51 protein-coding genes and 2 pseudogenes are annotated in these 57,144 nt (G+C 61.5%); 27 read left to right on the forward strand and 26 right to left on the reverse strand.

What is annotated here, in order from left to right; all coding sequences use genetic code 11:
• The 3 genes and pseudogenes from H096_RS22910 to ggt all read right to left on the reverse strand — a co-directional run.
• A pseudogene (locus H096_RS22910) lies at positions 1 to 651 on the reverse strand (hypothetical protein); the annotation flags it as partial.
• The gene (locus H096_RS22915; protein ID WP_033901616.1) at positions 648 to 1,784 is read right to left on the reverse strand and encodes a site-specific integrase; all 1,137 of its coding nucleotides are present in this window, start codon (positions 1,782 to 1,784) and stop codon (positions 648 to 650) included. The pseudogene H096_RS22910 and the gene H096_RS22915, both read right to left, overlap by 4 nt.
• A 149-nt stretch (positions 1,785 to 1,933) precedes the next feature.
• Positions 1,934 to 3,108: pseudogene (ggt, locus tag H096_RS22920) on the reverse strand (gamma-glutamyltransferase); the annotation flags it as partial.
• Positions 3,109 to 3,268: 160 nt separating this feature from the next.
• Here ggt and H096_RS22925 point away from each other — a divergent pair.
• Positions 3,269 to 3,907, forward strand: a complete 639-nt coding sequence (locus H096_RS22925; RefSeq protein ID WP_033901617.1) for a TetR/AcrR family transcriptional regulator — start codon at positions 3,269 to 3,271, stop codon at positions 3,905 to 3,907.
• Here H096_RS22925 and H096_RS22930 read toward each other — a convergent pair.
• The 4 genes from H096_RS22930 to H096_RS22945 form a co-directional block, all read right to left on the reverse strand.
• A complete protein-coding gene (locus H096_RS22930; protein WP_033901683.1) occupies positions 3,904 to 7,431 on the reverse strand; it encodes a molybdopterin cofactor-binding domain-containing protein in 3,528 nt (1,175 codons plus the stop codon). The two genes, H096_RS22925 and H096_RS22930, sit on opposite strands and share 4 nt — an antisense overlap.
• A 5-nt stretch (positions 7,432 to 7,436) precedes the next feature.
• On the reverse strand, positions 7,437 to 7,919 hold the full coding sequence (locus H096_RS22935) for a (2Fe-2S)-binding protein (protein WP_033901618.1): 483 nt from the start codon (positions 7,917 to 7,919) through the stop codon (positions 7,437 to 7,439).
• Positions 7,920 to 8,061: 142 nt separating this feature from the next.
• Positions 8,062 to 8,496 carry a MarR family winged helix-turn-helix transcriptional regulator gene (locus H096_RS22940; protein ID WP_033901619.1) on the reverse strand — a complete coding sequence of 145 codons (435 nt, stop codon included), beginning with the start codon at positions 8,494 to 8,496 and terminating at the stop codon, positions 8,062 to 8,064.
• Between the two features lie 60 nt (positions 8,497 to 8,556).
• Positions 8,557 to 9,609 (reverse strand): 2,5-dihydroxypyridine 5,6-dioxygenase, encoded by a 1,053-nt coding sequence (locus H096_RS22945; protein ID WP_033901620.1) that lies wholly within the window; start codon positions 9,607 to 9,609, stop codon positions 8,557 to 8,559.
• Positions 9,610 to 9,917: 308 nt separating this feature from the next.
• Between H096_RS22945 and H096_RS22950 the strand changes: the two genes are divergently transcribed.
• The 6 genes from H096_RS22950 (at position 9,918) to H096_RS22975 (ending at position 15,835) form a co-directional block, all read left to right on the forward strand.
• Positions 9,918 to 11,051, forward strand: coding sequence for an FAD-dependent monooxygenase (locus tag H096_RS22950; RefSeq protein WP_016977979.1), 1,134 nt, complete (start codon positions 9,918 to 9,920; stop codon positions 11,049 to 11,051).
• Positions 11,048 to 11,845: an alpha/beta hydrolase gene (locus H096_RS22955; RefSeq protein WP_033901621.1), complete on the forward strand. Its 798-nt coding sequence runs from the start codon at positions 11,048 to 11,050 to the stop codon at positions 11,843 to 11,845. The genes H096_RS22950 and H096_RS22955 overlap by 4 nt, the downstream gene beginning before the upstream one ends.
• A 14-nt stretch (positions 11,846 to 11,859) precedes the next feature.
• Entirely contained in the window at positions 11,860 to 12,612 is a 753-nt protein-coding gene (locus H096_RS22960) for an Asp/Glu racemase (protein ID WP_033901622.1), read from the forward strand.
• A gap of 12 nt (positions 12,613 to 12,624) precedes the next feature.
• On the forward strand, positions 12,625 to 13,257 hold the full coding sequence (locus H096_RS22965; RefSeq protein ID WP_033901623.1) for an N-carbamoylsarcosine amidohydrolase: 633 nt from the start codon (positions 12,625 to 12,627) through the stop codon (positions 13,255 to 13,257).
• Positions 13,258 to 13,419: 162 nt separating this feature from the next.
• Complete coding sequence (locus tag H096_RS22970; protein ID WP_033901624.1) at positions 13,420 to 14,730, forward strand: MFS transporter; 1,311 nt, start codon at positions 13,420 to 13,422, stop codon at positions 14,728 to 14,730.
• 28 nt (positions 14,731 to 14,758) lie between these two features.
• Positions 14,759 to 15,835, forward strand: a complete 1,077-nt coding sequence (locus H096_RS22975) for a nucleoside hydrolase (protein ID WP_033901625.1) — start codon at positions 14,759 to 14,761, stop codon at positions 15,833 to 15,835.
• A gap of 41 nt (positions 15,836 to 15,876) precedes the next feature.
• Here H096_RS22975 and metC read toward each other — a convergent pair whose 3' ends face one another.
• From metC to H096_RS23025, 10 genes are read right to left on the reverse strand one after another with little or no spacing between them, the layout of a single operon-like run.
• Entirely contained in the window at positions 15,877 to 18,570 is a 2,694-nt protein-coding gene (metC, locus tag H096_RS22980) for a cystathionine beta-lyase (protein WP_033901626.1), read from the reverse strand.
• Positions 18,571 to 18,597: 27 nt separating this feature from the next.
• Entirely contained in the window at positions 18,598 to 19,245 is a 648-nt protein-coding gene (locus tag H096_RS22985) for a glutathione S-transferase N-terminal domain-containing protein (protein ID WP_033901627.1), read from the reverse strand.
• The gene (locus H096_RS22990) at positions 19,242 to 19,838 is read right to left on the reverse strand and encodes a cysteine dioxygenase (protein WP_033901628.1); all 597 of its coding nucleotides are present in this window, start codon (positions 19,836 to 19,838) and stop codon (positions 19,242 to 19,244) included. The genes H096_RS22985 and H096_RS22990 overlap by 4 nt, the downstream gene beginning before the upstream one ends.
• Before the next feature lie 16 nt (positions 19,839 to 19,854).
• Positions 19,855 to 20,679 (reverse strand): amino acid ABC transporter ATP-binding protein, encoded by an 825-nt coding sequence (locus tag H096_RS22995; RefSeq protein WP_033901629.1) that lies wholly within the window; start codon positions 20,677 to 20,679, stop codon positions 19,855 to 19,857.
• On the reverse strand, positions 20,666 to 21,349 hold the full coding sequence (locus H096_RS23000; RefSeq protein WP_033901630.1) for an amino acid ABC transporter permease: 684 nt from the start codon (positions 21,347 to 21,349) through the stop codon (positions 20,666 to 20,668). Before H096_RS23000 ends, H096_RS22995 begins: the two co-directional genes overlap by 14 nt.
• A complete protein-coding gene (locus H096_RS23005; RefSeq protein ID WP_016977968.1) occupies positions 21,339 to 22,064 on the reverse strand; it encodes an amino acid ABC transporter permease in 726 nt (241 codons plus the stop codon). The genes H096_RS23000 and H096_RS23005 overlap by 11 nt, the downstream gene beginning before the upstream one ends.
• Positions 22,061 to 23,263 (reverse strand): aminotransferase class I/II-fold pyridoxal phosphate-dependent enzyme, encoded by a 1,203-nt coding sequence (locus tag H096_RS23010; protein ID WP_033901631.1) that lies wholly within the window; start codon positions 23,261 to 23,263, stop codon positions 22,061 to 22,063. Before H096_RS23010 ends, H096_RS23005 begins: the two co-directional genes overlap by 4 nt.
• Complete coding sequence (locus H096_RS23015) at positions 23,260 to 24,681, reverse strand: FAD-binding oxidoreductase (RefSeq protein ID WP_033901632.1); 1,422 nt, start codon at positions 24,679 to 24,681, stop codon at positions 23,260 to 23,262. The genes H096_RS23010 and H096_RS23015 overlap by 4 nt, the downstream gene beginning before the upstream one ends.
• Positions 24,674 to 25,480 (reverse strand): transporter substrate-binding domain-containing protein, encoded by an 807-nt coding sequence (locus tag H096_RS23020; RefSeq protein ID WP_033901633.1) that lies wholly within the window; start codon positions 25,478 to 25,480, stop codon positions 24,674 to 24,676. The genes H096_RS23015 and H096_RS23020 overlap by 8 nt, the downstream gene beginning before the upstream one ends.
• 1 nt (position 25,481) lies before the next feature.
• Positions 25,482 to 26,303, reverse strand: a complete 822-nt coding sequence (locus H096_RS23025) for a transporter substrate-binding domain-containing protein (RefSeq protein ID WP_033901634.1) — start codon at positions 26,301 to 26,303, stop codon at positions 25,482 to 25,484.
• Between the two features lie 244 nt (positions 26,304 to 26,547).
• Here H096_RS23025 and H096_RS23030 point away from each other — a divergent pair, with 244 nt between their 5' ends.
• The 5 genes from H096_RS23030 to H096_RS23050 all read left to right on the forward strand — a co-directional run bounded on the left by H096_RS23030 (position 26,548) and on the right by H096_RS23050 (position 33,879).
• Complete coding sequence (locus H096_RS23030) at positions 26,548 to 27,399, forward strand: LysR substrate-binding domain-containing protein (RefSeq protein ID WP_033901635.1); 852 nt, start codon at positions 26,548 to 26,550, stop codon at positions 27,397 to 27,399.
• An 800-nt stretch (positions 27,400 to 28,199) separates the two neighbouring features.
• Positions 28,200 to 28,640, forward strand: a complete 441-nt coding sequence (locus H096_RS23035) for a GNAT family N-acetyltransferase (protein WP_033901636.1) — start codon at positions 28,200 to 28,202, stop codon at positions 28,638 to 28,640.
• Complete coding sequence (locus H096_RS23040; RefSeq protein ID WP_033901638.1) at positions 28,637 to 29,230, forward strand: NAD(P)H-dependent oxidoreductase; 594 nt, start codon at positions 28,637 to 28,639, stop codon at positions 29,228 to 29,230. Before H096_RS23035 ends, H096_RS23040 begins: the two co-directional genes overlap by 4 nt.
• A gap of 59 nt (positions 29,231 to 29,289) precedes the next feature.
• The gene (locus tag H096_RS23045; RefSeq protein ID WP_033901639.1) at positions 29,290 to 30,441 is read left to right on the forward strand and encodes a MalY/PatB family protein; all 1,152 of its coding nucleotides are present in this window, start codon (positions 29,290 to 29,292) and stop codon (positions 30,439 to 30,441) included.
• Between the two features lie 87 nt (positions 30,442 to 30,528).
• Positions 30,529 to 33,879 (forward strand): hypothetical protein, encoded by a 3,351-nt coding sequence (locus H096_RS23050; protein ID WP_033901640.1) that lies wholly within the window; start codon positions 30,529 to 30,531, stop codon positions 33,877 to 33,879.
• Between the two features lie 37 nt (positions 33,880 to 33,916).
• Here the strand turns inward: H096_RS23050 and H096_RS23055 are convergent, their stop codons facing one another.
• The gene (locus tag H096_RS23055; protein WP_003173733.1) at positions 33,917 to 34,132 is read right to left on the reverse strand and encodes a TOBE domain-containing protein; all 216 of its coding nucleotides are present in this window, start codon (positions 34,130 to 34,132) and stop codon (positions 33,917 to 33,919) included.
• 318 nt (positions 34,133 to 34,450) lie between these two features.
• Between H096_RS23055 and H096_RS23060 the strand changes: the two genes are divergently transcribed.
• From H096_RS23060 to H096_RS23070, 3 genes are read left to right on the forward strand one after another with little or no spacing between them, the layout of a single operon-like run.
• Positions 34,451 to 35,407 (forward strand): aliphatic sulfonate ABC transporter substrate-binding protein, encoded by a 957-nt coding sequence (locus H096_RS23060; protein WP_033901641.1) that lies wholly within the window; start codon positions 34,451 to 34,453, stop codon positions 35,405 to 35,407.
• A gap of 10 nt (positions 35,408 to 35,417) precedes the next feature.
• Entirely contained in the window at positions 35,418 to 36,239 is an 822-nt protein-coding gene (locus H096_RS23065; RefSeq protein WP_033901642.1) for an ABC transporter permease, read from the forward strand.
• Positions 36,236 to 36,952: an ABC transporter ATP-binding protein gene (locus H096_RS23070; protein ID WP_033901643.1), complete on the forward strand. Its 717-nt coding sequence runs from the start codon at positions 36,236 to 36,238 to the stop codon at positions 36,950 to 36,952. Before H096_RS23065 ends, H096_RS23070 begins: the two co-directional genes overlap by 4 nt.
• On the opposite strand, the gene H096_RS23075 is transcribed toward H096_RS23070, so the two are convergent.
• The 3 genes from H096_RS23075 to H096_RS23085 all read right to left on the reverse strand — a co-directional run bounded on the left by H096_RS23075 (position 36,949) and on the right by H096_RS23085 (position 39,414).
• A complete protein-coding gene (locus H096_RS23075; RefSeq protein ID WP_033901644.1) occupies positions 36,949 to 37,866 on the reverse strand; it encodes a FecR domain-containing protein in 918 nt (305 codons plus the stop codon). The genes H096_RS23070 and H096_RS23075 overlap by 4 nt on opposite strands.
• Positions 37,863 to 38,381 carry a sigma-70 family RNA polymerase sigma factor gene (locus tag H096_RS23080; protein ID WP_033901645.1) on the reverse strand — a complete coding sequence of 173 codons (519 nt, stop codon included), beginning with the start codon at positions 38,379 to 38,381 and terminating at the stop codon, positions 37,863 to 37,865. Before H096_RS23080 ends, H096_RS23075 begins: the two co-directional genes overlap by 4 nt.
• 91 nt (positions 38,382 to 38,472) lie before the next feature.
• On the reverse strand, positions 38,473 to 39,414 hold the full coding sequence (locus tag H096_RS23085; protein ID WP_033901646.1) for a LysR family transcriptional regulator: 942 nt from the start codon (positions 39,412 to 39,414) through the stop codon (positions 38,473 to 38,475).
• Between the two features lie 116 nt (positions 39,415 to 39,530).
• Here H096_RS23085 and H096_RS23090 point away from each other — a divergent pair, with 116 nt between their 5' ends.
• From H096_RS23090 to H096_RS23130, 9 genes are all read left to right on the forward strand, one after another.
• Positions 39,531 to 40,826: an MFS transporter gene (locus tag H096_RS23090; protein ID WP_033901647.1), complete on the forward strand. Its 1,296-nt coding sequence runs from the start codon at positions 39,531 to 39,533 to the stop codon at positions 40,824 to 40,826.
• Between the two features lie 16 nt (positions 40,827 to 40,842).
• A complete protein-coding gene (gene rhmD / locus H096_RS23095) occupies positions 40,843 to 42,027 on the forward strand; it encodes an L-rhamnonate dehydratase (protein ID WP_033901648.1) in 1,185 nt (394 codons plus the stop codon).
• Between the two features lie 10 nt (positions 42,028 to 42,037).
• Complete coding sequence (locus H096_RS23100) at positions 42,038 to 42,838, forward strand: HpcH/HpaI aldolase/citrate lyase family protein (RefSeq protein ID WP_033901649.1); 801 nt, start codon at positions 42,038 to 42,040, stop codon at positions 42,836 to 42,838.
• Positions 42,839 to 42,849: 11 nt separating this feature from the next.
• Positions 42,850 to 44,283 carry an aldehyde dehydrogenase gene (gene aldA, locus H096_RS23105; RefSeq protein WP_033901650.1) on the forward strand — a complete coding sequence of 478 codons (1,434 nt, stop codon included), beginning with the start codon at positions 42,850 to 42,852 and terminating at the stop codon, positions 44,281 to 44,283.
• A gap of 70 nt (positions 44,284 to 44,353) precedes the next feature.
• On the forward strand, positions 44,354 to 45,229 hold the full coding sequence (locus tag H096_RS23110; RefSeq protein ID WP_033901652.1) for an amidohydrolase family protein: 876 nt from the start codon (positions 44,354 to 44,356) through the stop codon (positions 45,227 to 45,229).
• Positions 45,229 to 45,549 carry an L-rhamnose mutarotase gene (gene rhaM / locus H096_RS23115; protein ID WP_191983021.1) on the forward strand — a complete coding sequence of 107 codons (321 nt, stop codon included), beginning with the start codon at positions 45,229 to 45,231 and terminating at the stop codon, positions 45,547 to 45,549. Before H096_RS23110 ends, rhaM begins: the two co-directional genes overlap by 1 nt.
• 40 nt (positions 45,550 to 45,589) lie before the next feature.
• Positions 45,590 to 46,648: an L-rhamnose/proton symporter RhaT gene (rhaT, locus tag H096_RS23120; protein WP_033901653.1), complete on the forward strand. Its 1,059-nt coding sequence runs from the start codon at positions 45,590 to 45,592 to the stop codon at positions 46,646 to 46,648.
• A gap of 27 nt (positions 46,649 to 46,675) precedes the next feature.
• Positions 46,676 to 47,446 (forward strand): SDR family NAD(P)-dependent oxidoreductase, encoded by a 771-nt coding sequence (locus H096_RS23125; RefSeq protein WP_033901654.1) that lies wholly within the window; start codon positions 46,676 to 46,678, stop codon positions 47,444 to 47,446.
• A gap of 186 nt (positions 47,447 to 47,632) precedes the next feature.
• Positions 47,633 to 48,955 carry a carbohydrate porin gene (locus H096_RS23130; protein ID WP_033901656.1) on the forward strand — a complete coding sequence of 441 codons (1,323 nt, stop codon included), beginning with the start codon at positions 47,633 to 47,635 and terminating at the stop codon, positions 48,953 to 48,955.
• Here the strand turns inward: H096_RS23130 and H096_RS23135 are convergent.
• Positions 48,952 to 49,566, reverse strand: coding sequence for an LpxA family transferase (locus H096_RS23135; protein WP_033901658.1), 615 nt, complete (start codon positions 49,564 to 49,566; stop codon positions 48,952 to 48,954). The genes H096_RS23130 and H096_RS23135 overlap by 4 nt on opposite strands.
• A 115-nt stretch (positions 49,567 to 49,681) precedes the next feature.
• Between H096_RS23135 and H096_RS23140 the strand changes: the two genes are divergently transcribed.
• Together H096_RS23140 and H096_RS23145 are read left to right on the forward strand one after the other, a co-directional pair.
• On the forward strand, positions 49,682 to 50,647 hold the full coding sequence (locus H096_RS23140) for a threo-3-hydroxy-L-aspartate ammonia-lyase (protein ID WP_033901659.1): 966 nt from the start codon (positions 49,682 to 49,684) through the stop codon (positions 50,645 to 50,647).
• Positions 50,644 to 51,024 carry a RidA family protein gene (locus tag H096_RS23145; RefSeq protein WP_033901660.1) on the forward strand — a complete coding sequence of 127 codons (381 nt, stop codon included), beginning with the start codon at positions 50,644 to 50,646 and terminating at the stop codon, positions 51,022 to 51,024. The genes H096_RS23140 and H096_RS23145 overlap by 4 nt, the downstream gene beginning before the upstream one ends.
• Here the strand turns inward: H096_RS23145 and H096_RS23150 are convergent.
• Positions 51,012 to 51,638, reverse strand: a complete 627-nt coding sequence (locus H096_RS23150) for a PAS domain-containing protein (RefSeq protein ID WP_033901663.1) — start codon at positions 51,636 to 51,638, stop codon at positions 51,012 to 51,014. The two genes, H096_RS23145 and H096_RS23150, sit on opposite strands and share 13 nt — an antisense overlap.
• Positions 51,639 to 51,708: 70 nt before the next feature.
• On the opposite strand from H096_RS23150, the gene H096_RS23155 reads away from it, so the two are divergent.
• The gene (locus H096_RS23155; RefSeq protein WP_033901665.1) at positions 51,709 to 52,812 is read left to right on the forward strand and encodes a DSD1 family PLP-dependent enzyme; all 1,104 of its coding nucleotides are present in this window, start codon (positions 51,709 to 51,711) and stop codon (positions 52,810 to 52,812) included.
• Positions 52,813 to 52,938: 126 nt separating this feature from the next.
• Here the strand turns inward: H096_RS23155 and H096_RS23160 are convergent, their stop codons facing one another.
• Genes H096_RS23160 through H096_RS23170 form a run of 3 tightly spaced genes read right to left on the reverse strand, consistent with a single transcriptional unit; the run spans position 52,939 to position 57,106 of the window.
• Positions 52,939 to 54,552 (reverse strand): GMC family oxidoreductase N-terminal domain-containing protein, encoded by a 1,614-nt coding sequence (locus H096_RS23160; RefSeq protein ID WP_033901667.1) that lies wholly within the window; start codon positions 54,550 to 54,552, stop codon positions 52,939 to 52,941.
• A 27-nt stretch (positions 54,553 to 54,579) separates the two neighbouring features.
• Positions 54,580 to 55,797 carry a mandelate racemase/muconate lactonizing enzyme family protein gene (locus H096_RS23165; RefSeq protein WP_033901670.1) on the reverse strand — a complete coding sequence of 406 codons (1,218 nt, stop codon included), beginning with the start codon at positions 55,795 to 55,797 and terminating at the stop codon, positions 54,580 to 54,582.
• Between the two features lies 1 nt (position 55,798).
• Positions 55,799 to 57,106, reverse strand: a complete 1,308-nt coding sequence (locus H096_RS23170; protein WP_033901687.1) for an MFS transporter — start codon at positions 57,104 to 57,106, stop codon at positions 55,799 to 55,801.
• Positions 57,107 to 57,144: the final 38 nt, after the last annotated feature.

Genomic DNA, 57,144 nt, shown 5'->3' on the forward strand with positions numbered 1-57,144 from the left:
CAGCTTCAATTCAATGACCGTGTTGCACTCAGCTCCTGCAACCGCCCTGTGTATCTCTGTGGATAGTGCTTGCACAAGCCTTTTCCGCTCTCCCTTGGAATAGGCTTTCTCGGACTTTGTTCTTTGTTTAATATTCGGATAAGGATTCCCAGGCAATATTGTCTTGAAGTCTACCTGCCTAATACCCATGAGAACTGACTTTAATCTAAAATAAACCGTGCGTTGACCACCATACGCCAATTTAGACTCAAGATGCTTCTTAAAAGATGCAATAAAGTTTCTGTCAATGTCCGACAACATTAACTTTCCGCCACCCATAGCAGACAACCAAATCTCACAGAAGGCAAAGAATTTATTAAGTCCTCCGTTACAATAACCAGCCACAGTACCAATCGAAATCTCGGTTTGATTACTTGAAATTGCCAGGGCCAAATATCTCTCTATAGTCGACTGGCAGTTAGTAACGACCTCATCGAACCCTTTGTTATAAAATGGAGCGAAATTAAACACCCTTTGATTGGACGTACTCGCCGGAAACTCGACATGCTGTATCACAGGCGGAACTTTTGGATGCAGCCTCACAGCCGCACCGCCTTCAACAGCAAGCTTAATAGATGGGCTTTGGATTTTGAAATCCTTCGCCTTGCTCACTGAGCAATTCCCCTGCACATGTTATCAAGCTCGCTTTGAAACTCATCCATTACATTACTTTCTAGAATATCCAAATAGTGGAGATATTTTTCAGTTGTTGAAAGACTAGCGTGGCCCATTCGGTCGCGAATATACATAAGCGGATCAAAGCTCGTCTTAAGCTTCCTGAGCAGATACAGAGAATGAGTAGCATAAGTATGCCGCAAGATATGAGGCCGAACGTCGAACGGAAGGCCAAGATCTTTGTACACTTTATTTAGCCCCCTTCCATTGCTACTCCAAGGGAGGCCAGAAGAATTAAGGAATAGTACTGATTGATGCAAGCCGCTTATAGAGGATCTTTTCCCCCGCTCCAATTGAACATATCGCCAGAGTTCTGTCATCAAGGCAGTTGGAACATCGATTCCTCTGGGCTTGCCGCCTTTAAGAGTCATATCGCCTGGATCGAGATCTACTCTCACATGGTACTTAGATCCGGTGAACTCCGCGGGGTTTCTGACGTACTTAACAGGAAATGTCAGCAACTCTTGCTTGCGGAGGCCCGTCGCTAGCGCGAGACGCGTAATAAGCAGGTGTTCCGTGTTGCTTACGGACGAGAGGAGCTGACTAACTTGCCCGTGGGTAAGAACACCAATCCTAGTTTTTTGAGACTTGGCCAAAACGTCTGGCGTCATTTTATAACCACCCGTGGTATCGGTATGTGCTAGAAACCCTTTTGGCTGGCGAACTCTAATCTCTTCGATTCTGTAAGGGAGTGAGCAAATCCATTTTTTTCGCAACGCAAACTTGTAGAGTTTGATTACTATCCTCAGGCGTGCATTCACTGTTTGTGGTGCAAGACCGCATTCGGTTAGGCTCCAATCTCTATAGATTGCAAGAATAGGATTATCTCTGTCAGTGCTGTCCATCCAGTCAAGTTCGTTCGCCTCACAGAAAGCGAGAAAGTCATAGATTGCCCCTCCATACACTTGCCAACTTCCTTCGCTTTGCACGTGACCACGCTTGACACACTCATCGATCAGAAACTCGAAAGACTCTGAAACAACGTGCATATTTGAGCCAAGGATTAGCGGGAATTTTGGGTAAGGCCTACCCATCATCTCAAAGCTCTCGGTAGAAAAGATGAGCTTCATAGAAGGACTTTAGTAAATGCAGACACTTGTGCTATCAGTCTTGGTAAAGGGACTCGATGACTAATTACTTTGATTTGTTTATTCACGTCAGCGGCCGTGGAGATTGGGCCGGGGACTATAAAAGCGGTACGCGGGGTGGTCAACCGACGTGTAACACTTCGGGGTCGACCAACCACTTGTCGACGATGGAGTAGTGGGTGGTGTTATTGCCTTCATGGGGAGATACGCCAGGCTTGATCGCCTGGGAGTCACCGGCTTTTTGCGGCTCGATGGCGTCGCGCAGTTTCGCCGCGTAGTTTTTGTCCAGCAGGTGCTCGATCGGGTTTTTCACGAAGTCCGGGTCGCCGAGGTAGCTGTTGCGGTCCACGTAGGCGTGGCGCATGGCTTCGATCTGGTAGTGCAGGCCCTGGGCCGAGTGATAGCCGAGGTCGGCCATCGGGTAACCTTCGAGGATGTTCATGATCTGGCAGATCACCACGCCGCCCGAGCTTGGAGGCGGTGCCGAGACCACGTGGTAGCCACGGTAGTCGCACTCGATGGGCGCCAGTTCCCGGGTCTTGTACTTGTCGAGGTCAGCCTGGGTGATGATGCCTTTGCCGGCCTGGCTGGAATCCACCAGGGCCTTGGCGACCCAGCCTTTATAGAAACCGTCGCTGCCCTTGGCCGAGATTTCCTTGAGGGTCTTGGCCAGGTCTTTCTGCACCAGCTTCTGGCCGACCTGCATCGGCTGACCGTTGTGCAGGAAGATCCCGCGCAGGTCCTTGTCTTTTTCGAACTCGCCGGTGGCGGTGTGCAACAGGTCGATATCGCCCTGCTCCAGCTCGAAGCCGTTCTCCGCTAGCTTGATCGCCGGGGCGATGACTTGGGCGCGCTTGAGGGTGCCGTATTTGCTCAGGGCCAGTTCCATGCCCGAGACGGTGCCGGGCACGCCAACGGCCAGGTGACCCTTGGCGCTGAGGCCTTCAATGACATTGCCGTCTTTGTCCAGGTACATGTTGGCGGTGGCCGCCAGCGGGGCTTTTTCGCGGAAGTCGAGGAAGGTCTTGCGCCCGTCCGCCAGTTGCACGGTCATGAAACCGCCGCCACCCAGGTTACCCGCCGCCGGGTACACCACCGCCAGTGCGTAGCCCACGGCCACGGCCGCGTCGACCGCATTGCCGCCGGCCTTGAGCACATCCACGCCCACGTGAGTTGCCAAATGCTGGGCCGTCACCACCATGCCATTTTCACCGGCCACCGGGGCCTGAGACGCGGCGTGCACACCACTGACTGTCAAGACCAGGGCGGTGGCTATCAAGGTACGGCTGAAGGGTTGGTATTTCATCCATGGCTACTCTAGTTATTGAGACGCACCAAAATAGCCCGCCGCGAATTTAATCCCCAGCGCAATGGCGTTTTTATTACATAACTTGTCGGTCATAGAACGGACACGAAAAACCCCATGCTATATTTCGCGCCCAGACTGTCTGACCAGGCACTTTCACATGGCGATCAAGAAGACCGGCATCCGCGCCCAACAGGCCGACCAGACCCGTGCGCGCATCCTGCAGGCGGCGGTCAAGGTGTTCACCCGCGACGGTTACTCCGGCGGGCGTGTCGACAGTATCTCCAAGGAGGCGGACTCCAACGACCGCATGCTCTATTACTACTTCGGCAGCAAGGAACACCTGTTCGTCTGTGTGCTGGAACACACCTACGAGCAGTTCAACAAAGCCGAAAGCAAGCTCAAGCTGAACCTCGATGCACCCGAGCAGGCGCTGCGCGACCTGGTGGCGTTCATCTGGCATTACTACGTCAAGCACCCGGAGTTCGTGGCGATCCTGAGCATAGAGAACCTGCACCAGGGCAAGCACGCGCAACAGTCCGGCGAGATGCGCAGGTTGTCCGGGGAAGCGGTCGGCGTGCTGCGCCCGATCATCGAGGCGGGCCAGGCCCAAGGCGTGTTTCGCCTGGATGTGGACCTCAAGCACGTGTACTTGATGATCGCCTCGCTGTGCTACTTCTATAACTCCAACCGCCACACCCTCAGCTCGTTCCTCGGTGAAGACCTGGCAAACAAAGGCCAGCAGCAGGATTGGCTGGGGTTCATCAGTGACCTGGTGCTGCGCGGCGTGACGCCTTAGTGGGTGCCTGGATTGGCGCGCAAATGCGCCACCTTCTGTTCCAGGCCATTCCACTGCGGCGCGTTCGGTGCGAATTTGCCGCGTAGGTACGCCGCCAGATCCGCCACCTGGCTATTGGACAAACTGTCCTTGAACCCCGGCATGTACCCCAGATCCTTGGTCGCCGGGTTGCTGATGCCCTGCAAAATCACCTTGATCAAATTATCCGGCTGATCGCTGTGTACATTGGTATTGGTCGCCAACGACGGGCTCACCCCAAACAGTTTCGGCCCCAGGCCATCCGCATGGCAGGCCTTGCAGGAGCCTTCGAACACCCGTCGACCGTTCGGATTCGGCACGCTGGCCGCCGCAGCCACCTGGGTCTCGGCAGCCGCATCACCGTTGAGCGAGGCCAGGTACACCGCCATCGCGCGGATATCCGCCTTGGGCAGTTTCGACAATTCACTGACCACCGGCCCCATCGGGCCAGCCGCCACGCCATGGGCGTCGGAATAGCCGGTGCTCAGGTAGCTAAACAGTTGGTCTTGGGTCCACGGCGTCGGGGCCTTGGACAAACCATTGAGGGCCGGCGCCTCCCAACCATCGACCCTGCCACCGGCCAGAAAGGACTTGCCGCCCTTCTCCGCGCCCATCAGGTTGCGCGGCGAATGGCAGGCGGCGCAGTGGCCCAGGCCGTTGACCAGGTAATTGCCGCGATTCCATTGCTCGCTGCGCTCAGGCTGCACCGAGATCTCACCGCGCCGCAGGTTCAGGGCATTCCAGCCCGCCATCAACGGCCGCAGATTGAACGGAAAGCTCATCGCATTCGGCGTCGGCGCCTGGCTCACCGGGGCCTGAGACATCAAATAGGCGTACAACGCCTGCATGTCCGCATCGTTGATATTGCGAAACGCCGTATAAGGAAACGCCGGATACAGATTGCGCCCGTCACGACCAATACCGTCACGCATCGCCCGCTCGAAGGCCGGGTAGGACCAGGCGCCAATGCCGGTCTGCACATCCGGGGTGATATTGCTGCTGTACAGCGTGCCGAACGGTGTTTCCATGGCCAATCCACCGGCATTGGTCGCGCCACCGGGCGCCGTGTGGCACACCGCGCAATCGCCCACCGCCGCCAGCAACCGCCCGCGCTCCAAAGTGGCCTTGGACCAAGTGCCGGCGCTGGGCGGTGCAATCGGCGCGATTTCACTGTGGAACGGCCAGGCCGTCGCCAGCACCGCGCCCAAGGTGGCGAACAGCGCACCAAACCACCATTTGCGGCGTTTCTCCGGCGACTTGGCCGGCTCGCCCAAGGTGCCCGCATTCAACGCTGCCAACACCCGCTCCGGGGTGATCGGCAACTCACGAAAACGAATGCCGGTGGCGTCATAGATCGCATTGGCAATCGCCGCGGCGCTGGGCACCGACGCCGACTCTCCGGCGCCCATGGGTGGCTGGTCCTGGCGCGGCATCATCATCACGTCGATCTGTGGCACTTCGGGGAAGGTCAGGATCGGATAACCACCCCACTCCTTGCTCGCCACCGTCGACTCTTCAAACGTCACCCGCTCCTTCAACACGCGGCTGGTGGACTGGATCACGTTGCCGTGGATCTGATGCTGCACGCCGGCCGGGTTGATCATCATCCCCGAGTCATGCCCGATCACCACGCGGGTCACCGACACATCGCCCGTCTGTTTATCGATGGCCACATCCGCCACCCACGCCGCCCAGGCCGCGCCGAATCCGGGGAATTTGCTGTGGATGTAGCGCGCGTAGGCAAAGCCACGACCACGCAGCAGATGGTCCTCGTTGGTAGTTTGCATCGGCGCGGTGCGCGGCGCCCAGTTGGCGCGTTCGGCGGTGGATTTCACCAGGTCGATGGCGCGCTCGTCCTTGAGGTAACGCAGGCGGTATTCCACCGGGTCGACGCCGGCGGCGAACGCCAGTTCGTCGATGTAGGACTCGTGGGCAAAGGTGTTAGGCAAGGCCGACACGCCGCGCATCCACGACGCGCGCACGATGGGCGCCATGTCGTTGATTGTCACGCGCATATTCTCGATGTCGTAAGGCGGGATCGAGGTGCGGTCGCCCATCTCGAACATCGCCGCCACCGGCTCGACGCGGCCGGTCAGCAACAGCGCCAGGGTCGGCGCGCCATTGGAGGGGTAGCTGGTTTCAAAATCGTAGGCGGCAATGCTGCCATCGGCGTTGAGGCCGCCATCGACATCCATCAGTTGCGCGGTGCCCTTGGGCTCCCACAGGTGTTCCTGCTCGCGGGTCAGTTGTACGCGCACCGGCTTGCCCACCGTACGGGACAACAGCAAGGCATCGGCGCACACATCATCCGCGCAATTGCGCCCGTAGCAGCCGGCGGCTTCCATGCGGATCACATCGATCAGCGCTTCATCGCACTCCAGCAGCCATGCCAGGTCGGCCCTCAGCAGGTGCGGGTTCTGGCTGCCCGACCACACCCGGCTGCCGGCTGGCGAATAATCCGCCACGCCGCAGGACGGGCCGATCGAACCGTGCATCTGATACGGCCAGAGATAACTGCGCGGCATACGTTGGCTGGCGCCGGCCAGGGCTTCGTCGACATGGCCCTGGTCAAGCACGGTACGGCGTACGCGGGGGTTGTCGCGGATCGCCTGTTCAACATCACTCATGTCCGGTAACGCGTGGTTCCAGGGTTTCCAGTGCACCTGCAATTCGCTGGCGGCCTTGACCGCCTGCTCTTCACGCAGCGCCACCACACCGACAAAATCGCGGATCACCACCACCGCGACGATACCGGGGATATGCGCGATGGACGACTCATCCACGCTCAACAGGCTGTTGCCGACAAAATCGCCGCAATCGAGCCCGGCATACGGTGGGCGAATCACTCGGCCATGGAGCATGCCCGGCACGCGCATGTCGTGTACGTAGGTCAGCTCGCCCGTGGCTTTGCCGGGGATATCCACTCGCGCAGCGCCCTTGCCCACCAGGCGGTAGTCCTCGATGGGTTTGAGCGGCGCGTCACCGCTGATGCGCAGTTGGTCGTGCTGGCCGCTGACCAGTTCGGCATACGTGGCGGTGCGCCCGTCAGCTGCGTGGATGACGCCAGCATCGACCTTCAGGCTGGCCGTGCTCACACCCAGGCGCCCCGCCGCCCGCGCCAACAGGAAACGCCGTGCTTCGGCTGCGGCATTGCGCAGGGGCACCGCGGATATCTGCAAAGTTGCACTGGCGATGGTTGCCCCTTGGTTGGGCACACGCTCGGTGTCGCCGAGCACCATCTTCACCTGCTCCATCGTCAGGTCGAGCTCTTCGGCGACGATCTGCGCCAACGATGTGCGAATGCCGGTGCCCAGGTCCACATGGCCATTGAACGCGTACACCAGGCCGTCATCGTTTACCGCAATGAACAGCCCCAGTTCCTTGGGTTTCACGGTGGGCGTGCCGCCCTTTGCCACCGGCCCTGAAGGCGGCAGCACGTCATCGACGATCAACAAAACGCCGGCCTTGGCCAGCCACTGGTCACGGGAAAGCGGGGTGTCGGTCATGGTCATCAATCCACGGTCATCAGGCGGGCCGCACGCAGCACGGCGCGCAGGATTTCGATATGGGTGCCGCAACGGCAGAGGTTGCCCGACAGCTCGTTGCGCACCTCGGCTTCGCTGGGGTTGGGGTTACGGTCGAGCAAGGCCTTGGTGGTCATGATCATGCCGTTGAGGCAGTAGCCACATTGCGCGGCCTGCTCGTCGATAAAGGCTTGTTGCACCGGGTGCGGATCCTGGCGTGAGCCCAGACCTTCCAGGGTGACAATCTCGCGGCCCACAGCCCCCGACAACGGAAACACACAGGAACGGGCCGCCACTCCATCAATGATCACGGTGCAGGCACCGCACTCCCCCAGGCCGCAGCCGTATTTGGGACCATTGAGTTCCAGGTCATTGCGCAGCACCAGCAACAGCGGCGTGTCCGCCATGGCGCTGACGTCGCTTTTCTGCCCGTTGACCTCAAGCGTTACCGTGATGTGCTGGCTGATCATTCGCTTCGCCCGTAACAGTTGGTGAAGTATTCACTACATCAAACAGTCAAAAAAAAGCGTCGTGGGCCTGGGGCCTCACGACACACTTGACGGATGAAGTGGCTACTACATGAACTCAGAGCAAGATCGATGCCAGCTGCGATTATTCCTGCGGGTCGTCGATCATCTTGCGCAACAGGAACAACACCGCGACCCGTTCGGCCGGGTTGAGATTGCTCAGGGTCAATTCGCTGATCTGCGCAGCGCGCGGCGCGGTCTGGGCGACCAGTTCGGCGCCTGCCGGGGACAGGTCCACCACCACTTTGCGCTTGTCCTGCGGGTCCGGTTCCAGGCTGATCAGCTCCTTGGTCTTGAGCCGCTCGACGATGCCGCGAATAGTCGCCTGGTCCACGGCGGTGGCCTTGACCAGTTCGGTCAGGGAGCTTGCACCGTGATCGCGCAGGGCACACAGGGTGACGAACTGCACGGCGGTGAGCTGGGAATCGCCAACATTCTGCTGAAAGATCGCCAGATGGCGCTGGTAGGCCTTGCGCAACAGGTGGCCGACTTGTTCAGAAAATACGTAGGAATCTGGCACGGCTGAGCTCGGTGGGTGGCTAACGTGGGGAGGCATGATACTCCATCCCCACACCTATGATCAGCGGGCGCGGGAGGCTTGCGGCGCAACCACATCCCCGGCAATCACAACCGCTTCATCATCCAGGTACACATCGCAATTGCGCAGCGGAATATCCATATGGCACGGCGTCTTGCGTGTCCCGCCCACTTCGGTATTCGGCCCGGTGGAGAACAGGAAATTGCCATAGAACGCCCGCGCGTCCATGCACATGCCGTCGTTCTTGTCGTGCAAGCCCATGGCCGTCCACTGCGCCCGTGGCTGCAGGCCCCAGCCGATATGGGAGATGCCGTACACCTCGGGGTCGTTGAAGTACTTCATGTAGTCGCGCAGGTATTCAGCCTCGAAACCACCGTGGATGTTGGTGATGAAGCCCTTCTCGATCTCCAGGGTGATCTTCTCGCGGGTATAGGTCTTGAACGGCAGCAGGATGTCACCGATGTCCAGCACCAGCACGCCTTCGGCGGTTTCTTCGTTGGGCCAGGAGAACAGGAAACCACTCGGCCAATGGTCCCAGCGTCCCGGCTCATCGGCAAAACCGTATTCGGTCACCGACGGGTACTGCCCCAAGGCGGCGCGGAAGTCACTGCCGGCACGGGATTTCACATGGATCGAGCGCGCTTTTTTCAGCAACTGTTCGGCCGCCAATACACGCACCTTGTCCTCTTCGGTCGGCAGCATGCGCGCCAGTACTTCCGGCGGCTCCACCGCCAGCAGAATGCGCGTGCCGGTCTTGAGGATCTGCTCCTGCTCTGGCGAGTGCAGCAGCATCATGGTGTCGACGATCAAGTCGGCGGCTTCCAGTGCACGCTGGGCGGCGATATTGCCGGTGAGCGCGGTGTCGCCGCAGTAGGCGGTCATGTCATTGCCCATCGCCCTGGGATGGTTGAACGACGGCAACTCCACCGCATACACCTTGGCCCCCAGGCGCTGCGCGGCGTCCATCGCGGCACGCACGGTGCGTGCGTCGGAGTAATGGCTCTTGAGCACGGCAACGCTCTGGGTCGGGTCGACCTTGGACAGCGTCAACACGTGTTCAAACATCTGGGTCAGTTCGCAATCGCTTACCGGCATTTTCCTGTCTCCTGTGGACCTGCACCAAGTTCAGGCACTGCGCTTCACTCTAGTGCATTTTTATAGCGTATACGCTATTTAATAACGATAAGACCCGAATTGCAGTCAGACTGCAAGCGGTGCACAAAAACGTTACCTATCGAAACAAACCTAGCAATTGCTAACCACAACCCGTTACACAGGACAAATGCGGCCAAAAAATAAATTTGCAAAGACAGGCTTCCCATTTCAAAAAATGAGCGTATACACTTTAAAAACCTTGCGGACAGACGCCGCCGAAAATCAAAAAAGAGAGAGGAACACGCCCCATGGGAAGTACTCAGAAAATCGCCATCGTCGGCGCAGGCCTGGGCGGCGCCGCCGCGGCCACCCTGTTGCAGCAAGCCGGCTTCGACGTGGATGTCTACGAGCAGGCGCCGGAGTTTTCCCGGTTGGGCGCGGGGATCCACATGGGGCCCAACATCATGAAAATCTTCCGCCGCATGGGCATCGAAAAGCAGCTGGACCTGATGGGCTCGCACCCCGAGCACTGGTTCAGCCGTTGCGGCGAGAGCGGCGACTACCTGTCGCGTATCCCGCTTACCGGCTATGGCGCGTCCTACATCACCGTGCACCGTGGCGACCTGCATGCGCTGCAGATGTCCACCCTCAAGCCCGGCACACTGCACTTCAACAAGCGCCTGGAAACCCTTGAAGAAACCGACACCCAGGTACGCCTGACCTTCGCCGATGGCCAGGTGACCTACGCCGACATCGTGATCGGCGCCGACGGCATCAATTCCAAGATCCGCGAAGAACTGCTCGGCGTGGAAAAACCGCTGTACAGCGGCTGGGTCGCGCACCGTGCGCTGATCCGGGGTGACCAGCTCGCCAAGTACGACCTGAAGTTCGAAGACTGCATCAAGTGGTGGACCGAAGACCGCCACATGATGGTCTACTACACCACCGGCAAGCGCGACGAGTACTACTACGTGACCGGCGTGCCCCATGCCGAATGGGACTTCCAGGGTGCGTTCGTCGACAGCAGTCGCGAAGAGATGTTCGACGCCTTCAAGGGCTACCACCCCACCGTCCAGGCCCTGATCGAATCCACCGAAAGCGTGACCAAATGGCCGCTGCGCAACCGCAACCCGCTGCCGTTGTGGAGCCGTGGCCGTCTGGTACTCCTCGGCGATGCCTGCCACCCGATGAAACCGCACATGGCCCAGGGCGCCGGCATGGCCATCGAAGACGCCGCCATGCTCACCCGCTGCCTGCAGGAAACCGGCATCAGCGACTACCGCACCGCCTTCCAGCTCTACGAAGCCAACCGCAAGGAACGCGCATCCCGCGTGCAGGCCGTGTCCAATGCCAACACCTGGCTGCGCACCCAGGAAGATCCGGCCTGGGTTTATGGCTATGACCTGTACGCCCAGGAACTGAAATCGGGGGTGGCCGCGTGAGCACTTTTCTCTACGGCGGCAACGTGCAGGCCAACGGCATTCGCCAACACTACCTGCGTTACGGCGGCAAGGGCCCGGTGCTGATCCTGATCCCCGGCATCACCAGCCCGGCCATCACCTGGGGCTTTGTTGCCGAGCGCCTCGGCGCGCAGTTCGACACCTATGTGCTGGATGTGCGCGGTCGCGGCCTGTCTTCGACCGGTCCCGAGCTGGATTACAGCGCGGACACCTGCGCCGAGGACATCGGTGCCTTTGCCGACGCATTGAACCTGAACAACTACCACCTGATGGGCCATTCCATGGGTGCACGCTTTGCCGTGCGCAGTGCCGTCAAACACCCTCAAGGCGTGAAGCGCGTGGTGCTGATCGACCCACCGGTCTCAGGCCCAGGCCGACGCGAATACCCGAGCAAGCTGCCGTGGTACGTCGACTCCATCCGCCAATCCCTGGTCGGCATGGACGCGCAGGCGATGCGCGCCTTCTGCGCCACTTGGACCCAGGAACAACTGCAACTGCGCGCCGAATGGCTGCACACCTGCTACGAGCCCGCCATCGTGCGTGCCTTCAATGACTTCCACGAAGTGGATTTCCACCAGGACCTGCCCCACCTCAAGGCCCCTGCCCTGTTGATGGTGGCCGGACGTGGCGGCGTGATCCTTGATGAGGACATTGCCGAAATCCAGGACCTGCAACCGAGCGTCCAAGTCGCCCGCGTGCCAGACGCCGGCCACATGATTCCGTGGGACGACCTCGACGGTTTCTTCGTCGCCCTCGGCGACTTCCTCACACAATAAGAACGGAGACCCCCATGCAGAAGCCTTACCGCATCGGCCAGATCGTGCCGAGCTCCAACACCACCATGGAAACCGAGATCCCGGCGATGCTCACCGCGCGCCAGGCGATCCGACCCGAGCGCTTCACCTTTCACTCCAGCCGCATGCGCATGAAGCAAGTGCGCAAGGAAGAACTGGCGGCCATGGACGGCGAATCCGACCGTTGCGCTGTCGAGTTGTCCGACGCCAAGGTCGATGTGCTGGGCTACGCCTGCCTGGTGGCGATCATGGCCATGGGCTTGGGTTATCACCGCAACTCCGAACAGCGCCTGCGCAAAGCCACCGCTGACAACGACGCCAACGCGCCCGTGATCACCAGCGCCGGCGCCTTGATCGAAGGCCTGAAAATAATGGGCGCCAAGCGCATCGCCATTGTCGCGCCCTACATGAAACCGCTGACCGAGCTGGTGGTGAACTACATCCGTGAAGAAGGCTTTGAAGTGGTGGATTGGCGCGCCCTGGAAATCCCCGACAACCTCGAAGTGGCTCGCCACGACCCGGCCAACCTGCCGGCCATCGTCGCCGGGATGAACCTGGAAGGCGTCGATGTGATCGTGCTGTCTGCCTGCGTGCAGATGCAATCGCTGCCGGTGGTGGCCAAGGTCGAGGCACAAACCGGCAAACCGGTACTCACCGCCGCCATTGCCACCACCTACGCGATGCTCAAGGCGTTGGACCTGGAGCCCATCGTGCCGGGTGCCGGTGCCCTGCTTTCCGGTGCTTACTGAGGGGGTTTAAAGATGACCGAACAATCCGCCGACGCCAACTACCAGGGTGTATGGGGCAACCGCATCGGCTTTGGCAAAAAAGCCGCGCTGCTGATGATCGACTTCATGCAGGGCTACACCACCGAAGGCGCGCCGCTGTTTGCGCCTGGCGTGGTCACGGCCGTGGCGGAAAGCGTCGAGCTGCTGACCACCGCACGCCAACACGGGATTGCGGTGGTGCACACCAATATCCGCTACCATCCCGGCCATTTCGTCGATGGCGGGATCTGGGTGAAAAAAGCCCCGGTGATGAAGGACATGGTCGAAGGCAACCCACTCGCGGCGTTCTGCGCCGAGGTACTGCCACTGGCCGAGGAAGTCGTCATTACCAAACAGTACGCCAGTGCGTTTTTCGGCAGCAGCCTGGCGCCAATGCTGCATGCCCAGGGCATCGACACCGTCGTGCTGGCCGGCTGTTCCACCAGCGGCTGCATCCGTGCCACGGCGGTGGATGCGGTGCAACACGGGTTTCGCACCATCGTCGTGCGCGAATGCGTCGGCGATCGGCACCCGGCGCCCCATGAGGCCAACCTGTTCGATATCGACAGCAAGTATGGCGACGTGGTGAGCAAGCAGGAGGCAATGCGCAAGTTCAGGGAGCAATAAGACGTTATCAAGAACTGCGCCATAGAGCGCGGTCTTGCATCAAACTGGGGCCCGCGCCCCAGTCTTCTGACACTGCCTTTGGAAGTCGCTTCTACAGCACTCCGAAGTGCTGGAACAAAAGCGGCTGTATAAAAACCATAAGTCACCGCCAGGAGACACCCAATGCCCATTGCGAATGCAGCGCCCGCGACCTCGGTCGCAGACCCCGTCAACACGCTCTACCACAAGATCACCTGGAAGCTGATCCCCTTCCTGTGCTTCTGCTACCTCGCCGCCTACCTGGACCGCATCAACATCGGCTTCGCCAAGTTGCAGATGCTCGACCAGTTGCAGTTCAGCGAAACCGCGTTCGGCCTCGGCGCCGGGCTGTTCTTTGTCGGCTATATCATCTTTGAGGTCCCCAGCAACCTGGTGCTGGAGCGGGTCGGCGCGAAGATCTGGATCGCGCGCATCATGATCACCTGGGGCCTGCTCTCGGCCTGCACCATGCTGGTCACCTCCACGACCCAGTTCTATATCCTGCGTTTCCTGCTCGGCGCCGCTGAAGCGGGCTTCCTGCCGGGTGTGTTGTACTACCTGACCACCTGGTTCCCCACCCATCGACGCGGGCGCATCATCGCGTTGTTCATGATCGGCCTGCCGCTCTCCAGCGTGATCGGCGGCCCGCTGTCCGGCTGGATCATGGGCCACTTCGATCACATGGGCGGCCTGCGCGGCTGGCAGTGGCTGTTCCTGATCGAAGCGGTGCCCAGCGTGTTGCTGGGCGTGCTGACCTTCTGGGCCCTGCCCAACACCTACCAGCAAGCCAAATGGCTGTCGGACGAGGAAAAAGCCCTGCTGGAAAGCGAACTGCGCAAGGACGACGCCGATGGTGCCGCCAGCAAGCACAGCTTCCGCGACGGTTTCTTCAACCTCAAGGTGTGGATGCTCGGTGGTATCGACTTCTCGATCCTGCTCAGCGCCTACGCCATGGGCTTCTGGATGCCGACGTTCATCCGCAACGCCGGGGTCACCGACACCTTTCATATCGGCGTGCTCACTGCACTGCCGAGCGTGGCCGCCCTGCTCGGCATGCTGCTGATTGGCGCCAGCTCCGACAAACACCGCGAACGCCGCTGGCACATCATCGTGCCGTTTTTCATCGGCGCGGCGGCCATGGCCACCAGCACCTTCTTTACCCATAACGTGGCGGCCACCGTGGCGCTGTTCGCGATTGCCTCGGCGGCGATCATCGGCGCGGTGCCGGTGTTCTTCAGCCTGCCGGCGACCTTTCTCAAAGGCACTGCGGCGGCCACCGGTTTTGCCCTGGCCTGTTCGGTGGCGAATATCGCAGGTTTGGTGAGCAACTCGTTGATGGGCGTTGCGATCGACGTCACAGGCAGCAGCGCCGGTGCCTTGTGGTTTTTCGCCGGCTGCCTGATCCTCAGCAGCTTCCTGGTCATCGCCTTGCCGACGAAACTGGTGAACCGTTGATAACAACAATTTTTTCGGATGAATCACCATGCAAGGTTTCCTGAAAAGCTGCGTGCTGCTGGTTGCCGTCGGCCTGTGTGCCGGCACCGCCCAGGCTGCGGAGAAAGTCATTTTCGACACCGACTTCAACGTGCTCAACGATGACGGTCAGGCCTTCATCATGCTCGCCCAGCTCCATGCGCAAAAACGTATCGAGTTGCTGGGCATGACCCTGGTCAGCGGCAACGCCTGGGTCGACCAGGAGCAGGTCGATGCGCTCAAGGCCGTGGAGCGCATGGGCGTGGAGAAAGAGGTTGGCGTCTACTCCGGCGCTGCCTACCCGTTGCTGCATGACTACGCCACCTACGAGGCGGAAAAGGCGCTGTTCGGCTCCGGCTGGCCGGGGGCATTCAAGAACCCCCGCCCGACTTCGCCCAGGCAGTTGATCGCACCGCCGGATGGCCTGGCGACGCACACCCAGTTGCGCAAGGAAACCGCCGCGCAATTCATCGTCGACAGCGTGCGCGCCAACCCGCATCAGGTAACAATCCTGGCGGTCGGGCCGCTGACCAACGTCGCCCTGGCGATTCGTTCGGCGCCGGATATCGTGCCGCTGATCAAGCGCATCGTGTACATGGGCGGCGCCCTGGAGATTCCGGGCAATACCACACCGGCGGCGGAATTCAACTGGTGGTTCGACCCGGAGGCCGCGAAGATCGTGTTACGCTCGCCGATCGAACACGTGATTTTCCCCAATGATGTGTGCGAGAAAGTCACCTTCGACAAAACGGTGTACCAGCGTGTGATTGCCCAGAAAGGCGCGATTGCCGACCTGTATAAGCACGAGTTCGGTCCCTTGTTCGACAAGGATCCGAGCTACCACAGCTTTACCTGGGACAGCTTGCCGGCGCTGTATCTGGTCAACCCGCAGATCGTGACTGAATCCCGCGATTTGTGGGTGGATGTGGATGCTACGTTCGGCGCTGATTACGGGCGCGCACTGGGCTACGCCAAAGGTGCGCCGGTGGGTACTCAGAAAGCCAAGGTGGTGTTTGGTGTGGATCAAAAGGCGTTCTGGGATGGCTATGTCAACTTGGTGACCCTGCCGACGCCGGTCAAGCACTGACCGGCCGGGCGCTCCCACCTTGCGTGGGAGCGCTTTTTTGCTCAACCCGCCAGCGCAAACCCGCGCTGCAGGTCCTCGATCAGCGCCGCCACATCTTCCAGTCCGATATGCAGGCGTACCACCGGGTTCAGCCCTCGGTCCGCCGCGCTGTCGCGGTCCTGGGTATCGGCCACGGTGACCAGGCTTTCATAGCCACCCCACGAAGCGCCCAATCCGAACAATTGCAGACCGTCGATGAAGCGCTCGAGATAGGCCGGGTCAGCGCTGTTCAACTCAAATGACAGCAAGCCATTGCTGCCAGTGAAATCCCGCCGCCACAGCGCATGCCCCGGATGTTCGGGCAACGCCGGATGGAACACGCGCTTGACCTGCGGCTGCGCCTGCAACCACAGGGCGATGTCCAATGCCTGTCGCTCATGCACATCCAGGCGCGAGGCCAGGGTGCGTGCACCGCGCAGGACCAGATAGGCATCGTCGGCACTCACGGCATTGCCGAAGGTATCGCTCATCCGGCCCAACGCCGGCCACGCGGCCTGGGTGGTGGACACGCTGCCCATCATCACGTCGCTATGGCCGCCGAGGTATTTGGTGAGGGCCATGATGGAAATATCCGCGCCCAACGCCAGCGGGCGATACAGGTAGCCCGAGCCCCAGGTGTTGTCCCCGGCCAGCAGGATATTGCGCGGTTTGCACAACGCGGCAATGGCGGGCAGGTCGCACAGTTCGTAGAGCAACGAACCCGGGACTTCGGCGTAGACCAGTTGGGTATTAGCTTGCAACTGGGCTTCCAGGCCTTTGCCGTCCGGCGAAAAATAGCTGACTTCAATGCCGAACGGCTGCAGGAACTCGCGAGCCAACTTGCGCACCGGCGAATACACCGCATCGGTGATCAGCACGTGATCGCCGGGGCGCAGATACGCCAGGAACACCTGGGCCGCTGCAGCCAGCCCGGTGCCGTAGAGACGAGTGCGATAGCCGCCCTCCAGTTCGGTGACCAGGTCTTCCAGGGCGTGGGAAGTCGGGTTGCCGCGTGCGCCGTAGGTCAACACCCGCTCACTGTCACGGCGGGCACGGGCGTCACGCATCTGCGCCAGGTTGTCGAACAGCACGGTGCTGATACGCGCAACCGGCACGTTGACTGCGCGGCCGCCATGGCCTTTTTCGGTGCGAGCCGCGTGAATCAACCGAGTGCGCACCCGCGATGGAGCGGCCAACGGCTTGAGGCTGGCGATCTCCGCCGTGCTCATCTGCGCCAACAGGCCAATTTCCCAGGCCAGGTACTGGCGCGCAGCGTCCTTGTTGCCACTGTGGCGGTCGTGGGTGAAGAACAGGAAGTCGATGCACTGAGCGTCGGGCGGGTTTTGCGGGTCCTCACTCACCGGCAGACCGGCCGCGGCCCAGGCGGCGAAACCGCCGTCGAGCAGCTGCGCCTGTAACCCTTGGGCGGCGAAGGCGGCCAACGCAGGATCATCCGCCACCAGTACCAGCGGACGCTGATCGGTTTCCAGCAACGAACGGATCGACCACCGGGAACCGGGAATATGCCCCTTTCGAAAGACCATGCTCGGGCGCAGGTCGATCAGGTTGACGTCCCCCAAGTCAAAAGCGCGAGGGCTGATCAACGGCAGCGGCTCATACGCCACCGGCTGCAACACCGGCAAGGCCAGCCCGCTGTCGATGCCACCGTTCAATACATACGCCTCATGCCCCAACTGGCGCAGCCAACTGGCAACAATCGGTGCACGCACACCATCACTGTCCACCAGCACAATGCGCGCCTGGCGCACGCCGATGTACAGGTCGGTGGACTGGATCAACTGCCCCCCCGGCGTATGTTGCGCACCCGGCAATGTGCCGAGTGCGAACTCTTCACCCGTGCGCACGTCGCACAGAAACAGACTACGTTGGGCGTCATCGGCCCACTGGCGCACCTGATCCGCCGACACCGTCACCCCCCCTGCTCGCTCGGCCAGTCGCTGCGCCGCCTGGCGCTGCTGGGCAAGATCGCTGCTGACGTGATCCGCATATCGCCGGGTGCTGCCGTGTTCCAGTTGGAAATCTTCCAGATACCAGCCCTGGGTGCCGTTTTCCAAGGCATAGATCGGATTCTTCAGACCCAGGTTGATCAAGGTCTGCGCGCCGATGATGCTGCGGGTGCGCCCGGCGCAGTTGACCACGATGGGCGTGCTGTCATCCGGCACCAGGTCATGCACGCGGTAGCCCAGTTCACCATTGGGGCAGCAGATAGAGCCGGGAATGGTCATCTTACGGTATTCATCGAACGGCCGACCGTCCAGCACCACCAACGGTTCGCCGCGCGCTTGCCAGTCCGCCAATTGCCGAGCAGTCACATGCGGTGTGTGGCTGGCCTCTTCGACCAACTCGCCAAACGCCTTGGATGGCACGTGCACCCCCGCAAACAGCTGCAAGCCGGCGGCCTGCCAACCTTCGGCGCCCCCGTCCAACACATGCACGCGGCTATAACCCAACACCCGTAAACGTTGCGCTGTGCGCGCCGCCACATCACCGCCATCCTGGTCGTAGATCACCAGGCGCACCTGGGGGTTAGGCGCCAGTCGGCGTACCTCCAGTTCCAGACGGCTATAGGGCAGGTTCACCCCGTGAAACAGGTGGGCTTCACCGTATTGGCCGTGTTCGCGCACGTCGAACAGGGCGATTTCCTGCCCGTCGAACAGCCATTGCTGCAGTTGACTGGGGGTGATGGTCTGGCTCATGGAAGTCCCAACAATTGAAGAAAAGAGTTACTGCAACGCCAACGAACGTTCGCCCGCGGCCACTTCGCGACCCTTGGCATAGGCACGCTGCACCGCCGGCCGCGCCTTGATGCGCTCACGCCAGGCCTGGATACGGGGGTAATCGGCCAAGGCCTGGCCCTGCCGCTGCGGTTGAATCCACGGGAAGATCGCCATGTCCGCCACCGAGTATTCGCCCGCCACATAGGGCACCTCGGCCAGGCGTTGTTCCAGCACCCGATACAAGCGCGTGGCTTCGGCGTTGAGCAGGTCGAGGGCAAACGCAATCGGCTCCGGAGCCTTCTCCTTGAACAGCTGCAACTGGCTCAGATACGGGGTGATATGCCCCACCTGCCAGAACAACCATTCCTGGACCTTTTGCCGCTCGGCAGTACCCGCCGGTGGCAAGAACTGACCGGCGCTGTCGGCCAGGTAATTGAGGATCGCGCCAGATTCGAACAGGCTCAGCGGCACCTCCGGGCGATAGTCGACAATCGCCGGGATGCGCCCGTTGGCGCTGATGCGCTGGAAGTCCGCCTGTTTCTGCTGGCCTTCGCGGATGTTCACCGGCACCAGGCGGTATTCCACACCCAGCTCTTCGAGCAGGATGCCGACCTTCAAGCCGTTGCCCGTGGGCCAGTAATAAAGGTCGATCATGCGTAGGCCTTGATCGACGGCGCCATCTGCGAGGCGTTGTAGTTGAGGATGCGACCGTCCGCTTCCACGCCATATCGGCCGTTCAGCGATTCCAGCGGCAAGCCATAGAGGTGGAAATGCAACGTCGCCTGCTCGCCCTCGACCTTGATGCCATGCAGGTCTTCACCGAGGAACGAGATCGAGGTGCCCGGCTGCACGATCACTTCTTTCTCCAGCGTCAGGGTGGTCAACCCCGGCTCGCGACCCTCATCGCTGCGCGCGTAGACGTAGTTGATCTCCTGCCCTTCGATGGCACTGATGATCGCCCAGGTCTCGTGGTTATGCGGGATCGTGCTTTTGCCCGGTAACAGCGAATTCAGGTAGAGCGTCGGCGTATCACCGTCGTCATTCAGGCGATAGCGGAACGCCGTGCTGCCCTGCCCCGGCACGGGCGCGGGGAATTCATCAAAGTTGAACAGGTCGCGGCGCTGGGCGAGGTTTTCCAGCAGCCCAACGATTTCATCCAAGGCCGCGCGGTCTACGCCACGCTGGTTGATGACGCGGATCTGCTGCAAAAACGCTTCGATCACGTCGGCACGGTTTTCGATACTCATCACGAATTTCCTCTTATCAGACAGACAGGCTGTAACGGCTCAAATTGGTCAACAGGTACGGGTCGTGGGCGATGGGGCCACGGCGCCCCGTGTCGCCCAAGGCATGGCGCAGGAACGTCTGGGTGCGTTCGCTGGCCGGGTTCTGGAAGATCTGCTGCGCGCTGCCATGCTCGACAATCACGCCGTTTTCGGTGAAATACACCACGTCGCTGATCTCTTCGGCGAAGCGCATTTCGTGGGTGACCAACACGCAGGTCATGCCCTCTTCGGTAAGTTCGCGGATCACCGTCAGCACTTCGCCGACGGTCTCCGGGTCCAGTGCCGACGTCACTTCGTCAAACAGGATCAGCTCCGGACGCATCGCCAACGCCCGGGCAATCGCCACGCGTTGCTGCTGGCCACCGGACAGTTGGCCGGGATAGGCATCGGCCTTGTGCTCCATGCGCACCTTGGCCAGCAAGGCGCGAGCGTCTTTCTCGGCGTCGGCACGGTTGCGGCCGAGCACCTTGCGCGGGGCGATCACCAGGTTTTCCAGCACCGACAAGTGCGGGAACAGGTTGTACTGTTGGAACACAAACCCGACGCGCTTACGCAACTCGATGCGCTGGGCTTCCTGGGCCAAGGTATCGACCTGGGTCTGGCCCACGCGGATGCTGCCGCGCTGAGGCTGCAATAAACCGGTGATGCAGCGCAGGATCGTCGACTTGCCCGACCCCGACGGGCCGATGATCGACACCGCCTGGCCGCGCAGCACGTCGAGGTCGATGCCCTTGAGCACCGGGTTGGCGCCGAACGACAGGTGCACATCCCGCAGGCTCACCAAGGGTTCAGTAGAAGGCATAACGGCGCTCCAGGTGTTGGGTGAGACGGGAAATCGGGTAGCAATAGGCAAAGAACAGCACCAGCAGGCTCAAGTAGATCAGCACGGTAAAGCCAGTCATGTTCACGGTGTTGCTGGCGATCTGCGCGGTGTCGATCACGTCGTGCACGCCCACCAGCGAGGCCAGCGCGGTGCCCATGGTGACCACGGCGTACAGGTTCATCCACGGCGGCAACATGCGCTTGAAGCACTGCGGCAGGATGATCGAACGAAACAACTGGCCACGGGTAAACGCCAGGGAGCGCGCGGCTTCCCATTGGGTGCTGGGGATCGAACCGATGGCGCCACGGAAGATCTCCGCCACGTTGGCGCTGGCCGGCAACGCCAGGCCGATGGTGACCTTGACCCAATCGGGGAACGACACGTAGCTGCTGCCGATGTGGATCTCGAACGGGAACACGTAGGTGGTGAAATAGATCAGCACCAGCCACGGCGCATTGCGAAACACCTGCACCCACAGCCGCGCGACAAAGCCCAACGGCGACAAGGCCAACGCACCGATCAACAACCCCAGCATCGAGCCCAGGGCAATCGCCACCACGCTGATCAAGATGTTCTGGCCGAAACCGGCCACCAGTGCCGGTGACCATTGCAGCAACGCCGACAACACCGGGAATGAATCAATGGCCATAGCCGGGCATCCTCAGGCGCGCTTCCAGCCAGCGCCCCACACAATTGACGATAAAACTCAGCAGGCCGAAAAAGCTCAGGATCAGGATCATCAGTTCCAGCACGTTATCGCTCTGGGTCCAGATCATGATGGCCGCGTAGGTGATGTCGCCCACCGCAATCGCGGAAGCCACGGCGGTCATCTTCACCAGGTCGATCAGGTTGTTGATCAGCGACGGCAGGGCAAAACGCAGCGCCAGGGGCAACTGCACATTCCACAGCAACTGCCGGCTGCTGAAAGCAAGGGAACTGGCAGCTTCCAGGGTCACGGCAGGCACTGCTTCGATGCCGGCGCGCAAAGCCTCGGCATGAAACGCACCTTTGTGCAGGGAGATCACGATCACCACCCAGGCAAACGGCGTCAGCGGGTTGGCCGCACCGACTGCCTGGGTCAGCAGCATGTTCAGCACCAGGAACGCGCAGTACAGCTGCACCAGGGTCGGCGTGTTGCGCGTGACTTCGACGAACACCCGCGCCGGTTTGGCCAGCCACGGGTTACCCGAGGTGAGCATCGCCGCAAGCGTGATGCCCGCCAACAGGCTGCCAATAATGGTGAACAGGCACAGCAGGCCGGTGGTCAGCGCGCCCTGGACCAGCGTGCCACGCTGGTAGGCATCCAACAGAAAGTTGTAGTTCAGGCCGATACCCGCAGCCCAGTGGACGAAAACCTCCATCATTGCAACTTTCCGCAGGCGCTTGCGATACGCCGTCCGGCTTCTGCAACGCTGTCAGTCGCCGTGGCGATGGACAGGCGGAACCACGGCGACAGGCCATAGGCACTGCCCGCCACTCCGGCGACGCCCTCCTCCAACAGCCAGGCCACCAGGTCATCGTCATTGTTGATGCGCTGGCCGTCCGGGCGAACGCGTCCCAGCAGCGCGGCGCAACGCACGAAGACGAAGAAACCGCCCTGGGGCTCCAGGACTTCCAGGCCGTCAACGGCTGCAAGCGTTTCCACCAGAACATCCCGGCGTAGTTGATAAGCCGCGACGTGCTCCGCAAGAAAGTCCAGCCCACCGTTGTAAGCCGCCAATGCAGCCGCCTGGCCCACCGAGGACGCACCAGAAGTGGATTGGGATTGCACCACTGCGATGGCATCGGTCAAGGTTTTCGGCCCCGCCCCAAAGCCGATGCGCCAGCCCGTCATGGCGTAGGTCTTGGACACACCGCCCACCAGCAGACAGCGGTCGAGCAAGTCCGGAGCAACGTTCAGCAGACTCTGCGCCGGGCGGCCATCGAAACGGATGTGTTCGTAGAGTTCATCCAGCAGGACCAGCACCTGGGGATGACGACGCAGCACTTCGGCCAACTCGCGCAGTTCGGTTTCGCTGTACACCGCGCCGCTCGGGTTGCCAGGGCCATTGAGGATCAGCCAGCGCGTACGCGCAGTGATGTGCTGCTCTAGCTGGGCCGGCAGCAGTTTGCAGCCCTGCTCCAGCCCACATTCGATGAACACCGGCTCGCCGCCATTGAAGCGTACGCTGTCGGGGAACGATGGCCAGTAGGGTGTCGGCACCAGCACTTCATCACCGTCATCCAGGGTCGCGGCAAACGCGTTGAAGATGATCTGCTTGGCACCGTTGGCGATCACAATGGACGACAGTGGATAGTCCAGGCGGTTTTCATCCGCCAGCTTGCGTTGCACGGCCAAGCGCAAGGCTTTTACACCGGGCGTCGGCGTGTATTTGGTAGCGCCGCCGGCGATCGCGGCATAGGCCGCCTGCTTGATGTGTTCGGGGGTATCGAAATCCGGCTCGCCGGTGGTGAGATCGAGGATATCGCGCCCCGCCTCGCGCAACTCAGTGGCGCGGGATTTGGCGGCGGCGTTGGCGGACAGCGAGACCCGCTGCACGCGTTGGGACAGGCGTAGGGTCATGGCTGTACCTCAAGGACTTTGCCGGGGTTGAGCAGGTTGTGCGGATCCAGCGCCTGCTTGATGCGGCGCATCAGGTCCAGCTCCACCGGGCTTTTATAGCGGCTGAGCAGGCCGACCTTGCGCTGGCCGATACCGTGTTCGGCACTGATCGAGCCACCGTGGGCATGGGCACTGTCGTGTACCAGGGCGCTGAGTTCGGCGTAGTGCGCCATGTGCGCGTCCACTGTCGAATCCAGTGGATGGGCCACGTTGTAATGCAGGTTGCCGTCGCCCAAGTGGCCGAAGGTGAAGTGACGCACGCCGGGAAAATGCTGCTGCAACAACGCGTCGGTGTGCGCCACAAAGGCGACCACTTGCGAGATCGGCACCGAGATATCGTGCTTCATATTGCGCCCGGCACGCTTTTGCGCCTCGCTCATGTTTTCGCGCAGCAACCACAGGGCTTCGCTTTGCGCCAGGCTTTCAGCGATCAGGGCGTCGCTGATCAACTGCTTTTCGAAGGCCTCGCCAAGCACGGCCTCGAAGGCTTCGCGGGCATGGCTTTCGCCGTGATTGTCAGAGAGTTCAATCAGGGCGAACCAGGGCTGATTGGCCGTCTTGAACGGCTGCGGGCCCTCCGGAAACTGATCGCGCAACAGCGCCAGGCAATCAGCAGTGAGTAATTCGAACGCCGTCAGGCTCGCACCAAAACCGGCACGGGCATGGGACAGAAAAGCGACGGCTTGCGCCAGCTCATCAAACGCCAGCAACGCGGTCGCCTGGGCCTTGGGCAGCGGAAACAGCTTCAAGGTGGCGGCCGTGATAATGCCGAGGGTGCCTTCGCTGCCGATATACAGGTCGCGCAGGTCATAGCCGGTGTTGTCCTTGCGCAACCCGCGCAGGCCATGCCAGATCTCGCCTTCGGCGGTCACCACTTCCAGGCCCAGGGTCAGCTCACGGGTATTGCCATAACGCAGCACGCCAGTGCCGCCGGCATTGGTGCCGAGGTTGCCGCCAAGGGTGCAACTGCCCTCGGCGCCGAGGCTCAGGGGAAACAGGCGATCGGTTGCACGGGCCGCGTCCTGGACATGTTGCAGGATGCACCCGGCTTCGACGGTCAGGGTGTCGTTGTCGGTGTCGACCGAACGCACGCGGTTCATGCGGTCCAGCAACAGCAACACCGAACGTCCGCTGGCATCCGGCGTAGCGCCGGCCATCAACCCCGTATTGCCACCCTGCACCACGATGGGCGCCTTCAGCGCCACGCAAGCTCGCACCACCGCCGCCACTTCCTCGGTGTTGGCCGGATGCACCGCCGCGATCACGTGGCCGGTATAACGACCCTGTTTGTCAGTGAGGTAGTGCGCCGCTTGCTCGCTGGTTTGCACATGGGCCGCGCCGAGCAACTGTTGCAAGGTGGCGAACAACGCATCACTCATGGCTGTATTGCTCATGCAAATCGCGCAGGGCCTGGGACGGCGCCATGCCGGTACGCTCGCCGAGGGCGATCAGGAAACCGCTTTTATGCCAACCCTTCACGATGGCATCGAGCTTGGCCTGGGTGTCGTGTTCGCCCTTGCGGATCCAGATCACCGAGTTGGACGGAATCAGGTCGCCCGGCAACGGAATTTCATAGCCCTCCCATTCGGCATCACTGAGCAAGGCATGCATGGTCGGGCTGACGTGCACCGCCGCCACACACCCATTGCCGCGCAGCGACAACAGCGACTCGGACTGGCTGCGGAACGCCTTGATCTGCGTGCCGTAGGTCTCTTGTAGCGGTTTGATGAAGTTGCTGCCCTGGGACACGCACACCGGCTTGTCCTTGAGGTCGGCCCACTGCTGGATGCCAGCGCCTTTGCGGATCAACGCCGCGCCGCCGACTTCTTCGTAGGGTGTGGGCACGTAATCGAGGATCTCGGCACGCTCTTCGGTGAACTGCATATTGGCGATCAGGATGTCGACCTTGCCCTGCAGCAGGAACTGCACGCGGTTGGGCGCCAGTACCGATACGGTCTTGGTCTCGACGCCCAGCGCCTCGCCGATGCCCTTGGCCAGTTCGACGTTGTAGCCCAGGTGCTCACCGGTCTTGGGGTCCAGGGTGCCGAACGGCGGCCCGCTGAGAATCACCCCGACGCTGATGGCGTGGCGTTGCTGGATCTTGTCGAGGGTGGCATCGGCCTGGGCGAAGCCGGCGCACAGGGCCAGGCCGAGGGCGGTGAAGGTTTTGAAGTGCATATCAGGCGCCCTTGAACTGTTGCTGCAATTCCACCAGCGCCGGCGAGGCCGGGCTGATGCGGTTGCGGGTCTGGGCGTCGATCAGCCAGCCGCTGCGGTGCAGTTCCTTGACGATCGGATCGAGCTTGGCCTGGGTATCGCTTTCGCCGCGACGGGTCCAGATCACCGAAGGCGCCGGGTTGAGTTCCGGGGTAATGACGCGGTAGTCCTTCCACTCAGGACTGTCATTGATCAACGGGTTGATCAGCGTCGAGTCATGCACCGCCGCCACGCAGTTGTTGCCACGCAGGGCCAGCAGGGATTCGGAAGAACTCTTGAATGCCTTGAGCTGTGCGCCGAACTCAGTCAGCGGCTTCACGTAGCTGCTGCCCTGCGAAGTGCACACGGGCTGATCCTTGAGGTCTTCCCAGCGGGCGATCTTGCTGCTCTTGAGCACCGCCGCCGCGCCGCCAATACGATAGAACGGGGTCGGCACAAAACCGAGGATCTCACCGCGCTCGGCGGTCCATTCCATATTGGCGATCAGCAAGTCGACCTTGCCCTGTTGCAGGAACTGCACACGGTTGGCCGGCAACACCGGCACCAATTGCACCTCTGCCTTGAGTTGACGCCCCAGTTCGTTGGCCAGGTCGACGTTCAGGCCCTTGGGCTTTTGCGTGGCCGGGTCAATGCTGCCGAATGGCCCGCCAGACAGCAGCACGCCGACCACCAGCACATGACGCTGCTCGATCTTGTCCAGGGTCGCATCGGCTTGCGCCGCCACGCTGCTGCCCAACGCGATGATCGACCCGAGGGCCACCGGCAACCATTTTTTCAACTTCATTGGACTTCCCCCTGGCAAATGATCGGCGTACCCCGACCTGATGGAGGGGCATGCTAGGGAGAGTGTGGGGGCAACGGAAATGCAAATATCTCATATCGTTATAACTTGCCGTGTCTGCACAACCTACAATTACGACATATGCCACTATTTACGGGGCGCGCTAAAAATACGCTTCACCCATACATAAATATCTGTAATGTTTAACTTCACACGCTTGATATAAAAACCGCCTCTGGAGCCGGCCATGTCGACCCTTGACCTTGAACTGCTGCGCACCTTTATTGCCGTGGTCGACCACCACAGCTTCGCCGGCGCCGGCATGCACCTGTCGCGCACCCAATCGTCCGTGACCCAGCACATGCAACGCCTGGAGCAGCAAGTGGGGGTCAGTCTGTTCGAGAAGCGTGGCCGGCAAAAGCAACTGACCGAGCCGGGCTTGCAGTTGCTGCGCCATGCGCGGCAGATGCTGTCACTGAATGACGATGCGTTGAATTCGCTGCGTGAGAGCAGCTTGAGTGGTGTGCTGCGTATTGGGTCGCCTCACGATATTGCTGACACGATCTTGCCGCCGATCCTTAGCCACATTGCTCGCTCGGCGCCGCGTTTGCGGTTGGAGATCGATGTGGGGCGCAGTCCGTTTTTGATGGATGACTTGCATCGGGGCAAGGTGGATATGGTGATTTCCACGCGATCTGATCCGAACCTTGAGGGGTTTGCGTTGCGCACATCGCCGGTGTGGTGGATTTGTTCGGCCCAGTATATTCACCAGCCAAGTGAGCCGTTGCCGCTGATTCTGGTGGATGAACCGAGCATTTATCGGCGTTATGCGTTGGAGGCGTTGGAGCGGGCGAATATTCCTTGGCGCCAGGCGTATCTGGCTTCGAATTTGATCGGGATCAAGGCGGCGACTCGGGCGGGGTTGGGGGTGACGCCGCGGAGTATGGAGATGTTGGGGCCGGATATGCGGGTGTTGGGGGAGACGGATGGGTTGCCGCGGTTGCCGGAGGTGACGTATTACCTTTGGATTCGGCCGAATACGGCGAATCCGATTGCCAGGAAGGCTTATGATTTGATTCGGGGGAGTCAGGGGTTGTGATTGGGGGCATATCCGTTATTTGGGTGATGGCTGAAATAGGTTCCGCCCTTACGGCGGGTCACTTTGGAAAAGAGCCCCAAAGTAACCAAAGGGCTCTTGCCCCAACACTCGGCACCTCGCTCACGCTCGGTGTGCCCGTAATCCGACAGTGATTTGGGGGGCCGCCGCCACGCGCCATCCATGGCGCGGGGCGGCTAAACCGGCATCCCTGCCGGTTTACCCCCCAAATCCCTGCCGAATTCCGGCCAGCGTGTTTAACGGGGCGCCTAAGATCAAGATCACAATCAAAAGCAGAGCGCGGCGGCCTAATAGCCGACCGAAACGTTGAAGCGTGTGCGTTTTCCTGTGGGAGCTGGGCTTGCCCGCGATGGTCGTCAACGATGATGCAAAAAAACGGGATACACACCAACGTATCTACGATGCGAAGCGAGTCGCTCTTGCTCTGGCTTTTGATCTGAGGCGCCCCGTCAAACACGCTGGCCGAACGCAGGCTTGAATCCGTGGGTAACCCGGCAGGACGCCGGGTTAGCCGCGCTGGGCCAAGGATGGCCCATCGCGGCGGCCCACGGATTCAAGCCGGAGTGAGGGCACACCGAGCCTAGGCGAGGTGCCGAGTGTTGGGGCAAGAGCCCTTTGCTTACTTTGGGGCTTTTCCAAAGTGAGCCGCCGTAAGGGCGGAACCCTAAGCAGCCGTTACCTAAATAACGGATATGCCCCAACCCACATGTCCAATCATGCCCCTGTCCGCCTCTCGCCACACCCTCAACAATGGCGCATCCTAAAAAGCACAAAGGCTCACCATGAATGACCACATCGAATTCACCCACCTGGAAACCGAAGCCGACCTCATCGCCAGCTTCCCAGTCATGCACCAACTGCGCCCCCACCTCACCGACGCCCCAGCATTCGCCGAACAAATCCAGCGCCAACGGCAAAACGGCTACCACCTGCTGGCAGCAAAAGAACGCGGCAAGGTAATCGGCCTCGCCGGCTATCGGCTAACCGAAAACACCCTGTACGGCCGCTTCATCTACGTAGATGACCTGGTCGTAGACGCCACGCAACAAAGGCGCCGCCTGGGCGAACACCTGCTGGACCGCGTACGCGAAGAAACCCGCGCCCGAGGCTACCGCTGGCTGGTACTGGACACCGGCATGCACATGGCCCTGGCCCAGCGCTTCTATTTCCGCCAGGGCCTGCTGCCCCTGGGCATGCACTTCTCCCAGGACCTGAGCCAATGACCCGCGCCCTGCTCCTCAGTTTCAGCCCCCACGGCAAAGCCGCACAGACCTTCAAACTGGCCCGCGCCTTGTTGCGCGACCTGGTACCCGACGCCGCGGTGACCGAGCGTGACTACGGCGGCCAGGCATTGCCGCCCCTGACCCGTGAATATGCCAACGCGCTGACCACCCCCGGCGGACTCAGCGGCAGCGCCACGGCACTCTCGGAACAATTGATTGTGGAATTGGAAGCCTGCGACCTGCTGATCCTGTGCACCCCCGTGCATAATTTCACCGTGCCGGCGGCGCTCAAGGCCTGGATCGACCATGTGGTGCGCATCCAGCGCAGTTTTACCGTGAATGAACAGTTCGCCAAAGTCGGCTTGCTGCAGGACCGGCGCACCTTTGTGCTGGTCAGTTCAGGTAACGCCCGCAAGGGCCATGAGCCGGACTTCCTGACCCCGTACATGAGCACCATCCTGTCGACGGTGGGCATTCACTCGGTGGATTTCGTCTACCTGCCGGCCATGGTGCGCGGTGAAGAAGCGGTCAACCGCGCCCTGGAACAGGCGCACCGGCAACTCGCGGTGGCAATCGGCTCTGGCCTATAAAAATAATGGCGCTAGAATCAGCGCCATTCTTGCGCCTGACTTCCTGATACGAGCCCCCCATGAGCTTTGATTTCGACACGATCCACCCCCGCCTCGGCACCGGCAGCACCAAGTGGAACCGTTACCCGCAAGACGTGTTGCCGATGTGGATCGCCGACATGGACGTCGCCGCCCCGCCCGCCGTCCTGCAAGCCCTGCACGCGCGCCTCGACCAACAGGTGCTGGGCTACAGCGTCGCCGGGCCGGATGTGCGCGAGGCAATCATCGCCGACCTGTGGGCCAAGTACGCTTGGCGCGTGCAGCCGGATGAGTTGCTGTTCCTGCCCGGCGTCGAGCCCGGCTTCAATATGGCGCTGCACGCGTTTGTAAAGCCGGGCCAGCCGGTGGTGCTGCAAACCCCCAACTACCGGCCGATTCGCCTGGCGCCGGGACACTGGAACCTGCCGCGCATCGAAGTGCCCTTCGAGCTGATCAACGGCGAATACCTCACGCCAATGCCTGCGATGCGCCAGGCGCTGACCGGCGCGGGTGCGCTGTTGCTGAGCAACCCGCACAACCCCATGGGCAAAGTTTTCCCGCGCGAAGAACTGCTGGCCGTGGCCAACGCCTGCCTGGAACACGGCGCGCTGATCATCTCCGACGAGATCCATGCCGAACTGTGCTTCGACGGCCGCCGCCACATCCCCACCGCCAGCCTCAGCCCCGAGATTGCCCAGCGCACCATTACCCTGATGTCGGCGAGCAAGGCCTACAACGTGGCCGGCCTGAAGACCTGCTTTGCGGTGATCCAGAACGCCGAGATCCGCGAGCGCTTCAATAATGCCCGTTGCGGCATGGTCGACAGCGTCAGCCCCCTGGGCCTGGAAGCCACCCGCGCGGCCTACAGCCAGTGCAGTGATTGGCTCGACGCGCTGGTGCAGTACCTGCAAAGCAACCGTGACTACCTGCTCGACGCCGTGCAAACCCGCCTGCCTGGCGTGGTCATGCATGCGCCACAAGGCACCTACCTGGCTTGGCTGGATTGCAGCGCCCTGGGCCTGGATGACCCACAGCAGTTTTTCCTGGAGCAGGCCAAGGTCGGCTTGAGCGCCGGGATCGAGTTTGGTGACGACAGCCAGCAATTCGTGCGCCTGAACTTCGGCTGCCCACGGGCCATGCTGGAAGAAGGCCTGCAACGCATGGAGCGCGCGCTGCGCAACCGTCAGGCCTAATTCACAACTTTTCGCAACGAGTGCCGAACCCCTGCTGTTACTGTTTTTGCCGACCGCCACAACCGGCTACAGCAGGAGTTCCATGGCATGACGACCCAGCCCCTCGATCGCTCGTCCGACCCCAAAGCCCTTCCCCGCACGCCGCCCAAGTCCGGCGCGCCGTTCCATGTGCTGCTCAAGAACAGCGCCAATAACAAGAAGGTCGAGGCCCACGACAAGACGCCGTCCGGGTTGGATGCCAGCAAGAAGGACGGCTATGAGTTGGCCGCCAAGGACGCAACGCCACCGCCGGCACTGGCCGACTACAAGGCCATCGGCCCGCCCGATGAAGTCGGTCCGGGGTTGATTCGTTATGAGACCCAGGACGGCAAGAAAGTCATCGTCAGCGAACAGGACAGCCCCGAGCTGTTCAAGCAGGTCAGTACCGACTTCAAGTCCCTCTCCGGCGTCGTCGCCAGCCAGAATGCCGGCTACCAGAGCCTCGGCGCCGATGGCAGCGCCCCGGCAAAACTCGCCGACTACAAATCCCTCGGCCCACCGGATGAAACCGGGCCAGGCGTGATCCGCTACGAGACCCAGGACGGCACCAAGGTTGTCATCAGCCAGCGCGACAACCCCGAGGCGTTCCAGAAAGCCAAGGACGCCTATGCCAGCTTCACCGGCCTGTCCACCAGTGAAGACGCCGGCTACAAGCGCGCCAGCGACAATGAAGTGTGGCCACCCTACGGCGGCACGGCGGTTGGCCCGGTCGATGAAGTCGGCCCAGGCCTGATCCGCTTCGAAAGCAACGGCCAGAAGATGGTGGTGGCCCGCGACGACAACCCCAAGCTGTTCGATTACCTGGCCGGCCTGCACGAGGTCTACACCGATCCCGGCAAGAAAGCCGTGGTGGAAGGCGAGCTGAACAACGGCGCGGTGCTGGCCGACGCCAATACGCCAGTACCGGGCCTCAACGATTACAAGAATTTCAACTGGAACAACGACCAGAAAGACAACATCCTCACCTATGAACTGCATGACGGCACCAAGGTGGTAGTGTCGGCCGACGTCAGTCCCGAGCTGTTCAAGAGCGTCGCCACCGCCAATGACACCTGGGCCAAGATCCACACCAGCGAAGGCGAAGGCTACAAGCTGGCCGGGCCGAATGACTTCCTGAAGAACACCGACATCACCTTCGGCTCCCCGGACGAATTGGGCGACGGCCTGATCCGCTACGAGACCAGCGAAGGCAAGGTCATCGTCTCCAAGGAACTCAGCCCACAGCTCTACGACGATGTCGCGGCCAAGTGGGAAGCCTGGAGCGCCAGCTCGGTGGACGACACCCGCGCCAAGCACAACCTGCCCAAGGCCGATGAGCTGGATGTGCTGAACCTGGACACTGGCGTGCATGCCGATGAAAAGGACGATAAGTCGCCCACCCTCAGCGTCAGCGAGTTGGCCACCACCCAACTGATCGACACCTACCGCGAAGGCGTGAAAAACGGCTCGATCCCCAAGGACGACCCACGCGCCAAGCTGGTTCGCGCCCTCGAAGCCCAGGCGGCCTACCAGAACGGCCACGGCATCACCGGCTACGAAGAGGCCAAGCGCCCGTTCAACACCACCTGGCGCGAATTCGATGACAAGCAGACCGAGCTGACCTCGGCTGACATGCACGACATTATCGACGGCAAGGCCGTGCAAAAGCAGATCGGCGAGCTGTTCAACGACCCGACCGTGCAGGCTGACTACAAGTCGAAGATGGACGAGGCGATCAACAAACTGCCCAACAAGGACGAGATCAAGCAGAAGCTGCTGGACCTCACCTCCAACCCGGATTACGTGCTGTACCTCAAGGACCTGCAAAGCCAGGGCAAGACCTTTGAAGCGCAGAAAGACCTCAGCGATACCCTGACGTCGTTGTCGCTGTTCGACCCGGAAGCCGCGAGCAAGGCCGCGCAGAATATCCAGGCCGACGGTTTGACCACCGACCTCAACGCGATCCTGTCGGACCCGAGCAAGATCTCCGACGAGAACAAAGAACTGGCGACCAAGGACCTGTTCGGCTTGCTCAAAGGCGTGCTCAAGGGCAACGTGCTGGACTTGCCGCGCCGTACCCAGGAAACCCTGGAAAAATTCCTCAACGAGGGCCTGCAAGGCAAGGAAAAATCCGCCGCTGTCACCAAGGCCCTGGAAGAGCTGGGCGCCGTCTACCAGAAAAACGGTGCGATCAGCGAAGCCGACCTGAAAACCGCCTTGAGCAAACCCTACATTCCGGTGGCCGATCGCGGCATGCTTGGCGAGGTGTTCAACACCCTCAACAGCAAGGGCATCCTTGGCTCCCTGGGCGCCGGCGTGAGCCTGTTCTCCGGGATTTACCAACTGGTGGGCAAAGGCGGCAAGCTGGGTGAAACCCCGGCGCAGCGCATGACCATCGCCAAGGACTTCCTGAGCTTTGCCGGCGGCTCCAGCCACTTCGTGCGCCTGGGCGACAAGATCGGTGAAACCCTGGGCAAAGGCGGCCTGGTGGACTTCCTGGGGCTGGACAAGACCTTACCGGAGATCTGGGGCAAGACCGGCATGCAGGAGCCGAACTTCGAGTTCCGCGTCAGCGAATTGCCCTCCGAGGTCAAATCCAAGATTGCCACCGCCCTCGATGCCGTGCCGGACAGCCAGTACGACGGTATCGCCAAGATGTTCGGCGACGGCGACAAGGCAGTCACCGAGGCCACCGAAGGCCTGGCCACGCACCTGGATGACGGCCTGGCGGCTGCGGGTGCGGCCAAGCTGGGCGCGTCTAAATCGGCGAAGATCGCCGGTTCCGTGATCAAGGTGCTCGGCCCGGCCACGGACATTGCCGGCGGTTTTGCCGACATCGTGTTGGGTGCGCTGGCGATCAAGAGCGGCGTGAAAGACAAAGATCCCCTGGCCCAGGCGGCCGGCGGCCTGCAAGTAGCGGGCGGTGCGTTTGGTGCTTCGGCGGGCGTACTGGGAGCTGCGGCGCTGTTTGGCGCGGGCACGGCGGCGGCGTTGACCGGGCCGTTGTTCCTGGTGGGCGTGGTGTTGGCGGTGGTCGGCGGGATCATCGGCTACTTCGTCGACCACAACAAAAAGCAGAAGGCGACCGAGAAGGAAAACGACTGGTACCGCGACCTGGCCGGCGACGGTCTATTGCAGGACAACTGGGCTGACAAAGTCGAATACGCCCACTACGAAATCCACCATTACGGTGGTCGCGACGCGCCAACCGACGACAGCATCTTCCGCTTCCAGCAGTCGGAATGGGAACACTTCGACGAGACCCCGCAAAAAGGCGGTTCGTCGAGCAACCGGCTGGATGGGGGCTTGCACAAGGACTACGAAGACCCGAACAAGGCGCCGAAGAACTTGCCGACGGACGCACCGCCAGAGAAACCGGAGCCACATCCACCGGGTGGTAGTGGACCGAAAATCGCTTGAGTCATGAATGCCCCCGCCTGAGTGCGGGGGCAGTCATTTATAACTTGGCAATGGACACTTCGGTGGACTTCACAAACGCAATCACCTCACTGCCCACCTTCAATTCCAGGTCACGCACCGAACGGGTGGTGATCACCGAAGTGACAATGCCGGACGCGGTCTGCACGTCGATTTCCGACACCACTTCCCCCAGCAGGATTTCCTTGATCACGCCCTTGAACTGGTTGCGCACGTTGATCGCTTTAATGGTCATGTCGGCTTTCCTTTTGGCTGTTGGGTCAATCCGCACGAATGCGCAGGCCTTCAAAATGCGCCATCGCCCCGAACATTAAAAGGAATATATAACTCTTTATTTATTCGATACAGATATATGAGAGCTGTTGCCCAGCCAACAGTACTTCAACAATCTGCCCTTTCCCAACACAGTTTAATGCCTCCTGAACCCTGGAAACACGCCTCCAAAGTACATGGCACAGAGACTGCATATTCCTATAAAGCATGATGGAACATGCAAACCAAATTTTCTGAATATAAGAAAAACCTTCTCTCAACGCCTTGCCGGAGCTGTTCCATGAAAGCCTTCACCCAACGCCTATTCGGCGCCTGCGCCCTCGCGCTGTGCCTGCAACCCCTGGCCCACGCCGCCGACACCGATCCCGCCGAAGTCAACCTCGACTACGCCTATTACTCGCCCGTCAGCCTGGTGCTCAAGCATTTCGGCTGGCTGGAACAAGCCTTGCCAAACTCCAAAGTGGGCTGGGTGTTGAGCCAGGGCAGCAACCGTTCCCTGGAATACCTCAACAGTGGCGGCGTGGACTTTGCGTCATCCGCCAGCTTGTCGGCGGTGCTGAGCCGCGCCAACGGCAGCCCGATCAAATCGGTGTACGTGTACAGCCGCGCTGAATGGACCGCACTGGTGGTGCGCAAGGACTCACCGTTCAAGACCGTCACCGACCTCAAGGGCAAGAAAATCGCCGCCACCAAGGGCACCGACCCGTACTTGTTCACCCTACGCAGCCTGCAACAGGCCGGGCTGAAAAAGGACGACGTGGAACTGGTGCACCTGCAACATCCGGACGGCCGCACTGCGCTGGAAAAAGGTGACGTGGACGCCTGGGCCGGTCTCGACCCGCACATGGCCGCCAGTGAAATCCAGGCCGGTTCGCGCCTGCTCTACCGCAATAAAGACTTCAACAGCTACGGCGTGGTCAGCGTCACCGAGAAGTTCGCCAAGGCGCATCCGCAGACCATCACCAAAGTGCTCGGTGCCTATGAAAAGGCGCGGGATTGGGCGGTGAAGCACCCGGATGAATTCGCCAAGCTGCTGGCCGACGAGTCCGGCCTGCCGCTGGAAGTGGCCAAGCTGCAACTCTCGCGCACCGATTTGAGCACGCCGTTCCTGAGCAGCAAGGACGTGGTGGCGTCCAAGGCGGCCGCCCCGATCCTGGTGTCGGAAGAACTGGTGCGCAAAGGCGTGAACGTGGACCAGGTGATCGACCAGTTGATCGACACCTCGTTCGGCCATTAAGGAGCCCGTGATGACCAGCAAAACCCAAGCATTGCCCCTTGCCGCACCGGTGGTGATCAACCGCAGTGCCTGGCCAAGGCGGCTCAAGGGCCTGGTGTTGCCGGTGCTGATCCTGCTGGTGCTGGAGGTGGTGGTGCGCGTGGGTTGGCTGCCGTCGTACCAGATGCCGGCACCCAGCGAAATCGCCGTGACCCTCACCGACCTGGCCGAAGGCGCATTGTGGAAACACATCAGCGCCAGCCTCGGCCGGGTACTGTTGGGCTTTGCCATTGGCGCCAGCCTGGCCCTGGTGTTTGCCGCCTGGGTCGGTTTGAGCCGCGAGGCCGAAGCCTACCTGGAACCGACGTTTGCCGGGCTGCGTTCGATCCCGAGCCTGGCCTGGGTGCCGCTGTTGCTGCTGTGGCTGGGCATCGACGAAACCTCGAAGATCGTGCTGATCGCGATTGGCGCGTTTTTCCCGGTGTACCTCAATGGTGTCGCTGCCATCCGCGATATCGACCGCAAGCTGGTGGAAGTCGGGCAGATGTACGGTTTCAGCCGGTGGCGGCTGGTGCGTCGGATCCTGCTGCCCGCCGCCCTGCCCGGCCTGTTCACCGGGTTGCGCAGTGGCTTGAGCCTGGCGTGGATGTTTCTGGTGGCAGCCGAGCTGATCGCGGCGACCAAGGGCTTGGGTTACCTGCTCAGTGATGGGCGGGAGACTTCGCGGCCGGATATCGTGCTGGCGGCGATTATCGTGTTGGCGCTGTTGGGCAAAGTCAGCGATGGCCTGCTCGCGGCGCTGGAAACGCGTTGCCTGGCCTGGCGCGATACCTTCCAGGGAGCCGGGCAATGAGCGCGCAACCGCTGTTGGATATTCATGTCGCGCGTAAAAGCTTTGCCAGCACCACCGTGTTGAAAGACGTGCGTTTGGTGCTGCAACCACGGGAAGCCGTGAGCCTGCTCGGCCCCAGCGGCTGCGGCAAAAGCACCTTGCTGCGCATCGTCGCCGGCCTGGAAACGGACTTCCAGGGTGAACTGCACAGCCCCGATGGCGAAGTGGCCTTTGTGTTCCAGGAGCCACGGCTGATGCCCTGGCTCACGGTGGAACAGAACATCGGTTTCAGCGATGACAGCCACTACGACAAGGCCTGGATCACGCAGTTGATCGAGGAAGTCGGCCTCAAGGGCTTTGCCCAGGCACTGCCCAAGGCATTGTCCGGCGGCATGGCGCAGCGGGTGGCCATTGCGCGGGGGTTGTATTCACGGCCGCAGGTGTTGCTGCTGGATGAGCCGTTCAGTGCAGTGGATGCCTTTACCCGCATGAAGCTGCAGGACCTACTGCTGCAATTGGCCGAACACCATGCCATCGCCTTGTTGCTGGTGACCCATGATGTGGACGAGGCGCTGTACCTGAGTGACCGGGTGCTGGTGATGGACAACCGACCGAGCAGCATTCGCCAGGAATTGGCGGTGAATCTGCCGCACCCGCGTGACCGGCGTGATCCGTTGTTGGCGCAGCTCAAGGCGCAATCCTTGACTGAGCTGCAACGGGCCCACGTGATTTAGACGACCTTGCGCAAGGTCACCCAATACCGCGTCCGCGCCTGCACCTCCAGCCCCAGACTTGAGGCCAGCAGGTTGAGGATGCGGTCGGTGTCGTCCAGGCGGAAGCTGCCGGTAACCCGCAACGAATCCAGGCTCGGCTCCCAGCGCAACACACCCGGCCGATAACGCTCCAGCTCCCTCAAGAAGTCACCCAGCGTCTGGTTCTGCGCGGTCAGCACACCATCGCGCCAGCCGAGTTGCAGCACATCGAAAGGCACCCAGGTCCCTAGGCCGCTGGCTTTGAGCGGCGCTTGCTGCCCACCTTGCAAGGTCGCCATCTGCCCGTTCAAATCGCGCACCTGGACCGAACCCTTGAGCACCGACACCAGGCAACCTGCGGCCAGCTGCCGCACACACACCTCAGCCTGGCTGACCCGCAGCTCGCCGTAGCGTGTATGCACGGTCATCGCCGTCGTGCCTGGCACATTCAACGCCAGCTCGCCTTCCACCAGGTTGATGCGCTGCTGCGTCAGGTCTATGTCCACCGCCGTCGCGGTATTGAGCTGCAAGCTGCCGCCATCGGCCAAGGACATGCGTTTGCGCTCGCCGGTCGCAGTATGCAAGTCGGCACGCCAGGTCTCGATGGGCAATTGGCGGCTGATCAACCACGCGGTCGGCACCAGTGCAGCGATCCCCAGCGCACGCTTGAGCACGGCACGGCGTCCCGGTTGTGGACGGTCGAGGCTGGCCATCGCCAAGGCCTGGGGCAAGTCGCTGAAACGCTGGCGCAGGGTCTGGGCTTTTTGCCAGGTCTGTTCATGCTGGGGGTGGCTGTCACGCCAATGCTGCAACGCGGCGTGATCACGCTCGGTGGCCGCACCGGACTCCAGCAGCGCCAACCATTGCGCGGCGGCGCGGGCGACGTCGCGGCTCACAGGTCCACCAGCAGGCAGTGTTCGTAGGCCTGGGCCATGTAGCGTTTTACGGTGCGTTCCGACACGTCCAGGCGCTCGGCGATCTCTCGGTAGCCCAAGCCTTCCAATTGGCTCCACAGGAAGGCTCGGCGGACCAGCACCGGCAAACCATCGAGCAATTCATCCAGGGCTTGCAGGGTTTCCAGCACCAGCCAACGCTGTTCGGGCGACGGCACGCAGGTTTCGGGGAGGCTCGCCAAGGCCTTCAGATAGGCCTGTTCAAGGCTGCGCCGCTGATGAAAATTCACCAACAGGCGCTTGCCGACGGTGACCAGATAGGCACGCGGCTCCTGCATCTGCGCAATCGGCTGGGCGCTGGCGAGCACCCGCAAGAACGTATCCTGGCTCAGGTCAGCCGCATCCCAGGCATTGCCCAGGCGCCGGCGCAGCCAGCTTTCCAGCCAACTGCGGTGGTCACGGTACAGGCTCGACAGCGTCAGTTCAGGGGCGAGGGTCGGAACAACAGCATCATTCATGGCAAGCGACCTGCGCGGCGCGAGTGAGTCTCAAATGAGATTCATTCTATTTAATATCGTGCCGACGCACCATGCCCTTTACACATCGCGTTCAAAGCATCGCGGCCTTCTGTTGCAACAAGTCGATAAACAACCCCAGCTCGCGGCTCACCACTTCGCCCTTGCGCAACAACATGCCAAACGGCGCCAGTCGCACGTCGAGGGCCACCGGCAGCGCCACCACCAGGCCCATTTTCAGGTAATCACGCAGTGCACTTTCGGACAGCACCATCACCGCGTCGGTCAGCTGGATCAACTGCTGCATGGAGTAAACCGAGCTGCATTCGATGATGTCCGCCGGGCTGGGCAGCGCTAGATCCTGCAGCGCCTGGTCGAAGCCGATGCGCGCCGGGCTGGTTTGCGGTTGCAGGATCCACGGCCAGTCGCGCACCAGTTCATCCAGCATCAACTGCTCACGCTGGGCCAAGGGGTGGCCCGCGTGCACAACCACCAGCAAGCGTTCGTTGCCCAGGGGTTCGAAGCTGTAGTGCTCGTTGTCGGTGGCGGCATTACGGCGCGAGATAGCCAGGTCGATGCGTCCCTGTTCAAGCAACTGGATCACCTGGTCGCTGGTGTCGCCCATGATGCGGATACGCAGTTGCGGGTTCAGCGATTTGATCTGCGCGATGGAATCCATCACCAAGTCCGGCGCCGCCCCCATGATGGTGCCAATCGACAGGTAGCCGTAACCGCCCTGCTGTCGTGCCATCAAGTCTTCGGCACACCGGTCCAAACCGCTCAGCGCGGATTCGGCAAAACGGATCAACTCCTGCCCGAGCGCTGTAGGGCGCATGCCCCTAGGCAGACGCTCGAAGAGATCACAGGCAAACATGTCCTCGATTTCGCGCAGCATGCGCGTGGCGGCAGGCTGCGACATGTTCAGCGCCTGTGACGCACGGTGCAGGTTTTGGCTGGAGCTCAGCGCAACGAGCATATGCAGGTGCTTGTAGCGCAGGCGGTTGAACAGGCTGGGAGAGATCGCGGGACTGCGCATTTTTATCCTTGTTATCGATACCCTGAGGTTATCACTTGTAAGCGAGATTCGATTTGTAGCGTATTGCTCGGCCGCCGTACAGTCCGTCCCATAAGAACAAAACATCGGACGCCACTATGAAAACCCTCCCCGCGCCCCTGCTCGCCAAGATTTCTTGGCGACTGCTGCCCTTCCTGCTGTTGATGTACATCATGGCCTTTCTCGACCGCGCCAACGTCGGGTTCGCCAAACAAGCTTTCCAGGCCGACACCGGTTTAAGCGACGCTGCCTTTGCGTTTGGCGCCGGCGTGTTTTTTGTCGGCTACGCGCTGCTCGAAGTGCCGAGCAACCTGATCCTGCACCGCGTCGGCGCCCGTCTGTGGATGTGCCGCATCATGGTCAGCTGGGGCCTGATTTCGGCGGCCATGGTGTTTGCCCACAACGAAACCAGCTTCTACGTGCTGCGCTTTTTACTCGGTGTGGCCGAAGCCGGATTTTTCCCCGGCGTCATTCTTTACCTTACCTACTGGTTCCCCCAGGCCGTGCGCGGCAAGGCCATGGGTTTCTTCTATTTCGGTGCGCCGCTGGCCTTCATCTTCGGTAGCCCGTTGTCCGGTTTGCTGCTGGAAATGGATGGGTTTGGCGGCATACACGGCTGGCAGTGGCTGTTCGCGGTGGAAGGCCTGATGGCGACCGCAGTAGGCATTTGGGCCTATTGGTACCTCGACAATCGCCCCGCCGATGCCCAGTGGCTGACCTGCGCTGAACGCCAGCAGATCCAAAGCCTGCTGGACAGCGAAGACCAGCACAAAACCTCCCACGGTCGCAGCCTGCTCACCGTGCTGTGCCAACCCGCGGTGTTGTACTTGTGCCTGGTGTACCTGCTGATCCAGGCCAGCGTCTACGGCGTGGTGTTTTACCTGCCGACCCAAGTGGGCGATCTGCTCGGCACCAAGGTCGGCTTGATGGTCGGGCTGGTCTCGGCCATTCCCTGGCTCTGCGCACTGTTTGCGGCCTGGTGGATTCCCAGCTACAGCGACCGTACCGGCCTGCGTCGCCAGACCGCCTGCCTGACCCTGCTGATGGCTGCAGCGGGCATTGCCTGCTCGGTGACCTTCGCCAACCCGCTGCTGGGCATGCTCGCGCTGTGCTTTGCCGCCTCGGGGTTCATCGCGGTGCAACCGGTGTTCTGGACTTTCCCCTCCAGCTACCTGGCCGGCAGCGCTGCCGCAGCCGGCATTGCACTGATCAATTCCTTCGGCGCCCTCGGTGGCTTCATCGCACCGGTCATCAAGCACTGGGCCGAAGGCGCCTTCAATTCCCCGGCAGCCGGCCTGTACCTGCTGTCCGCCACCACGGTACTGGCTGCATTGCTGGTGCTGGGCATCCATTCACCCGGCCGCACCGCGTCGAAAACGCCGGCCACTGTTTAACGCCAGGAGTCACATCATGGGTCATCTCACCATCAAACACGTCCGCGCCTTTGTACTGCGAGGCGGCGGCGCCGATTACCACGACCAGGCCGATGGGCATTGGATCGACGACCACATTTCCACGCCGATGAGCAAGTACCCCGAGTACCGCCAGAGCCGTCGCAGCTTTGGCATCAACGTGCTCGGCACCCTGGTGGTGGAGATCGAAGCCAGCGACGGCACCGTCGGTTTCGCTGTGACCACTGGCGGTGAACCGGCGGCTTACATTGTCGAGAAACACCTGGCGCGCTTTATCGAAGGCGCCCGCGTCACCGACATCGAAAAAATCTGGGACCAGATGTACCAGTCCACCCTGTATTACGGGCGTAAGGGCCTGGTGATCAACACGATTTCCGGCGTCGACCTGGCGTTGTGGGACCTGCTCGGCAAAATCCGCCAGGAACCCGTGCACCAACTGCTCGGCGGCGCGGTGCGGGATGAGTTGCAGTTCTACGCCACCGGCGCGCGCCCGGATCTCGCGCAGAAAATGGGTTTTATCGGCGGCAAAATGCCCCTGCACCACGGCCCCAGCGAAGGCGAAGAAGGCCTGCGCAAGAACCTCGAAGCGCTGGCGACCATGCGTGAACGGGTCGGCCCTGACTTCTGGCTGATGCTCGATTGCTGGATGAGCCTGGATTTGAACTACGCCACCAAGCTGGCGATCGGCGCCCATGAGCATGGCCTGAAGTGGATCGAAGAAGCGTTGTCCCCAGACGATTATTGGGGCTATGCCGCCCTGCGCAACAATGTGCCCAAAGGCATGTTGGTGACCACCGGTGAACATGAAGCCACCCGCTGGGGTTTCCGCATGCTGCTGGAGATGGGCTGCTGCGACATCATCCAGCCCGACGTCGGTTGGTGCGGCGGCCTCACCGAACTGGTGAAAATCTCGGCGTTGGCCGATGCGCATAACGCAATGGTCGTGCCCCACGGTTCGTCGGTGTACAGCTATCACTTTGTCGCCACCCGCCATAACAGCCCATTCGCCGAGTTCCTGATGATGGCGCCCAAAGCGGATGAAGTGGTGCCGATGTTCCACCCGCAATTGTTGGGCGAACCGGTGCCGGTAAATGGCCGCATGCGCTTGTCGGCGCTGGACAAGCCGGGCTTTGGCGTTGACCTGAACCCGGACTGCCAACTGCACCGTCCCTACAACCGCTGAGGAACCCGCCATGAACATGCCCCGCAATGGCTTCAAGGCCGCCCTCGCCAAGGACGCCACCCAATACGGCATCTGGGCCGGTTTCGCCTCCGGCTACGCTGCCGAGATCGTCGCCAGCCTCGGATACGACTGGATGCTGATCGACGGTGAACATGCTCCCAACACGGTTCCCAGCGTCCTCAACCAGTTGCAGACGGTCGCGCCGTACAGCACCGCGCCCGTGGTGCGCGCCGTCAACAGTGACGCCAGCCTGATCAAGCAACTGCTCGATATCGGCGCCCAGACCTTGATGATCCCCATGGTCGAAACCGCCGAACAGGCCCAGGCCCTGGTGCGTGCCATGCGTTACCCGCCCCACGGCATCCGTGGCGTCGGCGGCGGTCTGACCCGCGCTACGCGCTGGGACGGCGTGGACAACTACCTGAACACCGCCCATGAGGAGCTGTGCCTGATCGTGCAGGTGGAGTCGCGCCTTGGCGTGGAAAACGTCGCCGCGATTGCCGCCGTAGAAGGCGTTGACGCCGTGTTCATCGGCCCCGCCGACCTGTCCATCGACCTGGGTCACGCCGGCAACCCCGGCCACTCCGAGGTCCAGGAGCGCATCAAGCACGCCATCGACGCCACCCTCGCCGCCGGCAAGATCAGCGGCATCCTGGCGCCCAACGAAGACGATGCACGCCGCTATCAGGCCTGGGGTTGCCGCTTTATCGCGGTGGCCATCGACATCAGCCTCCTGCGCCAGAGTGCCCTGGCCACCCTTGCCCGCTATCGCCCTGCCGCCGAAACGAAAGCGCCTTCGCGTACTTATTGAGGAACCTGCCCATGTCATCCGTTCCCGTTTACCAGAATTTCATCAATGGCCGCTTCAGCTCCAGCGAAGCGCACATTGACGTGCTCAACCCGGCCACCGGCGCCTTGCTGTCGAAGGTGCCGGCGTCCACCGCCGCCGAGGTCGACCAGGCCCTGGCCGCGGCACGCCAGGCGCAAAAGACCTGGGCGCGCAAACCCGCCATCGAACGTGCCGGGCACCTGCGCCGCATCGCCGCCAAGCTGCGCGAGAACGTGGCGCACCTGGCGCGCACCATCACCCTGGAGCAAGGCAAAGTCAGTGGTTTGGCGGAGGTGGAAGTGAATTTCACCGCCGACTATCTCGACTACATGGCCGAGTGGGCACGACGCATCGAAGGCGAGATCATCACCAGCGACCGTCCCAATGAAAACATCTTCCTGTTCCGCAAGCCGTTGGGCGTGGTGGCCGGCATCCTGCCGTGGAATTTTCCGTTCTTCCTGATCGCGCGCAAAATGGCGCCGGCGCTGCTCACCGGCAACACCATCGTGATCAAGCCCAGCGAAGAAACCCCGAACAACTGCTTCGAGTTCGCCAAGCTCGTCGCCGAAACCGACCTACCCGCCGGGGTGTTCAACGTGGTCTGCGGTGACGGCCGGGTCGGCGGCGCGCTCACGGCGCACACAGGCGTCGACATGATCAGCTTCACCGGCAGCGTGGCGACCGGCTCGCGGATCATGACGGCCGCCGCACCGAACATCACCAAGCTCAACCTGGAACTGGGCGGCAAGGCACCGGCCATCGTACTGGCAGATGCCGACCTGGAGCTGGCGGTCAAAGCCATCCGCGACTCGCGCATCATCAACACCGGCCAGGTGTGCAACTGCGCCGAGCGGGTGTACGTGGAGCGCAAGGTTGCCGACCAGTTTATCGAACGCATCAGCGCAGCCATGTCCGCCACCCGCTATGGCGACCCTATCGCCCAGGCCGACGTAGAAATGGGCCCGCTGATCAACCGCCAGGGCCTGGACAGCGTCAACCGCAAAGTACGCACCGCCCTGAGCCAGGGCGCAACGTTGGTCAGCGGCGGGCAGATTGCCGACTTGGGTGCGGGTTTTCACTTCCAGCCGACGGTCTTGGCTGGATGCCGCGCCGACATGGAGATCATGCGCGAAGAGATCTTCGGTCCGGTGCTGCCCATCCAGATCGTCGACGACCTCGACGAAGCCATCGCCCTGGCCAACGATTGCGACTACGGCCTGACGTCGTCGATCTACACGCGCGACCTGGGCAAGGCCATGCACGCGGTGCGCGAAATCGACTTTGGTGAAACCTACGTCAACCGTGAGAACTTCGAGGCCATGCAGGGCTTCCATGCCGGCGTGCGCAAATCCGGCATTGGAGGTGCCGACGGCAAGCACGGCCTGTACGAATACACCCACACCCACGCGGTTTACCTGCAGAGCTGAGCTGGTTAATCGGGGCCGGGCGCGCTAGCGTGCTGGCCCCTCCGAATTTGCTTTTGATAAGGACTGCGTCATGCCCCTGACTTCCTACAGCGGCCCGATCATCGACAGCCATTTGCACCTGTTCGACCCTCGTCGCCCCGAGGGCATTCCATGGCCTGAACCCGGTAACCGGCTGTACGCCGCGCACCTGCCGGCGGATTACTGGGCCCTGGCCGCGCCGCACAATGTGGTCGGCGCGATTGCCGTGGAAGCCAGCCCGTGGCGCGACGATAACCGCTGGCTGCTCGACACTCTGCGCATCGAACCGCGCATGCTCGGCTTTGTCGGCAACCTCGACCCGCTGCACGCCGACTTCGCCAACGACCTCGACGCGTTGACCAATGAGCCGCTGTTTCTCGGCCTGCGCTACGGCAACCTGTGGGATCGCGACCTGCTGCAAGACCAGGCGCGCCCTGGCTTTATCGACGGCCTGCGCCAACTCGCCGCCAGCGGCCGTGGCCTGGACAGCGCCAATCCGAATCCGCGTCTTGTCAAAGGTCTGTTGCAGTTGAGCGATAGGCTGCCCGAGCTGCGCATCATCATCGACCACCTGCCCAACGCCCAGGTGCCATCAGGCGAAGAGGCGGCCTATCACGCCGACCTCCTGCGCCTGGCCGAACGCCCGAATGTGTTCGCCAAACTGGCGGAGATTCCCCAGCTCGGCCCTCAAGGCTTGATCACCGACACGGCGTTCTACAACGATCGCTTGGCGGTGTTGTGGGAAGCCTTCGGCGAAGACCGCTGCTTCTTCGGCAGTGACTGGCCCAACAGCGATCACCTGGCGGATTTCGCCGCCACGTTGGGCCTGGTCAAGCGCTGCGTGGCCGGTAAACCCGAGGCGGTACAAGCCAAATTCTTCCTGCACAACGCGGTGCGTATCTACACGCCCAACCATGGAGCGCCGTGATGCAGACCCGTGCCTTTCGCATGAACCTCAACCTCGGCCAGGCCGATGAATACCGCAAGCGCCACGACGACATCTGGCCCGAACTGGCCCAGGCGCTGCTCGATGCGGGTGTGGTGGATTACCGGATTTTCTTCGATGAACCGGGCAATGCGCTGTTCGCCGTGCTGACCCACGAAGACGTCCACGGCCTGGACGAGCTGCCCGGTACAGCACTGATGCAGCGCTGGTGGGCCTACATGCAGGACATCATGCCCAGCCACGCAGACGCCTCGCCGATCAGTGTTGACCTGCTGCCCATGTTCCAACTGACGCGCCCCTGATCCAACCGACGCACAACAACAATAAAAAGGATTCGACTACGTGGAAATCATTCTCCTTGGTGTGATTCTGCACTTTATCGGCGGCTTCGCTTCCGGCAGTTTCTACATCCCCTACAAGAAGGTCCGCGGCTGGGCCTGGGAAAGTTACTGGATCACCGGCGGCCTGGTGTCCTGGCTGATCGTGCCGCTGATCGCGGCGCAACTGACGGTGCCCGGTTGGGTGGAAATCCTGCGCAACGCAGACACCAGCACCCTGCTCTGGACCTACCTGTTCGGCGTGTTGTGGGGCATCGGCGGGCTGACATTTGGCCTGACCATGCGCTACCTCGGCTTGTCCCTGGGCATGTCGCTGATCATGGGCCTCACCTCGGCCCTCGGCGCATTGATGCCGGCGCTGTACCGCGACCTCTTCACTACAGAAACCGAAGGTACGCTGACCGCGATGCTGGCCTCGCAAGGCGGGCACTGGGTTTTGTGGGGCGTGGCCGTATCGCTGGTCGGTATTGCAGTGTGCGGCAAGGCCGGGCTGATCAAGGAAAGGGAAGTGTCCCAGGCGGTGAAGTTCGCCAGTGTCAGCGAATTCTCCCTGGGCAAGGGCATGCTGGTGGCGGTGATTTCCGGCGTACTGAGTGCGTGTTTCAGCTACGGCATTTCCGCCGGACGACCGCTGGCCGCCGCTGCTGTAGAGCACGGTACCAACAGCCTGTTCCAGAACAACGTGACCTTCATGGTGATCATGTGGGGCGGCCTCACCACCAACGGTATTTGGTGCCTGTGGCTGAATTGGCGCAACCGCACCTTCCATAACTACACCGACCGCAGCACCCCGCTGCTGGGCAACTATCTGTTGGTGGCGATTGCCGGCACCCTGTGGTTTCTGCAGTTTTTCTTCTACGGCATGGGCGAAAGCCGCCTGCAGAACGACGCCAGCTCCTGGGTACTGCACATGTCGTTCATCATCATCGTGTCCAACTGCTGGGGCCTGTATTTCCGCGAATGGCACGGCACCAGTGCGGCCAACAAAGGCGTGCTGGTGGCGGGTATCGCGGTGATCCTCGGTGCGATCGCCATGGTCGGCTACGGCAATTATCTCGGCTGATGCCGCTTATTTTTGAAGGAGAGTTTTATGTTGCTTGCAGACAAAACCGTGATCATCACCGGCGCCTCCCGTGGCATCGGCCGCGCCGCCGCCCGTGAATGTGCGCGCCAGGGTGCCCGCGTGGTGATCGGCCATAGCGGCAGCGGCCAAGGCACCGAGGCAGCGCACTCGTTGATCGAAGAGATAAAGGCGTTCGGCGGTATAGCCATTGAAGTGGGCGGCGACGCCGCCGACCCGGACACCGGCGACAAACTGGTGGCCGGCGCAGTAAAAGCCTTCGGCAGCGTCGATGTGTTCGTCAACAACGCCGGCATCTGCCCGTTCCACTCGTTCCTCGACATGCCCCGCGAGGTCTACCTGAAAACCGTCAACACCAACCTCAATGGCGCCTACTTCGCCGTACAGGCAGCGGCCAACCAGATGAAAAACCAGGGTCGCGGCGGCGCGATTATCGCCGTCAGCTCCATCAGCGCCCTGGTCGGCGGCGGCATGCAGACCCATTACACACCCACCAAGGCCGGCCTGCATTCGTTGATGCAATCCTGCGCAATTGCCCTGGGGCCGTACGGCATTCGCTGCAACTCGGTACTGCCGGGCACCATCGCCACCGACATCAACAAGGACGACCTGGCCGATGAGGAAAAACTCGCCTACATGACCTCACGCACGCCGTTGGGTCGCCTGGGTGAGCCGGATGATGTGGCCGGGCCCATCGTATTCCTGGCCTCGGACATGGCGCGCTACGTAACCGGCGCGTCGTTGCTGGTGGATGGCGGGTTGTACGTAAACCTCCAGTAACACCCCGCTCTTCCAACCACCACAGTTCCACTGTGGGAGCGGGCTTGCTCGCGAATGCAGTGTGTCAGTCACAGGATTCACGCCTGAACCACCGCTTTCGCGAGCAAGCCCGCTCCCACAGGGGCCTCTGTGTGCCTGAAGTTCGAGTTCCACCCCAATAAAAACAACAATCCAAGGAGCTTTTCCATGCGCATCACCCTACCCCTGGCCCTGCTCTGCAGCGCCATGTCCACCTGCGCCCTCAGCGCGGGTTTACTGGACCCAAACTCCCCCGCCATGCTCGGCGACTGGAACGGCCTGCGCCCGCAACTGGCCGAGCAAGGCTATGACTTCACCCTCAAGTACGTCGGCGAGGTCGGTTCCAACCTCGGCGGTGGCTACAACTCGCATACCACGGCACGCTGGAGCGACCAGTTGATTCTCGGTGTGAACATGGACCTGCAAAAACTGCTCGGTTGGCAAGACGCTACCTTGCGCATCGGCATCGGCGAGCGTCATGGCAAGGACATCACCAACGACCGCGTGCACCAGCCCAACGCCACTGGACTGACCTCCACCATGGAAGTGTTCGGCGGTGGCAATGCCTGGCGGCTCTCGCAGTTCTGGTACGAGCAGAAATTCTTCGAGCGCAAATTCGCCTTGAAACTGGGGCGCTTCGGCCATGGCGAAGACTTCGATCAGTTCCCCTGCGAATTCCAGAACGTGACCCTGTGCGGTTCCCAGGAAGGCAACTGGAATGGCGTGTGGAACAGCTTCCCCATCAGTCAGTGGGCAGTGCGCGCCAAGTACCAGTTCTCCGACGAGTTTGCGGTACAGGTCGGAGCCTACGACAAGAACCCCGGCAACGCCGAAGCCAGCAATGGCTTCAAACCCTTCATCAGCGGCTCCCAAGGCACCAGTTTTCCCATCGAAGCCATCTGGAAGGGCCGGGTAGCTGGGCTGAACTCCGAATACCACCTGGGTTACTACTATGCCAACGCGGACACCAAGGACATGCTCAAGGACGCCGACGGCAACTTTGCCGCCAGCTCGCAAAAGCCCTATCGGATGTATTCCAGCAACGACGGCTGGTGGCTGTCGGGCCAGCAGCAGTTGACCACGGTCGACGGCAACAACAAGCGCGGGCTCAACGTATTCGCCAACCTGACGATGAATGACCCGGACAAGAGCGTGATTAAAAACCTGATTCAGGTCGGCCTGATCTACCGAGGCCCGTTCGATTCACGCCCAGACGACACTTTTGGTATTGGCGCGTCGAAACTGCAGGTCAGCGACCGCTACACCCGTAACACGCAGATGCTCAACGCCGCCAATGGCGTAACCGCCACTGATGACCCGCTGTACGTGCCCGAGCAGCGCCGCGAATACAGCTACGAGATCAACTACGGCGTGCAGGCGACTAAGTGGCTGATGGTGCGGCCCAACCTGCAGTACGTGAAGTATCCCGGCGGGCTGACGCAAACCACCGGTGCGGTGGTCGGCGGCGTGCAGTTTATTGCCGACTTCTAGTCTTTCTCTGCATCAAACACCTGCCCGCGCCCCACCACGCTGGCAGGCTTGAGTAGCGCACCTGGCGCCAATACCGCATTGGCGCCGATCCGGCACTGGTCACCGAGCAGCGCACCAAACTTGTCGCAACCGGTGCGTTGCAGTGCCCCGTCCACTCGTACCAACACTTCTTTGTCATCGCGCTCATTGCGGTAGTTGGCGACGATGCTCCCCGCTTCCAGGTTGACCCCCTGCCCCAGCACCGAATCACCGACAAAGTTGAAGTGCGCCAGCTTGCTGCCGCTGAACACGAAGGACGTCTTCAACTCGGCGCCGGGACCGATGATGCAGTGTTCATCCAACCAGCAACCGCCACGCAGCAGTGAGCCGCTGGCGATAAAACAGTGGGCACCGATGATCAGTGGCGGCTTGAGCAAGGCACCCGCCTCGACCGTAGCGGTACGGTGAATGGCGATTTCATCCTGGATGACGTACTCGTCGGCTGGCAGTTCGGCCAACAATTGGCGAACGATGGCCGGCGCCTGTGTGACCAGTGCCCAAGGCGCCAGGTCGGCCCACGGCGCAAGGCAGGATTGAGAGATCGGGGCGATGTAATCGGTAAGTCGGATCAACGTTTAATCCTCTAACGGTCAGAGAAGCCCGAAACGCTAACATGCACACACGAACCTTTACTATTTGTCTTGTTGTGGATATTTTATCTAGACAAGCCACTGAGGTCCGTTCCCCATGCATTTGCCGACTTACCAAGACGTCATCGCCGCCGCCCAACGTTTGGAAGGCTTCGCCCACCACACGCCGGTATTCACCTCACGCACCCTCGATGCGCTGACCGGTGCCCAGGTGTTCATCAAGTGTGAAAACCTGCAAAGGGCTGGCTCGTTCAAGTTTCGCGGTGCTTTTAACGCGTTGTCGCGCTTCGATGATCAGCAGCGCAAGGCCGGTGTGGTGGCGTTTTCCTCCGGCAACCACGCCCAAGGCATTGCCCTGGCAGCGCAGCTGCTGGGCATACCGGCGACCATCGTGATGCCCACCGATGCGCCGGCCGCCAAGGTCGCGGCCACCCGCGACTATGGCGCACGCGTGGTGCTGTATGACCGTTTCACCGAAGACCGTGAACAGATCGGCCGTAACCTGGCCACCGAACACGGCCTGACCCTGATCCCGCCCTATGACCATCCGCACATCCTTTCCGGGCAAGGCACCGCCGCCAAGGAACTGCTGGAGACCACCGGCCGGCTGGATGCGTTGTTCGTCGGCCTCGGTGGCGGCGGAATGCTTTCGGGCACCGCACTGAGTACCCGCGCCCTGGCGCCCGACTGCCTGCTGTATGGCGTCGAGCCCGAAGCCGGCAATGACGGCCAACGCTCGTTTCGCAGCGGCAGCATCGTGCATATCGACACACCGGCTACCATTGCCGATGGTGCGCAGACTCAACACTTGGGCGACTACACCTTCCCGATCATCCGCGACCAGGTGAACGACATCCTCACCGTGTCGGATGCCGAGTTGGTGGGGGCGATGAAGTTCTTCATGCAGCGCATGAAACTGGTGGTGGAGCCTACCGGCTGCCTGGGGTTGGCGGCATTGCTCAACGAAGGTGACCGGTTCAAGGGCCAACGCGTGGGGATTATCGTCACGGGTGGCAACGTCGATATCCAGAAGTATGCCGCGCTGCTCAGCGAGGCCTCATGAAGATCATCCAGACGCCCAACGCCGCCAAGCCCGCCGGCCATTACTCGCAGGCCATCCGCCACGGCGACACGTTGTACATCTCAGGGCAATTGCCGGTCAGTCCGGATGGACAGCACAACCTGTCGGCGGCATTTGCCGAACAGGCCCGGATAACCCTGAACAATCTGCTGGAGATTTTGAAAGCCGCCGACGCTACGCCAGAGGATTTGGTGAAGGTCACGGTCTATGTGGCCGGCGTCGAACACTGGCCTGCATTCGATAGCGTGTACGCCGCCGCGCTGGGCGACCACCGCCCTGCCCGCGCGGTGGTACCGGTACCCGAGTTGCATCACGGGTATCTGGTGGAGATTGAAGCCGTGGCGCGCTACTTGGCGTAGGTGTAGACCGCCGCGCGCGACACGCCCAAGTGGGAAGCCACGGTTTCCATGGCCCGGCGAATATCCAGACAGCCCGAGTCTTTGAGTTCCTGCATCAGCACACGCCGGTCCGCCGTCTTCAACGCACGCGGGGTGGTGGCCAGGCGGGCGGCGAACTGGTCGATACGCGCACGGATGACGTCGGCACCGGAAGGGTCCAGGGACTCGATGAGCTTGTCGCCGCTGACCGAGCCGAACTGCTCCAGCATGCCTTGCAGGCCACGGAACAATGAGAGATCGACGTTCATGCACAAGGCCGCGACGTACTCGCCACCCACGCCCTTGATGCCAATCGAGGTGCTCTTGACCTGGCGACCGTCGCTGAACTGGTTCTGGTAATTGGCGATGACTTGCGGGTAGTCCGGGTCGGCAATCCGCGCCAGGCCCAACTCGGTGGTCGGGTCTCCCGGTGCGCGACCGGACAGGTTGTTATGGATGGCCAGGATCGAGTGCTGCGGGTCGCGCAAGTCGTGCAGCACCACTTCGCAGAACGGGCTGAAGGTCTTGCTCAAGCCTTCGGCAATCTGTTCGAGCTGGCTGATCAGGTGAGTATCGTTGGGAGAGGTGTTTTTCATGCAAGACAACATATCCAGTCCTGGACAGGGCGTCAATTTGCGCACTGTCCCTCAATGTGGAGCCGCACCCGTGGACACGCCCGCCGCACTGATCGATAGCGTAAAAATGCAGCGCAATATCCAGCGCATGCAAGAGCGCGCCAATACCTTGGGCGTGCAGTTACGTCCCCATGTCAAAACCCACAAGTGCGCTGAAGTGGTGGCTGCGCAAATCGCTGCGGGTGCCCGTGGCATTACGGTTTCGACGTTGAAAGAGGCCGAGTACTTTTTCGACCTGGGCATCCTCGACATCCTCTACGCCGTGGCCATGGCCCCGCACAAATTGCCCCAGGCTCTAGCGCTGCGTCGTCGGGGTTGCGCCTTGACGCTGATCACCGACAGCCTGGCCGGCGCCCAGGCCATCGTTGATTTTGGTCGCGAGCATGGCGAACGCTTTGCGGTGATGATCGAGATCGACTGCGACGGCCATCGCTCCGGGGTCAAGCCACACGACCCGCTGTTGCTGGACATCGCACGCCTGCTCGGTGACAGCCTCACGGGCGTGCTGACCCACGCCGGTGAAAGCTACGGCCTGGACACGCCTGACGCGCTGCAAGCCATCGCGGAGCAGGAGCGTGCGCGGTGTGTCGAAGCGGCCGAACGCATCCGTGCGGCTGGGATGCGTTGCGCGCAGGTCAGCGTCGGTTCGACACCCACCGCGTTATCCGCCCTCAACCTGGACGGCGTGACCGAACTGCGCGCTGGGGTCTATGCCTTTTTCGACCTGGTGATGCACAACATCGGCGTGTGCCGCCTCGACGAACTGGCCTTGAGCGTGTTGACCACGGTGATCGGGCATCAACCGGAAAAAGGCTGGGTCATCACGGACTCGGGCTGGATGGCGATGAGTCGGGATCGCGGCACGCAATCGCAGAAACAGGACTTTGGTTACGGCCAGGTCTGCGATGAGCGCGGTAAGCCGATTGAGGGGCTGCTGTTGAGCAGCGCCAATCAGGAGCATGGGGTGGTGCAATTCCAGGGCGGTGATGTGGATGTGATCGCACAATTTCCGCTGGGCATGCGCCTGCGTATTTTGCCCAACCATGCCTGTGCCACGGGGGCGCAGTTTGGCAGCTACAACGCGCTGTTGGAGGATGGCGGGATTCAGAACTGGCCACGCCTGCGAGGCTGGTAGGGAACCCTTTGTGGCGAGGGGGCTTGTCCCCCGTTGGAGTGCGCAGCGCTCCTGCTTTTTTGGGGCCGCTGCGCAGCCCAACGGGGGACAAGCCCCCTCGCCACAGGTCTTGTGTACGCCCCTGATTTAGCCCGCATCCTCCAGGATCAGGTCGGCGCCCTTCTCCGCCACCATCAACACCGCCGCATGGGTATTGCCCGAGGTCACGTTGGGGAAGATCGACGCATCGACAATGCGCAGCCCTTCCAACCCATGCACCTTCAAGCGCTTGTCCACCACTGACACCTGCGGGTCCGAGCCCATGGCGCAGGAGCCGCACAGGTGGTAGATCGAGCCGCTGTTCTCGCGGAAGTATTGCAGCATCTGCTCATCGGTCTGCACCGCCGCGCCGGGTAGCACCTCGGCCACGGTGATGCCCTTGAGGGCTGGCGCCTGCATGATCTTGCGCATCAACCGACTGCCCTGGATCACCTCGTCGATGTCCTTCTGGGTGCTCAGGTAGTTGGGGTCGATCAAGGCCGCATCCCGTGGGTTTTTCGAGGCGATGCGGATGGTGCCCCGGCTGGTCGGCCGGCACGGGTTGAAGCACAGCAGGAAGCCGGAATACGGCTCGGGCTTGAGGCTGGCCTTGTTGTTTTTCGGGATCTGGTACGACAGCGGGTTGAAGTACAACTGCAGGTTCGGGTCCTTCTGTTCGTCGTTACCGCGAAAGAAGCCGCCGGCCTGGTTGACGCTCATCGCCAGCGCGCCCTTTCGGGTCAGCAGGTATTTCAAACCCAGCTTGAGCTGGCCGAACAGCGAGCTGAGTTCGTCGTTCAGCGTCGGGATGTTGGCCTTGTAGTAGTAGCTGGCGCACAGATGGTCCTGCAGGTTTTCGCCCACTGCCGGCAGGTGCTTGACCAACGGGATGTTGTGTTCAGCCAGCAGGTGCTGGTCGGCCACACCGGACAATTGCAGGATCTTCGGCGTGTCCACCGCGCCGGCACACAGGATCACTTCCTTGCGCGCCGTGAAGGTGCGCGTCACGCCATGCTGGGTGACGGCAATGCCCGTGGCGCGTTGCTGATCGTCGAACAGCACGCGATCCACCAACGCATGCAACTCCACCGTCAGATTGGAACGGCCGAGCGCCGGGTGCAGGTGCGCAAAGCTGCTGGAACAACGTTCACCATTGCGCGTGTTGACGTCATACAAACCGGCGCCTTCGAAGTTCGGGCCGTTGAAGTCGTCGCTGTAGGCATAGCCCAATTGCTCGCAGCCCTTGAGGAACACGTCGCAGATCGGATGGGTCTGGCCCTTCATCGGCGTGATGCTGATGGGGCCGCTGCCGCCGTGGTACTCGGTGTCGCCCAGCGGGTGGTTTTCCAGCTTGCGGAAATACGGCAGTACGTCCGCAAAACCCCAGCCGTCGTTGCCGTTGGCGGCCCAGTCGTTGAAGTCATGGGCCTGGCCGCGCACGTAGATCATGGCGTTGATCGAGCCCGATCCACCCTGCACTTTGCCGCGCGGCGCGTAAATTTCACGCCCGGCCAACTGCTTTTGTGGCTGGCTGTAGTACATCCAGTTGAAGGTCGGGTTGTAATACATCTTGGCGAAACCGACCGGAATCTTGAACCACCAGGAGCTGTCCTTGCCGCCGGCTTCCAGCAGCAACACGGAGTGTTCGCCCGAGGCGGACAACCGGTTGGCCAGGATGCAGCCTGCGGCGCCAGCGCCGGCGATGATGTAGTCATATGTCATTCACGGTTACCGCATCAGTCGTTTTTTTTAGCCCTTGGCGGGCGAAGTGTCTTTCACGTCAGCCGGCGTCGGCGCCATTTGCAGGTGCAGGCTTTCCCCGGTGTACGGCGTGTGCTTGCGCACCACGTCCATGTTCAGTTCAACCCCCAGGCCCGGTTCGGTGGACGGGATGATGTAGCCGTCCTCCCATTGCAGCGGCTTGGTCAGCACTTGGGCATGGAAACCGCCCCAGGTCATGATGCTTTCCTGGATCAGGAAGTTCGGCGTGCACGTGGCCAGCTGAAAGCTCGCCGCTGCGCCAATCGGCCCGTTGTACAAATGCGGGGCGATTTGCGCGTAGTAAGCCTCGGCCATGCTCGCGATTTTCTTCGCCTCCAGCAGCCCACCGCAGCGCGCCACATTCATCTGCAGGATCGACGCACCGCCGGCCTGCAGCAGCTTGAAGAACTCATACTTGGTGGTCAGGCGCTCGCCGGTGGCGATCGGGATACTGGTCTTGGCCGCGACCTGGGCCATGGCGTCTTCCTGGCCCGGTGGCACCGGCTCTTCGAACCACAGCGGGTCGTATTTCTCCAGGCGCTTGGCCAGGCGGATTGCCGACGACGGCACCATCTGCCCGTGGGTGCCGAACAGCAGGTCGCACTTGTCGCCCACCGCTTCGCGGATCTTGCGGCAGAAGGTCTCGCAGCGCTCCAGCACCTCAAGGGAGATCTGGTGGCCCGAATACGCGGTGTACGGGCCGGCCGGGTCGAATTTCACGGCGGTGAAGCCTTTGTTCATGTTCTCGATGGCGCACTCGGCGGCCAGGTCCGGGTCGTCATAGTCGTACTCGCCCTGACTGTTGACCGGGTACAGGTAGGTGTAGGAACGCAGACGCTCGTTGACCTTGCCGCCGAGCAGCTCGTAAACCGGCTTGTTGGCGGCCTTGCCGATGATGTCCCAGCAGGCCATTTCCAGGCCGCTGACCACGCCCATCATGGTCAGGTCCGGGCGCTGGGTAAAACCGCTGGAATAGGCCTGGCGGAAGAAACGCTCGATATGGTGCGGGTCGTGGTTGAGCAGGTAGCGCTCGAACACATCCTCGATGATCGGCAGCATGGCCTTGGGGCCGAAGGTGGCGGCGTAGATCTCGCCGACGCCTTCGATGCCGCAGTCGGTCTTGAGCTTGACGAACAGCCAGTACATGCCACCGATGTGCGGCGGCGGGACAGCAACGATATGGGTTTCAAGGGCGACGATTTTCATCTCAGGCACCTGTCTGGTTGAATTTTTTACGGTTGATTCGGGCGCGCAGGGTCAAGGCTGCAAGGGTGCCTAGCACGCCGATAAAGGCGATGTAGCCGAAATACAGGTTGTAACCGGGCTTGCCTGGGTAGGTGTCGGTCAGGTAGCCGTTGATCAGCGGGATAAAGGTGTCCGGCAAGTAACCCACCACCGAGACAATGCCGATGGCCAGGCCGGTGATGCGCAGCGGAATGTCGCAGCTGTCGAGGATCGCCCAGTACAGGCCACGGATCGCGTAGGTCATCAAACCGATGAAAATCACCGTGCCGATCAGCAGGCCCAGGCTGTTGAAGGCCGGGAACACGATCAGCCCGACCATCGCCAGGGTCACCAGCGCCAGTGCGACGATCAGCACCGAAATATTCGAGAACTTGTCCCCCAGCCAGCCGCCGCCGATGCCACCGATGGGGCGCATCCACAGCTTGATGGTGGTGATGGTGCCGGCCATCACGGCGGTCATGCCGCTGCCTTGCAGGTAGTCGGAGAAACTGTAGGTAGCCCAGAACATGTGGTAACCGCAGAACACGATGGCGGTCACCAGCCACAGCTCGGGGATTTTCACCAATGTGGTCAAGTCAGCGATGAGGTTGAACTTGCCCTTCTCCACCGCCGCTGTCTCGGCCATGGACTTGGGATCCTTGAGCAGCACCAGCACGCAGCCGATGGCGATACACACAAAGGAATACAGGTAGACCACGTGCTTGAAGCCCTCGGCCGCCGTCTCGCTGCGGGTCTCGGTGGCATAGGCGAAAAGGCCCAGGGCCACGGTGGCCAACAGCGCCTCGACCAGCCCGCGACCGCCATCAAGGATGCCGAAAAAACGGCCCTGCTCGGTGTGGTGCGCGATCATCTTCACGCGCTTGAGCACCGAGGCCCAGAACGTCAGGCCGGTGGTCAGGCCCCAGCAACCGAAAATGATCATCAGGCCGGTCATCGACGGCACCGTCGAATACCACAGGCCCAACCCACCGGTGGCAACCAGCGAGAAGAAGATCAGGAAGCGTGGCGGCAAGCGGTCGGCCAACCAGCCGCTGGGCAAGTAACTGAGCAGGAAGATCGTGCCGAGCATGGAATACAGATAGCCCAGCTCGCTGTGGTTGATGTGGAACACATCGAGCATGGTGGTCTGGTAAACCTGGCGCAGGTAGAGGATCGGGTAGATCGCCCCTGCGGCCAGTACCAGCAACATCAATTGGAAATAGCGACTGGCGGTGTCATTTGCCGCGGGCACGGCAACAGGAACCTGGGCAACGGGTGCAGGCTTGGACATCATTCGGACCTCAGGCACCCGATGCACGGGTGCCCCGA

The organism is Pseudomonas sp. FH1 (genome assembly GCF_000510895.2).
GTDB classification, from domain to species: Bacteria; Pseudomonadota; Gammaproteobacteria; order Pseudomonadales; family Pseudomonadaceae; genus Aquipseudomonas; species Aquipseudomonas azotoformans_A.

Excerpts from the sequence above, each read along its gene's own strand:
- H096_RS22915 (WP_033901616.1), bottom strand. The coding sequence starts at position 1,784 with ATGAAGCTCATCTTTTCTACCGAGAGCTTTGAGATGATGGGTAGGCCT.
- H096_RS22925 (WP_033901617.1), top strand. The coding sequence starts at position 3,269 with ATGGCGATCAAGAAGACCGGCATCCGCGCCCAACAGGCCGACCAGACC.
- H096_RS22930 (WP_033901683.1), bottom strand. The coding sequence starts at position 7,431 with ATGACCGACACCCCGCTTTCCCGTGACCAGTGGCTGGCCAAGGCCGGC.
- H096_RS22935 (WP_033901618.1), bottom strand. The coding sequence starts at position 7,919 with ATGATCAGCCAGCACATCACGGTAACGCTTGAGGTCAACGGGCAGAAA.
- H096_RS22945 (WP_033901620.1), bottom strand. The coding sequence starts at position 9,609 with ATGCCGGTAAGCGATTGCGAACTGACCCAGATGTTTGAACACGTGTTG.
- H096_RS22950 (WP_016977979.1), top strand. The coding sequence starts at position 9,918 with ATGGGAAGTACTCAGAAAATCGCCATCGTCGGCGCAGGCCTGGGCGGC.
- H096_RS22960 (WP_033901622.1), top strand. The coding sequence starts at position 11,860 with ATGCAGAAGCCTTACCGCATCGGCCAGATCGTGCCGAGCTCCAACACC.
- H096_RS22965 (WP_033901623.1), top strand. The coding sequence starts at position 12,625 with ATGACCGAACAATCCGCCGACGCCAACTACCAGGGTGTATGGGGCAAC.
- H096_RS22970 (WP_033901624.1), top strand. The coding sequence starts at position 13,420 with ATGCCCATTGCGAATGCAGCGCCCGCGACCTCGGTCGCAGACCCCGTC.
- H096_RS22975 (WP_033901625.1), top strand. The coding sequence starts at position 14,759 with ATGCAAGGTTTCCTGAAAAGCTGCGTGCTGCTGGTTGCCGTCGGCCTG.
- metC (WP_033901626.1), bottom strand. The coding sequence starts at position 18,570 with ATGAGCCAGACCATCACCCCCAGTCAACTGCAGCAATGGCTGTTCGAC.
- H096_RS22985 (WP_033901627.1), bottom strand. The coding sequence starts at position 19,245 with ATGATCGACCTTTATTACTGGCCCACGGGCAACGGCTTGAAGGTCGGC.
- H096_RS22990 (WP_033901628.1), bottom strand. The coding sequence starts at position 19,838 with ATGAGTATCGAAAACCGTGCCGACGTGATCGAAGCGTTTTTGCAGCAG.
- H096_RS22995 (WP_033901629.1), bottom strand. The coding sequence starts at position 20,679 with ATGCCTTCTACTGAACCCTTGGTGAGCCTGCGGGATGTGCACCTGTCG.
- H096_RS23000 (WP_033901630.1), bottom strand. The coding sequence starts at position 21,349 with ATGGCCATTGATTCATTCCCGGTGTTGTCGGCGTTGCTGCAATGGTCA.
- H096_RS23005 (WP_016977968.1), bottom strand. The coding sequence starts at position 22,064 with ATGATGGAGGTTTTCGTCCACTGGGCTGCGGGTATCGGCCTGAACTAC.
- H096_RS23010 (WP_033901631.1), bottom strand. The coding sequence starts at position 23,263 with ATGACCCTACGCCTGTCCCAACGCGTGCAGCGGGTCTCGCTGTCCGCC.
- H096_RS23015 (WP_033901632.1), bottom strand. The coding sequence starts at position 24,681 with ATGAGTGATGCGTTGTTCGCCACCTTGCAACAGTTGCTCGGCGCGGCC.
- H096_RS23020 (WP_033901633.1), bottom strand. The coding sequence starts at position 25,480 with ATGCACTTCAAAACCTTCACCGCCCTCGGCCTGGCCCTGTGCGCCGGC.
- H096_RS23025 (WP_033901634.1), bottom strand. The coding sequence starts at position 26,303 with ATGAAGTTGAAAAAATGGTTGCCGGTGGCCCTCGGGTCGATCATCGCG.
- H096_RS23030 (WP_033901635.1), top strand. The coding sequence starts at position 26,548 with ATGTCGACCCTTGACCTTGAACTGCTGCGCACCTTTATTGCCGTGGTC.
- H096_RS23035 (WP_033901636.1), top strand. The coding sequence starts at position 28,200 with ATGAATGACCACATCGAATTCACCCACCTGGAAACCGAAGCCGACCTC.
- H096_RS23040 (WP_033901638.1), top strand. The coding sequence starts at position 28,637 with ATGACCCGCGCCCTGCTCCTCAGTTTCAGCCCCCACGGCAAAGCCGCA.
- H096_RS23045 (WP_033901639.1), top strand. The coding sequence starts at position 29,290 with ATGAGCTTTGATTTCGACACGATCCACCCCCGCCTCGGCACCGGCAGC.
- H096_RS23050 (WP_033901640.1), top strand. The coding sequence starts at position 30,529 with ATGACGACCCAGCCCCTCGATCGCTCGTCCGACCCCAAAGCCCTTCCC.
- H096_RS23055 (WP_003173733.1), bottom strand. The coding sequence starts at position 34,132 with ATGACCATTAAAGCGATCAACGTGCGCAACCAGTTCAAGGGCGTGATC.
- H096_RS23060 (WP_033901641.1), top strand. The coding sequence starts at position 34,451 with ATGAAAGCCTTCACCCAACGCCTATTCGGCGCCTGCGCCCTCGCGCTG.
- H096_RS23065 (WP_033901642.1), top strand. The coding sequence starts at position 35,418 with ATGACCAGCAAAACCCAAGCATTGCCCCTTGCCGCACCGGTGGTGATC.
- H096_RS23070 (WP_033901643.1), top strand. The coding sequence starts at position 36,236 with ATGAGCGCGCAACCGCTGTTGGATATTCATGTCGCGCGTAAAAGCTTT.
- H096_RS23080 (WP_033901645.1), bottom strand. The coding sequence starts at position 38,381 with ATGAATGATGCTGTTGTTCCGACCCTCGCCCCTGAACTGACGCTGTCG.
- H096_RS23085 (WP_033901646.1), bottom strand. The coding sequence starts at position 39,414 with ATGCGCAGTCCCGCGATCTCTCCCAGCCTGTTCAACCGCCTGCGCTAC.
- H096_RS23090 (WP_033901647.1), top strand. The coding sequence starts at position 39,531 with ATGAAAACCCTCCCCGCGCCCCTGCTCGCCAAGATTTCTTGGCGACTG.
- rhmD (WP_033901648.1), top strand. The coding sequence starts at position 40,843 with ATGGGTCATCTCACCATCAAACACGTCCGCGCCTTTGTACTGCGAGGC.
- H096_RS23100 (WP_033901649.1), top strand. The coding sequence starts at position 42,038 with ATGAACATGCCCCGCAATGGCTTCAAGGCCGCCCTCGCCAAGGACGCC.
- aldA (WP_033901650.1), top strand. The coding sequence starts at position 42,850 with ATGTCATCCGTTCCCGTTTACCAGAATTTCATCAATGGCCGCTTCAGC.
- H096_RS23110 (WP_033901652.1), top strand. The coding sequence starts at position 44,354 with ATGCCCCTGACTTCCTACAGCGGCCCGATCATCGACAGCCATTTGCAC.
- rhaM (WP_191983021.1), top strand. The coding sequence starts at position 45,229 with ATGCAGACCCGTGCCTTTCGCATGAACCTCAACCTCGGCCAGGCCGAT.
- H096_RS23125 (WP_033901654.1), top strand. The coding sequence starts at position 46,676 with ATGTTGCTTGCAGACAAAACCGTGATCATCACCGGCGCCTCCCGTGGC.
- H096_RS23130 (WP_033901656.1), top strand. The coding sequence starts at position 47,633 with ATGCGCATCACCCTACCCCTGGCCCTGCTCTGCAGCGCCATGTCCACC.
- H096_RS23140 (WP_033901659.1), top strand. The coding sequence starts at position 49,682 with ATGCATTTGCCGACTTACCAAGACGTCATCGCCGCCGCCCAACGTTTG.
- H096_RS23145 (WP_033901660.1), top strand. The coding sequence starts at position 50,644 with ATGAAGATCATCCAGACGCCCAACGCCGCCAAGCCCGCCGGCCATTAC.
- H096_RS23150 (WP_033901663.1), bottom strand. The coding sequence starts at position 51,638 with ATGAAAAACACCTCTCCCAACGATACTCACCTGATCAGCCAGCTCGAA.
- H096_RS23160 (WP_033901667.1), bottom strand. The coding sequence starts at position 54,552 with ATGACATATGACTACATCATCGCCGGCGCTGGCGCCGCAGGCTGCATC.
- H096_RS23165 (WP_033901670.1), bottom strand. The coding sequence starts at position 55,797 with ATGAAAATCGTCGCCCTTGAAACCCATATCGTTGCTGTCCCGCCGCCG.
- H096_RS23170 (WP_033901687.1), bottom strand. The coding sequence starts at position 57,106 with ATGTCCAAGCCTGCACCCGTTGCCCAGGTTCCTGTTGCCGTGCCCGCG.